We start from the raw sequence: 56,291 nt of genomic DNA, 5'->3' as shown, positions 1-56,291 counted from the left end.
CGGGCTCTGCGCGATACCCCGATGGAAGAGCCCGGCGGCCGACGGCGTGGCCAGCAGCGTCAGGACCGCGTGCGCGCCCGCCGATTCGCCGAAAATCGTGACATTGTCCGGGTCACCGCCGAATTCGGCGATATTGCGCTGAACCCAGCGCAGTGCGGCGATCTGGTCGCGCAGGCCCAGGTTCGATTCGTAGGGGCTGTCCGGGGTGGAGAATTCGGAGAAATCGGCATACCCGAACGCGCCGAGCCGGTAGTTGATCGACACCACGATCACATCGCCGTCGGCCGCCAGCTGCACGCCGGAGTAGAGGCGCAGCGCAGAAGTGCCGAACAGATAGCCACCGCCGTGGATGAACACCATCACCGGACGTGGCCGCACGGTCGGAGTAACGGGAGCCACGACATTGAGTGTCAGCGAATCCTCGCTCATCTCCTGCAGCTTGCGCGGTCCGAGCCGCACGCCGAAGCGGGGCTGGATCCCCGCCGCGCGGAAATAGGTGGCGTCGCGGACATCGGTCCACGGCTGCACCGGTTGCGGGGCCCGGAACCGCAGGTCACCGACGGGTGGCGCGGCGTAGGGGAGCGACCGCCAATACATCACGCGGCGCCCGCGGCCACCCTGGACGATCCCGTCAGTGGTCGTGATCTGTTCCGTTACGCTCACTCTGTCTCCATTGGGCATGAGCGAGGGCCCTGCGTGGTCACGCTTCGCTACCGCCTCCGGGCCTGACTCGCTCATGCCGTCGATGGTAACGACGACCGATCGGTCTCCAACAGACGTAGCCAGAATTCGCTCACGGCCGGAAACGCGGGCACCGCGTGCCAGAGAGCGTCCAGTGGGACCCGTCCGGCGACGGCGATCGTCGCGGCGTGCAACTGTTCCCCGATATCGGGACCCACGAACGTGGCGCCGAGCACGGTATCGGTGGAGTTGTCGATCACCAGCGCCGCATGACCGCGGAAATCGTCCCGGGTCAGCGCCGATCCGGCGACCTCGATATCCAGCCCGACGGTGCGGATATCGTGTCCCGCTGCGCGGGCCGCCTCGGCGGTGAGCCCGACCGCGGCGACTTCCGGGTCGGTGAAAACGACCTGGGGAACGGCGTAATGGTCCGCGGCGGCCCGATGCCGCGGGGCTGTCAGTGATCGGCCCTCGGCCCGGGCCGCGATCACATCGCCGCATACTCGCGCCTGGTATTTGCCCATATGAGTCAGTGCGGCACGGTGGTTGATATCGCCGACGGCATAGAGCCATTCGCCGTCGACCCCCGTCACTGTCAGTTGATCGTCCACCTCGAGGTACCCCGCATCCAGCCCGACGGTTTCGAGCCCGAGGTTGTCGGTGTTCGGGGTGCGCCCGGCCGCCACCACGATCTCGTCGGCGAGCAGGGTCGATTCGCCGGAGGGTCCCGCGGCGTGCACCGTGACCGGGCCGCCGTGGATCCTGCCTTCGCCGTGGTCCGCGGCGGCCGGGCGCTGGACCCGGCGGGGGCTGGTCCCGAAGCGGATCGTGACGCCGCGTGCCGCCAGTGCGGCGGCCACCATTTCCCCGGCGAAGGCTTCGACCCCGGCGAGCAACCGATCCCCGCGAACCAGGACGGTGACCTCGGCGCCGAGCGTCGACAACCAGGTCGCCGCCTCGCAGGCGACCACGCCGCCACCGATCACGAGGACCCGTTTCGGAATTTCGTGCAGGTTCGTCACATCGCGTGAGGTCCAGGGCAGTGCGTCGCGCAGGCCCGGGATATCCGGGACGGCCGCCCGGCTACCGGTCGCCAGGACCACCGCCCGGCGGGCCCGCAGTTCGTGGTCACCGATCCGTATCGTGCGTTCACCGGCCAGCCGGCCGGCGCCCCGGATCACCTCGATACCCTGCTGCGCCGCCCACTCGACCTGGCTCGAATCGTCGTGGTCACCGTCGTGGGCGTGGACGAACTCGTCGCGGCGGCGCAGGACCGCGGCCACATCGGGCCCGCGGCCCTCGACACCGGGCAGCCCCCGCGTGGCGCCGAGTACATGGCCCGGCCGCAGCAGGGCCTTGCTGGGGATACACGCCCAGTACGAGCATTCGCCGCCGACCCGTTCGCGTTCCACGATGGCCGCGGTGCGGTCGCTGCCCGCTACCGCGTAGGCGGCGGCATTTTCGCCGGCCGGGCCGCCGCCCAGCACGATGACATCGTATTCGCTTGTGCCGGTTCCATTTTCGGTCATCGGGTGCCTACTGTAGGTAGCCCTCGACCTGTCCCGGTGGTCTCGGCTGCGCGGTGTCCGGTGATTGATCGCTGTCGATCCGGGCGCGCCGCTGCCGCAGCAGGTCCCAGCACTGGTCCAGCATGACCTCCAGTTCGGCCAGCCGGCGCCGTTCCGCGTCGGGATCGAGCTCCCCGCGTGACGCCCGCGACCGCAGGTCGTGCTCGTGGTCGACCAGTTCCTTGATCCGCCCGAGTATGTCCTGTTCGGTCATGCCGACCATGCTACGGGCTGTCACCCGTCGGCCCGGTGATTCGCCGCTGTGGCCCGCCCACCGCATGATCCGGCGCCCGTGCCCCGACTACCTGGTGGTTCGGCGCCGTGGCGCGATCACCCCGTTATTCGGCGGGACGCAGCAGGTAGATATCCATGATCCAGCCCTTGCGGGCGCGTAACGCGTCGCGCCGGCGGACGATTTCCCCGGCGACCTCCCCGACCGGGCCGCGGATCAGGGTTTCGTCGGGCATCCCCAAGTAGGCGCCCCACCAGATGTAGGTGTCGGCGGGAGTGGTGGTGAAGGCGCAATCGGCGTCCAGCATCACCACCGTCGACCCGCCACCCAGCCCTTCCTCCCGCAGCCGCCGGCCGGTGGTGATGTGCACGGGTTCGCCGATCCGGTGCAGGACGGTGCGGTGCCGGGCCGCGAGCGCGTGCACGCTGGTCACCCCCGGGATGACGGTGTAGTCGAATTCCAGCGTGCCACGGGTCAGCACCCGTTCCACCATGCGCAGGGTGCTGTCGTACAGGGCCGGGTCTCCCCAGACGAGGATCGCGCCCACGCCCTCGGTACCGGCGAACGCCTCCTCCAGGAGCAGTGAACGGCGTTCGTGCCAGTCGCGCACGGTCGCCCGGTAGTCGTCCGGGGTGCGGTCGCGCGGCGGGTCGGGTATCTCGACGATCCGGTAGGGGCGGCCGGCGTGCTCGTCGAGGATTGCGGTGCGCACGTCCACCAGCTGCTGTTTCTCCGCGCCTTTACCCATGACGAAGAAGACGTCGACGTCCCGGAGCGCCTTGACGGCCTGCACCGTGACCTGGTCGGGGTCCCCGGCGCCGATACCGATCACGTACAGGTTCCGCATGGGGCCAGCTTGGCAGGGGGACGAGCGGCGGTCGCGCGGTGGGTCGGCACGTTGGAGACGCCACGTCGTACCGCCGTGGGCTGACTGCGGGACTGCGGTGGCTGGCCGGAGGCCGGGCAGCGTCGTGCACGCAAGGTCCGGCCGGTCGGCCCGACGTGCTCCCAGCGCCTCCGCCCACTCAGCGTTGCCGCTCGGCGCTACTGCCGAGATGGCCCGTCACCCCCGTGGCGAACGGGTCGAGTACGGCGCGCCGCATCGGTGCTCACCCGGTCGCTGCACCGGCCCGTTGTGCGGAAAGTAAGCTCGGCTCGTGGCGAGCGCAGCGAACAATCCCATGGTGAGCGCAGCGAAGAGTCCCGGTGTGGGCGCAGGGGCCGGTCATATCCCGGACTCGCAGCGCGCTCCGGACACCCAGTACGAAGATCTACTCCGGCGGGTGCTGGAATCGGGGTCCACCAAGGGGGACCGGACCGGCACCGGAACGCGCAGTGTGTTCGGTCATCAGCTGCGCTACGACCTCGCGGCCGGATTCCCCCTGATCACCACCAAGAAAGTGCACCTCAAATCGATCGTGTACGAACTTCTGTGGTTCCTGCGAGGGGATTCCAATGTGAAGTGGCTACAGGACCACGGGGTCAGCATCTGGGACGAATGGGCCGACGCCGACGGCGAGCTGGGACCGGTATACGGAGTGCAGTGGCGCTCCTGGCCGACCCCCGGCGGCCACCATATCGATCAGATCGAGCAGGTCCTGCACACCCTGCGGACCGACCCGGATTCCCGGCGCATGCTCGTCTCGGCCTGGAATGTGGCCGAACTGGACCGGATGGCGCTGGCCCCCTGCCACGCCCTGTTCCAGTTCTATGTCGCCGACGGCCGGCTCTCCTGCCAGCTGTACCAGCGCAGCGCCGACCTGTTCCTCGGCGTGCCGTTCAATATCGCGAGCTACGCCCTGCTCACCGTGATGGTGGCGCAGCAGAGCGGACTCGAACCCGGCGAATTCATCTGGACCGGCGGCGATTGCCATATCTACGACAACCACCGGGACCAGGTCACCGAACAACTGACCCGCGCCCCGTACACCTTCCCGGTGCTCGAACTCGCCCCGGCAGCGTCCTTGTTCGATTACCGGTACGAGGATGTGCGCGTGCTGGACTACCGGCACCATCCGGCGATCAAGGCTCCGGTGGCAGTGTGACCGCCGCGTCCGGTACCGGCCGGGTGATCGGCATGATCTGGGCGCAGACCCCCGACGGGGTCATCGGTGTGGACAACACCATCCCCTGGCGGGTCCCCGAGGACATGGCCCGCTTCCGGGAGACGACCACGGGCCACGCCGTGGTGATGGGCCGCCGGACCTGGGAGTCGCTGCCGGAACGGTTCCGCCCGCTGCCGGGACGTCGCAATATCGTCGTCACCCGGCAAGCGGACTGGTCGGCGGAGGGCGCCGAAACCGCCGGATCGGTCGTGGCCGCGCTCGATCTGGCCGCGCCCGCCGTCACCTGGGTGATGGGCGGTGGCGAGATCTACCGGCACGCCCTGCCCTATGCGACCGAACTGCTGGTCACCGAGGTCGACACCGAGGTCCACGGGGATGCCTTCGCCCCCGAGTTCGGCCCCGAATGGCAGTCTGCCGACTCGCCGGAGTGGCTCGAGTCCGCGAGCGGGCTGCGCTACCGCACCCGGCGTTTCATCCGGTAGGGGCCCGGCCTCGGAGACCGCAACAGGGGCGGGCCGCCTGACGGTGACAGGGGCGCGCCGCTGAGCGGCAATAGGGGCACAGCCTCGGAGAAACGCCCGAATGTCGCGGCCGGGTCGGGCATACTCGGCGATACGACCCGTGATCATCAGCCCGGTCGCGGGGACGCGGAGGCGAAAGGGCGGTTCATGGACAAGAAATCGCTGACAGCGGTGGCCCGGCAGCAACTCAAGATGGCCGCGACCGTGACCAGTGGCCGCAGTTCCCAGACGATCTACGGTGGCCACGCCAATTCACTTCGGCAGACCGTGGTGGGATTGTGCGCGGGCCAGAGCCTGTCCGAACACGACAACCAGGGCGAGGCGACACTGCTGGTGCTCAACGGCAGCCTCACCCTGCACAGCGGTGAGAACGAATGGAAGGGTTCGACCGGCGATCTGCTGGTGGTGCCCAAGGCGCGGCACAGTGTGCAGGCGATCGACGATGTGGCGTTTCTGCTGACCGTGGCCAAGTAGCCGCCGGGCTTGCCCGGGGCCGGGGTGGTTCGCCGGTAGGCTGATCGCCTATGGGGCAGCCGCAGCCGATTCTCGAACCGCTCACTCCGGCGGCGCATTTCCTCGTCGCCACCCTCGAACCCGGCGGCGAGGCGGCGGCGCGGGACCTGCTGGCCGAACTCCCGGGCCTGCGCCGGTCCATCGGGTTCCGGCTGCCGGGCGCGGGGCTGGGCTGTATCACCGGTATCGGTTCCGCCGCGTGGGATCGGTTGTTCGGCGGCCCGCGCCCGGCCGAACTGCACGATTTCCCCGGATACGACGGCCCGCTGCACCATGCCCCGGCGACACCGGGCGATCTGTTCTTCCACATCCGGGCCCAGGCACACGACGCCTGCTTCGAACTGGCCATGGCGATCGGCGACAGGTTGGCCGGGATCGGCGCGATCGTCGACGAAACGGTGGGATTCCGCTATTTCGAGCAGCGCGATCTGCTCGGCTTCGTCGACGGCACCGAGAACCCGGAAGGCGCGCTCCCGGATTCACCCGCGGGTACGGCCGCGCTGATCGGTGCCGCCGATCCGGAGTTCACCGGCGGCAGCTATGTGATCGTGCAGAAATACCTGCACGATCTGCCGGCCTGGCGGGCACTGCCGGTGCAGGAGCAGGAGCGGGTCATCGGCCGGACCAAACTCGAGGATTTCGAATTCGCCGACGCGGACAAGCCCGCCGATTCGCATATCGCGGTGAACCAGGTGATCGAGCCCGACGGCACCGAGCGCGAGATCCTGCGCGCGAATATGCCCTTCGGCAGTGTCCGCGACGGCGAATTCGGCACGTATTTCGTCGGCTATTCGGCGACCCCCCGGACCACCGAGATCATGCTGGAACGGATGTTCCTCGGCACCGACGAGGCCACCCACGACCGGATCCTCGATTTCTCCACCGCCGTCACCGGCAGCTTGTTCTTCGTTCCGCCGCAGGATTTCTTCGATGATCTGCCCGCGCCCCCGGACGAGACAACAGCGGCCGAGCCGGTGGGGCGGACCGCGGCGGAGCCGGACGCGCCGCGGGTTTCGGACGGTTCCCTCGGCATCGGCACGTTGAAAAGGAGTAGCACCGTATGAACAACCTCCACCGCGAGCTCGCGCCGATCACGGACGCGGCCTGGGCCGTTATCGAAGAGGAGTCCGCGCGGACCTTCAAACGGCACAGCGCCGGCCGCCGGGTGGTCGATCTGTCCGGTCCGCACGGTACCGACTATTCGGCCCGCGGCCTCGGCCACACCACCCCGATCGCCGCCCCGCACGACGGCGTCGTGGCCCGGCAGCGGGTGGTCGCGCCGCTGGTCGAGTTGCGGGTGCCGCTCACGCTGTCGCGGGAGGAACTCGACAATGTCGAGCGCGGCGCGCAGGACACCGACCTGGACCCGGTCAAAGACGCCGCCCGCCGGGTCGCCTTTGCGGAGGATCGGGCCGTTTTCGAGGGTTACGGCGCCGCCGGGATCACCGGGATCCGGGAGGCGTCGTCGAACCGGGTGATCGCGCTGCCCGAGGATGTCTTCGGGGTGCCCGAGGTGATCGCCCTGGCCGTGAGCCAGCTGCGGCTGGCCGGTGTCGACGGGCCGTATTCGGTGCTGCTGAGCGCCGACCTGTACACCAAGGTCAGCGAGACCTCCAACCACGGGCACCCGCTGCGCACCCACCTGGAGCGCCTGGTTCCCGACGGGGAGATCATCTGGGCACCGGCGATCGACGGAGCGTTCGTGCTCACTACGCGCGGGGGAGACTTCGACCTCACCCTCGGACAGGATCTGTCTATCGGTTACCTGGGCCACGATGCCGAAACCGTTCAGCTGTATTTCCAGCAGAGCATGACTTTCCAGGTCAACTCGGCCGAAGCCGCCGTAGCCCTGCACTGACCGGTGAGCGAGGCGCCGCCATCCGGTACGGTGTGGCCGATAACACCAGTTCCAGGGGTGAGCGGAGTCGGTATGCGAATGGTGCACGCGGGTGTGGTGCCCACCGAGCGAGCGCTGGGCTACGGCCTGGCCGGTCTGGCCGTCGTCGCGGCCGTGACCGTACCGACGGTGCTGCTGTTCGGGCCCGGCCGGGTGTTCACCGGGGTGGTGCTCGGCGCGATCCTCGCTGTGGCGGCCCTGATCGCGTTGTTCAAGCGGGACGCGGTCGTGCTGACCGAACAGGCCATCCACCGGCGTACGCCGTGGTCGATGACCAGTATCGAGTGGGATCGGGTGGTCGCCGGACGCTTCGTCCTGGACGAGCGGTCCCGGTGGTCGCTCGCACTGGATCTGACCGCGGGTGACGAATTGCACAGCGAGTTGGTGCTGCTGTCCATCCCGCCGGTGTCGGGACCGGTGTCCGGTGCCTATGACCTGCGGAAACGGGACCAGATCAACGAAGTCCGGAACATCCTGCGGGACAAGAAAATCCCGGTGACAGTCCTGCCGGACATCGCGGTTGCCCTCGAAGAACACTGGCGGATAGCGCCGCCGACCCGCTGAACCCGGACACGCCCGGGCCACCGGCCCGGACGCCCTACCGTGCGAGCATCCGATCCGGATTGCTGCGACCATGGACCTCGACCGCCGCATGGCAGAGGAGAGGACTGTGTACATCGTCCGGGCAATCGTGGGGGTTCTGGCGTTGGTCACGGCGCTCTGCGCCGGGCTACCGGTGACCGCCGCTCGGGCGGATACGGCCTGGCATCCGGGACTGTTGCTCTCGGCCGAACCACTCGACCGGGAATGGGGCGGGCTCGACGACGTCCAGCGAATCGGCTACGTCACCACGGGGCCCGGCGGGAAACTCGTGGCCGCGGAAGCCGTGGTACGGATCCCGGACGGTGCCGCCCCGGAGGGCGGCTGGCGGGTGCTGGCCTGGGACCACGGCACCTCCGGTGTGGGGCAGCAGTGCGGGCTGACCGGGTCACCGCAACTGGAACGGGAGACCGGTCCGGTGGTGCGGCGGCTCAACGACGCCGGCTACGCCGTCGTCGCACCCGACTACATCGGTTTGAGCCCGGGGTCACCGGGACCGCATCCGTACCTGCAGACCAGCACCGCGGCCACCGCCACCATCGACGCGGTGCGCGCCACCCGGGACGCGTTCGCCGGGCTCTCCACCGCCTGGGGCGCCGTGGGTTTCTCGCAGGGTGGTCACGCCGCGCTCGGCACCGGGCGGTACGCCCCGGAATACGCGCCCGAACTCGATTTCCGCGGCACGGTGGCGCTGTCGCCGGTCAGCAATATGGAAACCGTCTTCCTGCGTTCGCGGCCGGATCAGCCCGAGATGCCCGGTTTCCCGGGCCGGGCCGTGGCGATGGTGCTGTCCGGTATGACCGGCGGTGCGGTGAATGTGAATATCGACGATTACCTCACCCCCGCCGGCCGCAATCTCGTCGGCGAGCTGAATACCGCGTGCAACTCCGGCACCGCCGAAATGCTGGGTCATGCCGAGATCGGCCATCTGGTGGCGCGGCCGCTCGACGATTCCGAGTTCGGGCCGGCGATGCGCCGGTATATGAGCGTGCCGGTCAGCGGCTATCAGGACCCGATCCTGGTCGTCCACGGAACGTACGACACGGTGGTCCCGCTACCGTTCACGCTCGCGCTCACCGGTCAGTTCGTGAAGAACGGTACCCAGCACGACCTCAGCATCATCCAGGCCGGCCACGACGACCTCCCGGAGCACGGCGGGCTGGACCGCGCCGTGGCCTTCTTCGGGCAAGTGCTGCCGCCGCGCTGACCCGATGGGCGCCGCCGCCTATCCGGTGAATGCCCGCTCGATGATCGCCGTGGTGTCCACTCCTACCGGCAGGGTGCCGAACGCGGCGCCCCAGTTCTCGCCGAGCCGGGACGCGCAAAAAGCATCCGCCACCGCTCGATGACCGTGCCGGACCAGCTGGGCGCCCTGCAGTACCAGCGCCATCAGCTCGACCACCCGGCGCGCCCGGTACTGGATATCGCTGTGATCGGCCAGTTCCTTGCCGACCCGGTCGATCGCGTCGTCCAGGTGCGGGTTCTCGCCGCGGGCCTGCGAAACCTCGGCGAAGTATGCTTCCACGGTCTCCGGCTGCGTGCCCATGGCCCGCAGCGCGTCGAGCGCGGCGACATTGCCCGAACCCTCCCAGATCGACATGAGCGGTGCCTCCCGGTACAGCCGCGGCATCCCGGATTCCTCCACGTAACCGTTGCCGCCGAGACATTCCAGCGCCTCGGCCGCATGGGCCGGCGCGCGTTTGCACACCCAGTATTTGGTCACCGCCAGCGCGATCCGGCGTAGCGCGGCTTCGGCCGGATCGGCCGCGGCCCGATCGGTCGCGCCGGCCAGCCGCAGCATGGCCGCGGTCGCGGCCTCCGATTCGAGTACCAGGTCGGCCAGGACATTGCGCATGGCGGGCTGGTCGACGAGGGCGGCCCCGAAGGCGGACCGATACCGGGCGTGATGGACCGCGTGGACCGCGGCCAGCCGCATCCCGATCGCGGATCCGATCACGCAGTCCAGCCGCGTCATATTCACCATCTCGATGATGGTTTTCACCCCGGCGCCTTCCGCGCCGACCAGCCAGCCGGTCGCATCCTCGTATTCGATCTCGGCCGACGCGTTCGATTTGTTGCCCAGTTTGTCCTTGAGCCGCTGCAGCCGGATCGGGTTGCGGGAACCGTCCGGCAGGACCCGCGGCAGCAGGAAGCACGAGAGCCCACCCGGCGCCTGCGCGAGGGTGAGGAACATATCCGACATCGGTGCCGAGGTGAACCATTTGTGCCCGAGGATCCGGTACGAACCGTCCGGGCGCGGGGTGGCGGCGGTGGTGTTGGCCCGGACATCGGAGCCACCCTGTTTCTCGGTCATCGACATACCCGCGATGAGACCCGCCTTCGCGGACGGTTCGCGCAGCCCGAAATCGTAGGTGCGGGCGGTGAGCAGCGGTTCGTACTTCGCGGCCAGATCGGGGTTGTGCCGGAGCGCGGGAATCGCCGCGTAGGTCATCGAAATGGGGCACATATGCCCGGCGTCGGCCGCGCCCCAGACATAGAATTTCGCGGCGCGCGCCACATGTGCGCCGGGCCGGTCGTCCGCCCACGGCGCGCCCTGCAGGCCGTGCTCGACCGCGACCGTCATCAGATCGTGCCAGTGCGGATGGAACTCCACCTCGTCGATACGGTTGCCGTACCGGTCGTGGGTGCGCAGGACCGGCGGGTTCTCGTTGGCCAGCCGGCCCCACTCCTGCACCCGCTCGCTGCCGGCGAGCATCCCGAGCTCACGCACTTCGGCCTCGGCCCACCCGGCGCCCTCCCGGTGCAGCCCGGCGAGCAGCCCCGGATCCCGGGAGACATCGAACGGCGTGATCGGCGGTACCTGGTTGCGAACTTCGTGCGTGGGCATCCATCGATTATGCGACCCAGGTCACAGGCCACGATCTGGGGGATCACGACCAGTCGGTATCGGCGTCGACCGGACGGCCAAACAGTCGAACCGCGGCCGGAGTGGCGCATCCGGCGGAAGTGGTGTCCGAGGCAGTGGTCCTGGGCCGGCGGGTGGCCCGGTCGGTTGCCGGTCCCGCGCGGAACCACGGAACAGGTGACTAGCCTGGGCAGATGCGCCGGCTGAGCGTTATCGACGGTATTTTCCTGCGGACTCATCAGGGAATGGGGACGCCCATCGCGCTCCAGGGGCTGTGGCGCACGGCGGACGTGGTGGACCCCGCTCAGCTGCGCCGATTGCACGAGGCCCTCTGCGCGGGCCCGCTCGGCCGCCGGGTGGTTCGGCCCCGGGTGCCGGGTGCTCGGGCGCGCTGGCAGTCCAATATCCGCGCCCACCCACTCGGCCTCGGCGCGGTAGTGCTGCATCCGGGCGAGATTCTTTCCTGGGCCGACGCACTGGGCACCGATCTGGATCCGCGGCGCGGACCCGGTTGGCGTCTTTCGGCGGCGCCGCTCACCGACGGCGGCACGATCATCGCGCTCACCTGTTCGCATGTCCTTGCCGACGCGAGGGGCCTGATCATCGCTGTCGAACAGGCGCTGTGGGTATCGACCAGAGGTGATTCGCACCCTGCGCCCGGCACCACGCCGAGTCCGGCCGACGATCCGTCAACCCCTGCCGACCCTCACGGTGATCCCGAATCCGATTGGGCCGACGCCGGCGAAACCTGGGCCACGGTACTGTCCGGCACCACCCGTGCTTTTCGGAACTGGGTCCGGTGGCCGGATCTCCCGGCGGGCGCTGACAACTCCCGGCCGGCCGAAGCCGACCGGACGCGCTCGGCGGACGGCCGCATTGCGGGGCCTGCCGGGCTCGCGGAGACGGGTACACCGGATAGCGGAGACGTGGAACCGGCAGGGATGCGGGAGGCGGGCTCGGCGGGCCGCGGACCGGTTTCGCGCGACCCGGCCGACCCATCCGGATCGAGCGTCGAACTGCCGGTGTCCGGTGTGGTACTGCGCTGTCCCACCGTGGACTGGGAGCGGATCGCCGCGAGCCGCGGTGGCACGGCCAACAGTCTGTTCATCTGGCTGGTTGCGAACATCCTGTGGGCTGCGGGTTTTCCCGAGCGCCGGATCGTGGCGAGCCTGCCGGTGGACACCCGGGACGAACCCCGGATCGACAACGATCTCGCGATGACGGAGATCGTTGTCGATCCCACGGACGGACCGGCGGATATTCGAGGGAAGAGCCGGGCCGCGTACGAGCGCCGGATGTCGAGCCCCGGGGGCCTGCCGGAGGAATTCCTGTATCTCGTACCGGATCGCGTGGCCTATCTGTTGTCCCGGGGGGCGGGTGAGCGCGACATCCTGTGCTCGAATATCGGCGTGATTCCGCCGGCGCTGCACGCCCTCGGCCCGCACGACTGCACCGGCGTCGCCACTCGGGCCATCCATCCGGGGCTGACCTACGCAGGCCGCCCGCGGACCCGGATATCCGGATACCTCTGCCGATTCCGCGACGACTACCTGCTGACGCTGATGAGCCTGGATCCCGCGCGGGTATCCGACTCCACCGGACTCCACCGGCTCGCGGAGCGGACCGCGGGGCGCGTGGGTCTGCCGATCGGTCCCTGGTAGCGCCGACGATAGACCTCCTGGCGCCCGATCCCCGGGAGGTGCCGAGTCGCCGGAAGAGCAGGACGGGTGGCCTGGCGAGGGGAAGGACGGTCAGCGGTTGGCGCGATACCAGCGGACGAGGCTGTCGGTGGACGAATCGCCCTGCGGTGCGGGATCTTCCGCCGCGGTGAGCAGCGGTGCCAACTCCAGCGCCTGCTGCTTACCCAGTTCGACACCCCACTGATCGAAACTGTCGATCCCCCAGACGACCCCGGCCACGAACACCTGATGTTCGTAGAGCGCGATCAATTGACCGAGCACGGCGGGAGTCAATTGCGGGGCGAGAATCGTCGTACTGGGCCGGTTGCCGGGCATCACCTTGTGCGGCACCAGTTCCGGGGGCGTACCTTCCGCGGTGATCTCTTCCGCGGATTTCCCGAACGCCAGCACCTTGGTCTGCGCGAACAGATTGCTCATCAGGATGTCGTGCATACTGCCGGTGCCGTCGCGGGTGGGCAGATCATCGGTCGGCCGGGCGAATCCGATGAAATCGGCCGGAATCAGCCGGGTTCCCTGGTGCAGCAGTTGATAGAACGCGTGCTGGCCGTTCGTGCCCGGCTCCCCCCAGAAGATCTCGCCGGTGGCGGTGCTGACCGGGGTGCCGTCGGCGCGCACCGACTTACCGTTCGACTCCATCGTGAGCTGCTGCAGATAGGCCGGAAACCGGGCCAGATCGTTCGAATACGGCAGCACCGCCCGGGATTGGGCGCCGAAGAAATTGGAATACCAGACGCCGAGCAGGGCCAGCAGTACGGGCGCGTTGTCCGCGAGCGGTGCGGTCGCGAAATGGCGGTCCATGGTGTGCATTCCGGCGAGGAATTCGGCGAACCGGTCCGGGCCGATCGTCACCATCACCGAAAGCCCGATGGCCGAATCCACCGAATACCGGCCACCCACCCAGTCCCAGAAACCGAACATATTGGCTGTATCGATCCCGAACTCGGCCACTCGTTCGGCGTTGGTGGAGACCGCGACGAAATGCTTGGCTACCGCGTCCGAGCCCAGGGCGGCCACCAGCCAGCGGCGGGCGGCGGTCGCGTTGGTCAGCGTCTCGAGGGTGGAGAAGGTCTTCGAGGCGACGATGAACAGGGTGGTCGCCGGGTCCAGGCCGGTCAGTTTCGCCACCAGATCGGCGGGATCGACATTGGATACGAACCGGGCGTCGACCCCGGCGTCCGCGTAGTGCCGCAGCGCCTGGTGCACCATCACCGGACCGAGATCCGAACCGCCGATACCGATATTGACCACGGTGCGGATCCGCTCCCCGGTCGCGCCGCGCCACTGCCCCGAACGCACCGCGTCGGAGAAAACAGTCATCCGGTCGAGCACCTCGTGGACTTCGGCACCGGCGTCCGCGCCGTCGATGGTCATCGGGGTTCCCGTCGGCAGCCGTAGCGCGGTATGCCCGACGGCGCGGTCCTCGGAGGTGTTGATGTGCACGCCCCGCAACATCCGGTCGCGCTGGGCCTCCACCCCGGCCTCGTCCGCCAGTTCGACCAGCAGCCGCAGCGTCTCCCGGTTCACCCGGTGCTTGCTGTAGTCGATCAGCAGTTCGCCGGCGGTCAGTTTCAGGTCGCGGCCCCGCGCCGGATCTTCGGCGAACAGGTCCCGTAGCTGTACGGCGGCGATCGCATCATGATGCTCCTGCAATTTCCGCCAGGCCGCCGATGCGGTGATGTCGACGCTCACATCCACCGAGCGTAGTAGCTTCTCGGCGCGCAGGTACGCAAAGGCGACAAGCACACCTGTCATGCCGTACGCAGCACGATGGATTTGTCTTTGCGAGCCAGCGATATCGGCCGATTTCCGGCCTAGGCTGTGGCGTATGGCCTCAGAAACCGATGTACTCGCGTCCGTACCGAAGCAGCTGTGGATCGGCGGTCCCGTCGATGCCGCCGGTGGTGGCACCTTCGCGGTGCACAATCCGGCCAACGGTGACGTGATAGCCGAGGTCGCGGACGCCACTCCGGAGGACGCCGTCCGTGCCCTGGACGCCGCTGTCGCCGCACAGGACGCCTGGGCGGCGACCCCGGCCCGGGAACGCGGCGAGATCCTGCGGGCGGTGTTCGAGCGGATCACCGCCCAGGCGGAGGACTTCGCGCTGCTGATGACGCTGGAGATGGGCAAGGCCCTGCCGGAGAGCCGCAACGAGGTGCGCTACGGCGCCGAGTTCTTCCGCTGGTTCAGTGAGGAGGCCGCGCGGATCAACGGCCGCTATCTGCATGCCCCGTCCGGTACCGGCCGGATCCTGGTGCACAAACAACCCGTCGGCCCGTGTCTGGCGATCACCCCGTGGAACTTCCCTCTTGCCATGGGCACCCGCAAGATCGGCCCGGCCCTGGCCGCGGGCTGCACCATGATCGTGAAACCGGCGTCGGCCACCCCGCTCACCATGCTGTTGCTCGCGAAACTCTGCGCCGAGGCAGGCCTCCCCGAGGGGGTGCTGTCGGTGATCACCTCCCGCCGTTCCGGCGCGGTGACCCAGCCGCTGCTCGACGACTCCCGGCTGCGCAAACTCACCTTCACCGGGTCTACCGAGGTCGGCCGGTCGCTGGTGGAGAAATCCGCGCACGGCCTGCTGCGGACCTCGATGGAACTCGGCGGGAACGCGCCGTTCGTGGTGTTCGACGACGCCGATATCGATGCCGCTGTCCAAGGCGCCATGCTGGCGAAGTTGCGCAACGGCGGGGAGGCGTGCACCGCGGCCAACCGGTTCCACGTGCAGCGTGGGGTACTGGCCGAGTTCACGGACAAATTCGCTGCCGCGATGAACGAACAGGTCCGGATGGGCCCCGGGACCGACGCGGACACCACACTGGGACCGCTGATCAACGAAGAGCAGCTGAGCACGGTGTCCGACCTGGTCGACGACGCGGTGGCCGCCGGCGCGACCCTGCGCCTGGGAGGCAAGGCACCGGGCGGGCCGGGCTGGTTCTATCCGGCGACCATCCTGACCGATATCCCGGCCGGCGCGCGGATTCTGCGCGAAGAGGTTTTCGGCCCGGTCGCCCCGATCGTTGCGTTCGACACCGAGGAAGAGGGCCTGGCCGCGGCCAACGACACCGAGTACGGACTGGTCAGCTACGTCTACACGCGGGATCTGGACCGGGCGCTGCGGGTTGCGGAAGGTTTGGAGAGCGGCATGGTCGGGGTGAACCGCGGCGTGATCTCGGATCCGGCGGCGCCCTTCGGCGGCGTCAAGGCCTCCGGTTTCGGCCGGGAGGGCGGTATCGAGGGGATCGAGGAATACCTGTCGACCAAGTACATCGCGATGACCTGATCCTGGACGTACGACCGCCCCGGGGCGTCCTCACCCGGGGCGGTTCGCGGGAATGCGGCGGTCTGCGGGCCGCCGCGTATGGCTCTACCGGCCGAGCCGGCCGCGACCGAGACGCAGCAGCAGCATCGCCAGGGTATGGCCCTCCTGGCCCAGTTCGCTGAAGCGCTCCAGCACTTTCATCTCCCGGCTGTGCACCAGCCGGGTGCCGCCGGATGCCATCCGGGTGCGCCCGATGACCTGCGAGATCTCTGTCCGGCGTTTGATCGCCTCCAGGATCTGCGAGTCGAGCTGGTCGATTTCCTTACGAAGCTTCTCGATCTCGGCTTCGGTCCGAGGGAGCTCCGATTCCGAGCCGGTCGTCGATTCCGAGCCGGTCGTCGTAGCGGGTGTGCTCATCATTCATCTCCTCGTGTCAGAACCTGGATCGGCGTCGAGCTGTTTCGTGTTACCGGTCCGGAGTCCTTACACCGTGAAAAGCCCCTGGTGGGCTGGTCGTGCCGTTACCCCCTACTCGCCCCGATCGGCCTCAGGTGCCCGGGCTGTGGTCCCGCTGCGCACACAGCCGGAGCGGATGTTTCGCTGAAGGGCAAACCATGCTGCCAGTTTGCCACGGCAAACAGGGTCTGCAAAGTTTTGGTTGTGTTTTTGGCGCGCTGGCGCGCGGGGTTTTGGCCCCCTTGGGCCCTGCGTTCAGCCCGCGAGACTCGCGGCTGCGCCGCATGCGCTTCGAGGGCTGAACGCAGGGCCGGGCCAAAACCTCCAAGGGCCTCGCTGAACTCGGCGCCGCCGCTGGCGCGTCAGGTCGGGCTCGGGTGGGGATTTTCGGCCTAGTGTTCGAAGGTGTCGGGTCGCGGCGGTAGCGTGGACAGACGATGGACACGACGGCGGCAGCAACTTGTTCGGACTCGCATTCTTCCCGCGCTCAGCTCTCCGGCGGCGGCCGTTCGGAGCCCCGCGCGGACGAGCGTGGCCCGGACGCTCCGATGCTACCCGGGATGGAAGATCCGGGGGCTCAGCGGCGGCCGTCCGCGCCTGGTCCGGGGAGCCGGGAGAGCGGCGCGCAGGGTGGACTGGCGGCGCTGCAGCGGCGGGTTCAGGCCGAGCAGGCGCAGCAGCGTACCGAGTCGGCGCAGCGGCGGTCCGGGGAAGCCGCGGAATTGCTGCAGGGGCTCAACCCGCAGCAGCGTGCGGCCGTTCTGCATACCGGGTCGCCGCTGTTGATCGTGGCCGGCGCCGGTTCGGGCAAGACCGCCGTGCTGACCCGCCGGATCGCGTATCTGCTGGCCGCGCGGGGGGCCACCACCGGCCAGATTCTCGCGATCACCTTCACCAACAAGGCCGCGGCGGAAATGCGGGAGCGGGTTGTCGAGCTGGTAGGTCCGCGCGCCGCGAGCATGTGGGTGTCGACCTTCCATTCCAGTTGTGTGCGCATTCTGCGCACCCAGGCGACACTGTTGCCCGGACTGAACTCGAACTTCTCCATCTACGACGCCGACGACTCCCGCCGGCTGCTCACCATGATCGGCCGGGATCTGGAATTGGATCCCAAGAAGTTCTCGGCGCGCATGCTGGCCACCGCCATCTCCAATCTGAAGAACGAGCTCATCGGCCCGGAGCAGGCGAACTCGGATGCCGAGTTCGACGATGCGGACCTGCCGCGCATCGTCGCCCGCGTATTCACCGAATATCAGCGGCGGCTGCGGGCGGCCAACGCGCTGGACTTCGACGATCTCATCGGTGAGACAGTCGGCCTGCTGCAGAAACATCCCGAGGTCGCCGAGTACTACCGCCGCCGTTTCCGGCATGTACTGGTCGACGAATACCAGGACACCAACCATGCGCAGTACGTGCTGGTACGGGAGCTGGTCGGGCACGGCGCCGCGGATTCGGCGGCCGCGACCGAAGCGGCCGACAGCGATGCGGGTGCGGCGGCCGCGGCCGAACCGGAAACCGAATCCCCGGATCGGCGGTTCGTCCCGCCCAGCGAACTCTGTGTGGTGGGCGACGCCGATCAGTCGATCTACGCGTTCCGCGGCGCCACCATCCGCAATATCGAGGAATTCGAACGCGACTTCCCCGATGCCGAGACCATTCTGCTGGAGCAGAACTACCGTTCCACGCAGAACATTCTGTCCGCCGCCAATGCGGTGATCTCCCGCAATACCAACCGTCGCGACAAGCGGTTGTGGACCGAGGCCGGTGAAGGCGAACTGATCACCGGCTACGTCGCCGACAACGAGCACGACGAGGCCGCGTTCGTCGCCCGCGAGATCGACCGGCTGGTGGACGAGGGAGAAGTCGGCTACTCCGATATCGCCGTGTTCTACCGGACCAACAACAATTCGCGCGCCCTGGAAGAGATCTTCATCCGGATGGGCCTGCCGTACAAGGTGGTCGGCGGTGTGCGGTTCTATGAACGCAAGGAAGTGCGCGATATCGTCGCCTACCTGCGGGTACTGGAGAATCCGGACGATGCGGTGAGCCTGCGCCGCATCCTGAACACCCCGCGCCGCGGTATCGGTGATCGCGCCGAGGCGTGTGTGGCCGTACACGCGGAACAGCGCGGTATCGGTTTCGCCGCGGCCCTGCGCGATGCCGCCGCGGGCGATGTGGCGCTGCTGAACACCCGGGCACGCAACGCCATCGCCGGGTTCGTCGCGCTGCTGGAGCAGATCCGGGCCGCGGGGGAGATGGACGAACTCGATTTCCCCGATGTCGGCGCGGTGGTCGAGGCTGTACTGGAGCGTACCGGGTACCGGGCGGAGCTCGAAGCCTCCGACGACCCGCAGGACGGCGCCCGGCTGGACAACCTCAACGAACTGGTCAGCGTGGCCCGCGAATTCAGTTCCGAGGCCCGCAACGCCGTCGAGGCGGCCCGCGCCGAAGGGCTGGTGCCGGAAGCGGGTGAGGGAGAGCCCGAGCCCGGATCGCTGGCCGCGTTCCTGGAACGGGTATCGCTGGTGGCCGATGCCGATCAGATTCCCGACGAGGGCTCCGGCATGGTGACCCTGATGACCTTGCATACCGCCAAGGGCCTGGAATTCCCGGTCGTTTTCGTCACCGGATGGGAGGACGGTCAGTTCCCGCATCTGCGGGCGCTCGGCGATCCGGCCGAACTGGCCGAGGAACGCCGGTTGGCATATGTGGGAATCACCCGGGCGCGCCGCCGCCTGTACCTCACCCGGGCTGTCGTCCGCTCGGGGTGGGGGCAGCCGGTGTTCAATCCGGAGTCCAGGTTCCTGCAGGAGGTTCCGGATCATCTCATCGACTGGCAGCGGCTGGAGCCGAAGCGTTCGTCGGCGCCCACGCAGTACGGCCGGCGCCGGGCGGAGGAATCCGGCGACGACGACTGGACCGGTGGCTGGCCGCGATCACGCGAATCGCGTCCCGCGCCGCGGGATGGCCGGCGCGGAGTGGCGCGCAACAACGTCGGGTTGTCGCTGGCCGTCGGTGATCGCGTCAGCGACGACAAATATGGTCTCGGCCGGGTGGTCGCGGCCGACGGGGCCGGGGATATGGCCAGCGTGACGATCGATTTCGGGTCCAACGGCACAATCCGGCTCATCCCGAAGTTCAGCCAGACCCTGACCAAGCTGTAGTCCCGGCCCACCGGGTGGGCGCGGTAGGTTCCGATTATGGAGTCTGTTGCACAGCATCTGATGTGGTTCCTGCCGATGCTCTGGCTCGGTATGGTGCTGGCGATCTCGTTTCTGGAGGCGCCGCTGAAGTTCCGCGCGCCGGGGGTGACCGTGGAATTGGGGCTGGGTATCGGCCGGGTGGTGTTCCGTGCGCTGAACACGGTGGAATCGGTGCTGGCGCTGGTGCTGCTGGTGGCCGCCGTGGTGCTCGGGCCTCCGGGTGGAGTCTGGGTGTGGCTCGGGCTCGCCCTGGGGATTCTGCTGGTCCAGGTGGCGGTGGTGCGGCCACCACTGTCCCGCCGTTCCGACCGGGTGCTCGCGGGCGAGCAACTACCGCGTTCAGGGGCCCACTACGGGTACATCGGCCTGGAAGTGGCCAAGGTCGTGGCACTGATCGGACTGGCGATCACGGCCGTGCCCTGAACAACGGATACATGCGGCGGACCGCACGGCGGATTCGCTGCGGGCGGCGGGCGACAGCCGCTCAGTCGCTGTTGCCGGTGAGGCTGATACCGCGGGTGGCGAGCCAGGGGATCGGGTCGATCTTGTCGCCTCCGTTGAGCCACACCTCGAAATGGACGTGCGGCCCGGTGGAGAAGCCACGATTGCCCATCGTGGCGATCTGATCGCCCGCGAGCACGTATTCGCCCACCGATACCGTGGTGGTGTCGACGTGCCCGTAGACGGTGACGGTGCCGTCGGCGTGCAGCAGCCGGACCCACATCCCGAAACCCGCGGCGGGCCCGGCGTCGATCACTTCGCCGTCGGCCACCGCGTAGATCGGGGTGCCGATCGGCGCGGCGATATCCACACCCAGATGTTGTACGCCCCAGCGTGCGCCGAAACCGGAGGTGTAGGCCCCGCTGGCGAAATTGGCGAACAGCGGACGGTACTTGGCTTCCTCGGCCCGAGCGAGATCCTGTGCGAATTCGGCGCCGTTGGCCAGCATCTCGCCGAAACGCCCGGTGTCGAGCGGGGCGCCCCCGCTCAGCATCTGCGGTGAATTGGTATCGGACGCAGCTGGAACCTCGGCAGCGCTCGACTGGGCGGCGATCTCGTGTACCGATCCGGCGGCCTCGTAGTCGGTGGCCTGTTTCGTTTTCTGTTCCCCCGGTGCGGCAGTCGCGCACTGCCCGGCAGCGACGACGGCTCCGGCTGCGACCGCGACCACCGCGGCCCGTCCTTTGAGCGCGGCGGGCGGCGCCGCTACCCGGTGGGCGCCCCGGGATCGCGTTTGCCGTGGTGGGGTGTCGGGTTCGGCGACGGCCGGCCCGCTCGCCAGCGCTTCGGCGATCGTGGTGGGCTGATCGTGCGGGGCGGGCTCTGCGTGATCGTCGTAGGCCGGTTCGGCGGACCAGTTCTGCGCATCGGACCAGCTCTGGTGGGTGTTCCAGTTCGGATCACTGTGCCAGGCGGGCTTGTTGTCGCGGTTCCAACCGTTGTCGTTGTTCCAGCCGCCATCGGACCAGGTGCCGGACTGCGGCTCGGCCCAATTCGTCGGCTGTGATTCTGCGGCCCAGGTGTTCGACTGTGGTTCGGACCAGCTGCTGGGCTGTGTTTCGGACCAGGACCGGTCGGTGCTGCTATTACCGGAATCGGCCCAGCCCTGGTTGGTCGACCAGAAATCGTCGGCGGCACTGCGCTGGGAGTCGGCGGCGGCCGACGCCGCAGCGGTGTTCAGCGGGCGTCTGCGGGACCGGCTGTCACCGGAGGCACCGAACGCGTTGAACGGCTGCGGGTTTTCCAGGGCCTGCGCGCCGTCGTTCCGGGACCGGCGCCGGTGACCGTTGTGCGGGGCGCCCAGGGTGCCGTTGTGGTTCATCAGCGGATCCACATCCGAGGAGAGGTACCGAAGGCCGGACCCGCCGTAGAGGGGTGCGGCACCGGGAAGGCTGTTACCGAACGGCTCTGCGACTGCGGAGCGGTGTGCTGCGTCAAGCTGCCGTCCTCTCTCAACCTGCTCACGGGAGCAATATCACGAAGATCTCTACTCGCGCGGTCACCTGGTGCGCAAGCAACCACGCCTGTGCACCTTCGTGATCGCGCTGTGACATCGACCGCTTCGACGGTAACGAAACGATTGCGACGCGGCAAGCGGTAGGACGTATTCAAACGTTACTGTGACATTGATCACGTTTTGGTGCGTGTGGCGGCTCACCGCCGGAAGCCGCGAGCGGTGATCTCGGCGGTCCAGTCCGCGGATATCGCCGAGCGCATCCCGCGCCGCCTGCGAATCGATCGAAAAGCTACTAGCCGGTAGTCATGGCCTGCGGGTTTGACCTCCCCGCGGCCGGCCTCGTGACCTGCGCCACTTAGGATGAACGTGCCCGATCGGGCGTCCTTATGAGTGGTTAGAGTCCGAACGACCCGCTACCGACGTCGGGCCGCCAACAAAGACGTTGTCATAGCAACGCAGACGAGACGGTGAATACATGGATCTCTTCGAATATCAGGCGAAGGAGCTCTTCGTAAAGCACGGAGTGCCTTCGTCGGAAGGCCGCGTCACGGACACGGTCGAGGACGCCCGCGCCATCGCGGTGGAAATCGGCAAACCGGTGATGATCAAGTCCCAGGTGAAGGTCGGTGGCCGCGGTAAAGCGGGTGGCGTGAAGTACGCCGCCACCCCGGACGACGCGTCCACCCACGCGCAGAACATCCTCGGCCTGGATATCAAGGGACACATCACCAAGAAGATCCTGGTGGCCGAGGCGAAGGATATCGCCGAGGAGTACTACATCTCCTTCCTGCTCGACCGCGCGAACCGCACCTACCTGGCGATGTGCTCGGTCGAGGGCGGTATGGAGATCGAAGAGGTCGCCGCCACCAAGCCGGACCGGCTGGCCAAGGTGCCGGTCGACGCCGTCAAGGGCGTCGATCTGGCGTTCGCCCGCTCCATCGCCGAGCAGGGCCACCTGCCCGCCGAGGTGCTGGACGCCGCCGCGGTGACCATCCAGAAGCTGTGGGAGGTCTTCGTCGCCGAAGACGCCACCCTGGTCGAGGTCAATCCGCTGGTGCGCACCCCGCAGGACGAGATCCTCGCGCTCGACGGCAAGGTCACCCTGGACGAGAACGCCGACTTCCGGCACGCCGACCATGCGGCGTTCGCGGACAAGGACGCGACCGATCCGCTGGAGCTGAAGGCCAAGGAGAACGACCTCAACTACGTCAAGCTCGATGGTGAGGTCGGCATCATCGGCAACGGTGCCGGTCTGGTCATGTCCACCCTGGACGTCGTCGCCTACGCCGGTGAGAAGCACAGCGGCGTCAAGCCGGCCAACTTCCTCGATATCGGTGGCGGCGCCTCCGCCGAGGTGATGGCCAACGGCCTGGACGTCATCCTGAACGATTCCCAGGTGAAGAGCGTTTTCGTCAACGTCTTCGGTGGTATCACCGCGTGTGACGCGGTGGCCAACGGCATCGTGAAGGCGCTGGAGATCCTGGGCGACGAGGCCAACAAGCCGCTGGTGGTCCGCCTGGACGGAAACCGGGTGGAGGAGGGTCGCAAGATCCTCGCCGAAGCCGCGCACCCGCTGGTGACGCTGGCGCAGACCATGGACGAAGGCGCCGACAAGGCCGCCGAACTCGCGGCCCGCTGAGTCGACCTACTAGGGCACGCCCAGTAAAGGACACACAGAACTATGTCAATCTTCCTCAACAAGGACTCGAAGGTCATCGTCCAGGGCATCACCGGCGGCGAGGGCACCAAGCACACTGCGCTGATGCTGAAGGCCGGTACCCAGGTCGTCGGCGGTGTGAACGCGCGTAAGGCGGGCACCACCGTCGCGCACACCGACAAAGACGGCAACGCGATCGAGCTGCCCGTGTTCGCGACCGTGGCCGAGGCCATGGAGAAGACCGGCGCCGACGTCTCCATCGCGTTCGTGCCGCCGAAGTTCTCCAAGGACGCCATCATCGAGGCCATCGACGCGGAGATCCCGCTGCTCGTGGTCATCACCGAGGGCATCCCGGTGCAGGACACCGCCTACGCGTGGGCCTACAACGTGGAGAAGGGTGCCAAGACCCGGATCATCGGCCCCAACTGCCCCGGCATCATCACCCCCGGCGAATCGCTGGTCGGCATCACCCCGGCCAACATCACCGGCAAGGGCCCGATCGGACTGGTCTCCAAGTCCGGCACCCTGACCTACCAGATGATGTACGAGCTGCGCGATTTCGGCTTCTCGACCTCCATCGGCATCGGCGGCGACCCGGTCATCGGCACCACCCATATCGACGCCATCGAGGCGTTCGAGAAGGACCCGGAGACCAAGCTGATCGTGATGATCGGTGAAATCGGCGGCGACGCCGAGGAGCGGGCCGCGGCCTACATCCAGGCCAATGTCACCAAGCCGGTCGTCGGCTACGTCGCCGGGTTCACTGCGCCCGAAGGCAAGACCATGGGCCACGCGGGCGCCATCGTCTCCGGTTCGTCGGGCACCGCCGCGGCGAAGAAGGACGCGCTGGAGGCCGCGGGTGTGAAGGTCGGCAAGACGCCGTCCGAAACCGCCGCACTGGCGCGCGAGATCCTGGAGAAGGCCGCAGTCAGCGCCTGATTCGCTCGTTCGCTGAAACTCACGAGGCCGTCCGTGTAATGCGGACGGCCTCGTTTTCGGTGCTGTCCCCCCAGCGCGGGTTTTGTTCACCGACCTTGCGCACCCAAGTACACATTCCGCAGTTGCGCTGTGTTTTTGGCGCGCTGGCGCGCGCGGGTTCGGGGCCCCCTCGTGTCTCGGATCTTCCCTCCTCCGCTCCTCCGCTCCTCCGCTCCGTCAGTCCAGATCCGAGACGGGCCCCGAACCACCGACGCTGACTATCCGGATGCCGGGAAAACGGGGTGGAGTCGCATGTGGGCAGGGCTGCTGACATCTCGAGACTAGGGGTCACCATTGCTGTCCGGATCGCAGGTTATCCACAGCTGGATCCTTCGGTGATGACCTGTGCGCGTGCGTGCAGTAGCGTCAAAGAGAATTCAGCCGTCAAGTACGTATGACTCGACCTAGGAGATGACGACATGTCATACCCGACCGGGGGCTCCGGGTACAACGCACCCGTTCCGCCCTCCGTTCCGCCCAATCCCGGCCAGCAGGCGGCCGGTGGTGCGAGTGCCGCTGAGGCCGGCGGGAAAGGACTGCCGTTCTTCCTGACCATCGGCGCGGCTGCAGTGGGCGTGCTCGCCTTCCTGCTCGGTTTCCTGGCCTACGTGGGCGCGGACACCGATATGGACCTGCCCTCGTCGGCGGACACCAGCCTGAACCTGTGGGAGTACCAGGAGGCGTCGATCGGCGGCCTGCTGCTGATCGCCGGTCTGCTCGCCGGTCTGTCGCTGCTGCCGAAGCAGAACTGGGTGGGTGTTTCGGCGGCTGTCGCCACCGGTACCTTCCTCACCATTCTCTTCCAGCTGTTCACCCTGCCGGAGGGGGCCAAGGCCGAGATCGGTCTGTATCTGATCCTGGTGCTTGCGCTCGTGCAGGCGGGCCTCGCGGTGGCCGTGGTGCTGTTCGAGTCCGGGATTCTCTCCGCCCCGGCCCCGCGCCCGGCGGCTTCGACCGGGTTCCCCGGCGGACAGCAGGCCTACGGCCAGCAGCAGTACCAGGGCCAGCAGGGTTATGGCCAGCAGCAGTACAGCAGCGGCCAGCAGCAGCAGCCGTCCTACGGCCAGCAGGCGTATGGCCAGCAGCCGGGCCAGCAGAGCTACGGTCAGCAGCAGCCGGGATACGGCCAGCAGTCGCAGCAGGGTTACGGACAGCAGCAGCAGTCGCCGTACGCCGGCGGGCAGCAGCAGTCGCCGTACGGTCAGCAGCAGGCGCAGCAGGGTTACGGCCAGCAGCCGCAGCAGCAGGCCGCCCAGCCCGCTCAGCCGTTCGGCGGGGAACAGCCCTCCGATCCGGCCGCCGACGCCACCCGCGCGTTCCGGCAGAGCGACGACCAGAAGTGATCCTCGGCAGGCCCCGGTGCGGCGCGCCTGAAGCGCCCGCGCCGGGGCAACTGCCACTCTGAAATCCATGAGTGCCCCGCGTACCTCGTCGACCGGACCGTTCCGGGGCGCGCGCCGAAACGCGGCGCGTCCGGCTGGTGAACCGGGTCCGCTCGCACTTCCGCCCGACCGCGCCCGGGTATTGCTCTACGTCGCATTCCGGCCCGCGGCTTTCGCCCTGGCATTCATCGTGGGCGCGATGCTGGCGACACTGTTCACCGCCGGTAGTGATCTCACCGGTCTCAGTGGTGCGGTCGCCGCCGGTTGGCTTGCGATACATCAGGTGCCGCTGACCATCGGCACCACCTCCTTGAGCCTGCTGCCGGTATTGCCGACGGCGTTACTGCTGTGGGCCGCTTTCCGGGAAGCGGTGGCGGCCACCGATACCGAGCCCACGCGCGCCGAAATCGGCTGGTTGTTCGGGGCCGCGGCCGGCGGGCCGCTGCTCATCACCGCCGTCTGCCTGGCCGTGACCGAGGACGCCTCGGGATCCATTGCCCTGCAACGTCCCAACCCACTGGCCGCTTTTGCGTGGGTATTGGCCCTGCATGCGCTGGCCGCCGGAGCCGGGGTCGTCTTCCGGTGCCGCGACCGGATTTTCGACCGTCTGCCCTACGACGCGATCGCCGCGGGTTACGTGGCCGGCCGGGCGGCGCTGCGCCTGCTCGGTGCCGCCGCCGTCATGATCGTGCTCGCCTTGCTGGTGCATTGGTCCCGGGTCGGGGACACCTACGGCACGGCCGGCAACGTCGTGGATGTGCTGGGCCTGACCCTGCTGTCGCTGGTTTATCTGCCGAATGCGGTGATCGCGGCGGTAGGGGTCCTGGTCGGCCCCGGGGTCCAGTTCGGCGATGCCTCCGTCGGGGTGTTCACGGTGGTCGGTGGCCCGGTACCGGCGGTACCCGTACTCGCGTCGCTCCCGACCGGTCCGGCGGCGCTCTGGTGGGCGGTTCTCTTGATCGTCCCGGCCGCAATAGGCGTCTATGCCGGGGTGGAATCGGCCCGGGTGAGTTATGACCGGCCGGCGGCGCCGTGGGCACTGCTCGCCGCGGCCGGGCTGGGAAGTGTCGGGCTCACGGCACTGGCCGCCCTGTCCGGGGGAGAGCTGGGGAATTTCGGCCGGCTCGGGGTCGAGCTGCCGGTTTTCGCGCTCGCGGTGTTCGCCTGGCTGGCCATTCCGGGATACGCCGGCCTGCTCTACGCGCGCACCTTCCTGGTCTCGTTCCCGACACCACTGCTGGACCATCCCGATGCCCTGTTCGACCCGGACGATGCCGGCTGCGGAGCCGAAACGGACTATCCGGACCAGGTACCCGCACTGCCGTCCGGGCAACTCCCCGAACTACCCGCGGATACCGCGACCGACGGCGCCGGCCGCTACGCGGACCTGCTGGACGGCCCTCGTGAGGCTCCGGTCGGTCCGCAGCCGCCCTTGGATGTGGAAGTTGTGGAGGGGCAGTCTGCCTCGCCCGGGTCGAGCCCGCTGTCCGATTCCGCGGGCACCGAGGCCGAAATCGTGGACGCCGAAGTGGTCGAACCGGACCATCTCGACGGCGAGGCCCCCGATCGCCACTAGCGCCGGTCCGGGGTGATCGGCGGTGCGTGGCCCCGCTGGACCGCCCCCGACCGTATCGACTGTGCGCCGGTCCGCTTCGTTCCGGCCGTGCGGTGTGTGCTGTACGCCCGCTTCCTTCCGGCCGTATGGTCCGTGCGTACCTCGGTCGCTCCGGAGGTGCGCTGTGCGAGCCGTCGGTGTTCGCTTCGTGTAGCGCCGGTTCATACCGGCTGTGCGCTCCATGCGTATCCCCACGTCTGCTCCGGCTATGCGCTTGTGTGCTGGGTGCGTTGTCCGCGTTCGCTTCGTGGGTCGTTCCGGCCGTGGGCTGTGTGCCCCGCGTCTGCTCCGGCCGTGTGCGGACGGCGGATGAGCTGCTCTCAGTGGCACCCATTAGGCTCTATCCGTGCTCGCGGGCCCGTCCCGGCCATCGGGCGATCGCCCCCACCGACCCTTCGAACTCCAGGAGTAGAGCTCTGACCGCCCCGGAACCCACTGATTCCGCCCCGGCCGGCCTGGTCGTACTCGCCTCGGGGACCGGATCGCTGCTGCGCGCGCTGATCGAGGCCGCCGCGGATCCCGCATACCCGGCTCGGATCCGGGCCGTGGGCGTGGACCGGGAGTGTGCCGCCACCGAGCATGCCGCGGCCGCCGGTATCCCGGTGTTCCGGGTGCCTACCGGCGAATATGCCGATCGCGGCGCCTGGGATCGCGCGATCACCGACGCGGCCGCTGGATATACGCCCGACCTCGTGGTGTGCGCGGGTTTCATGAAGCTGCTCGGTCCCGAATTCCTGGCGCGGTTCGGTGGCCGGATCATCAACACCCATCCGGCGCTGCTGCCCGCCTTCCCTGGCGCGCACGGAGTACGCGATGCGCTGGCCTACGGGGTCCGGGTGACCGGTAGCACCGTGCATCTGGTGGATGCCGGTGTGGATACCGGGCCGATCCTGGCTCAGGAACCCGTCCGGGTGCACCCGGACGACGACGAGGCCGGCCTGCACGAGCGCATCAAAGTCGTCGAGCGACGGTTACTGGTGGAGGTTGTCGCCGCCGTCGCCACCCGCGGAATTGTCTCCGATGGACGAAAGGCAGTGATCCCAGATGAGCGAGTTCTCCGGTGAGTGAACGCAGGCCGATCCGCCGGGCGCTGGTGAGCGTCTACGACAAGACCGGGCTCGTGGAGCTGGCGACCGCGCTGCACGCGGCGGGGGTCGAGCTGGTATCCACCGGATCCACGGCCGCCCGGATCGCCGACGCCGGCGTTCCGGTGACCAAGGTCGAGGAGCTGACCGGTTTCCCGGAAACCCTGGACGGCCGGGTGAAGACCCTGCACCCGCGCGTGCACGCGGGAATCCTCGCCGATACCCGTAAGCCCGAACATCTGGCCCAGCTCACCGAACTGGGTGTCGAGGCGTTCCAGCTGGTGGTGGTGAACCTCTACCCGTTCAGCGAGACCGTGGCGAGCGGCGCTACCCCCGACGAGTGCGTGGAGCAGATCGATATCGGCGGGCCGTCGATGGTGCGTGCCGCGGCGAAGAACCATCCGTCGGTGGCTGTGGTCGTCGACACCGGCGACTACGACCAGGTCCGCAAGGCCGTCGCCGACGGCGGTTTCACCCTGGCCGAACGTACTTCGCTGGCCGCCAAGGCCTTCCAGCACACCGCGAGCTATGACGTGGCCGTGGCCACGTGGATGGCGGAGACGCTGACCGGAGATTCGGCCGCCGCGGAATTCCCGGCGTGGATCGGCAAGAGCTGGCAGCGGTCGGCGGTGCTGCGCTACGGCGAGAACCCGCATCAGCGCGCCGCCCTGTACACGGGCGCGGATCGCGGGCTGGCGCAGGCACAGCAGTTGCACGGCAAGGAGATGTCGTACAACAACTATGTGGATGCCGATGCCGCCTGGCGCGCGGCATACGACCACACCGAGCCCGCGGTCGCGATCATCAAGCACGCCAATCCCTGCGGTATCGCTGTGGGTGCCGATATCGCCGAGGCACATCGCAAGGCCCATGCCTGCGATCCGGTGAGTGCCTACGGTGGCGTGATCGCGGCGAACCGGGAGGTCACCGTGGAGATGGCCCAGCAGGTCGCGGAGATTTTCACCGAAGTGATCGTGGCGCCCTCCTATGCCGACGGCGCGGTAGCGGTGTTGCAGCGCAAGAAGAACGTGCGGATTCTGATCTCCGAACCGCCGCGGCGGGCGGGTGCGGAACTGCGCCCGATCAGCGGGGGCGCCCTGCTCCAGCAGCGCGATGTGCTCGACGCGGCCGGCGACGACCCTGCCGGTTGGACGCTGGCGGCCGGTGCCGCGGCGGATGCGGAAACCCTGGCTGATCTGGCGTTCGCCTGGCGGGCCTGCCGGGCGGTGAAATCGAACGCCATCCTGCTCGCGCACGACGGCGCGTCGGTGGGTGTGGGTATGGGACAGGTCAATCGGGTGGACGCGGTCGGACTCGCGGTCCAGCGGGCGGGCGACCGGGCCAAGGGGTCGGTTGCCGCTTCGGATGCGTATTTCCCGTTCCCGGACGGCCCGGAGACGCTCATCCAGGCGGGTGTGCGGGCGATCGTGCAGCCCGGCGGTTCGGTCCGGGACCAGGAGACCGTCGATGTGGCGCGGGCGGCCGGGGTCACCATGTACTTCACCGGGGCCCGGCACTTCGCCCACTGAACTGTGTTTTCGGCGCCCTCTGCGGCGTCGCGGGTTTCGGCGCCTTTGGGCCCTGCTTTCAGCCCTCGGGACTCGCGGATGTCTCGCATTGCGCTTCGAGGACTGACAGCAGGGCCGGGCCAAAGCCTCCAGGGGGCTCACCGGACTCGGCGCCGCCGCTGGGCACGTCTGGCAGTTGGCTAGCAGAGTGTGGGGCAGTTGGGGTCACCGGAGAATGTGGTGAAAAACTTGGTGAGCAGCTCAGCGACCCGGTGGAGACCGGGCCGGTGAGCGCCGACCCGCTGGGTTCATGGCCGAATGCCGACCCGTGGAGTTGTCGTTCACCGAGCGCGGAGCGGACGCGGCCGGTTCGAGGGGGGCGGATTCAGGCCGCGCTGAGTACCCGGCGATTGCCGAGTGGGGCATCCAGCTGGACCTCCAGCGTGCCGAATACCGCCATCATGACGCACATCTTGCCGGTGGAATCGGCGCGGGTGCCGCTGCGGAGTTCCACGGTGACCGTGGTTTCGGTTTCGGTGACCGTGGCGTCCACCCCGTAGCACTCGGGGACGCCGGTTTCGAAATGGACGGCGATCCGGTCCTCGCCCGCCCGGGTCCATGAGGTGAAGGGCACGGGATGAGCGCCGACGATGGACGGGTCGGCGGTGAACAGATGACCCGGGTCGGCACCGGGGACCTCGGTCGGTGTGCTGGGCGGTTTTCCGGTGGTGGAGGTGGCCGATGGCTCCGGCGACAGACCCGGCTCCGCGCCGGTATCGCCGGTATCGCCGCACGCGGTGACCGTCAGCGCGGTGCAGATGGCCAGAATCGCCAGGATCCCGCGCGGTGAACTCATGGGCACGACTCTAATGGCCGCACAGATTCCGCGGACCGATAGGCCGAGCGCCGTTGCCCCGATAGCCGAATGCCCGGGACACGGTCCCGGGCATTCCTGCTTGTCGGAGCCTCAACGGCTGGTGAAGGGCAGCAGCGCCATTTCGCGGGCGTTCTTCACCGCGATGGCGACCTGCCGCTGCTGCTGCGGGGTCAGGCCGGTGACCCGGCGGCTGCGGATCTTGCCGCGGTCGGAGATGAAGGTGCGGAGCAGGTTCACGTCTTTGTAGTCGACGGTTTCGATACCTGCCGCGATGAGCGGGTTCTTCTTCGGCCGGCGGGCCTGCTCGGCGCGGGCTTTCTTCGACGGGCCTCGTTTGATTGCCATAACCGGCTCCTAACTCACGAGATCAGTGGGTCTACCAGCTCGATTTGTGCACACCGGGTAGCTCGCCCCGATGCGCCATCTCACGTACGCGCACACGCGAGAGGCCGAACTTCCGGAGGTAACCGCGCGGTCGCCCGTCGGCGGTGTCCCGATTGCGCAATCGTACCGGACTGGCGTTGCGCGGCAGGTTGCGCAGGGCGGCCTGTGCGGCCAGGCGCTCGTCGTCCGGGGTGGCCGGTTTGCGGATGAGTTCTTTGAGTTCGGCTCGCCGTTCCGCATAGCGCGCCACGATCTCGCGGCGTTGTGCGTCGCGGGCGATCTTCGATTTCTTCGCCATCAGCGTTCCTCCCGGAAGTCGACGTGCCTGCGGATCATCGGGTCGTATTTCTTCAGGACCATCCGGTCCGGGTCGTTGCGCCGGTTCTTGCGGGTGACGTAGGTGTACCCGGTGCCCGCGGTGGAGCGGAGTTTGATCACCGGTCGGATATCGCTCGATTTCGATGCCATCGTGTCCTCAGATGCGTTCGCCGCGGGCCCGGATACGGGTCACCACGGCCTCGATGCCGTCGCGGTCGATGGTTTTGATGCCCTTGGCCGAGACGGTCAGGGTTATCCGGCGGCCCTCGCTGGGCAGGTAGTACGTCTTGCGCTGGATATTGGGGTCCCAGCGGCGGCTGGTCCGTTTGTGCGAATGCGAAACGGACTTGCCGAACCCGGGTCTGCGGCCGGTGACCTGACAGTGTGCCGACACGACGGCTCCCTTCGGACGGAGGAGTGGCAACCGCGGCGAACGATGATGATAATCGTTTTCGACAACGGTGGATCCACACTGTAGCGTGTGCCCGGTCCTAAATGAAAATCATTGCCGAAAGGGTAGTGGTGTCCAACTCCGCACAACCATCAGAAGGCGCCGGTCACCGCGACCGCCGCACTCCGGTCGTGGTGGTCGCCGGCCTGCACGGCGATCCGGCCGGCACTGTCGACCGCATCGCCGGTGCCCTCGGCGCGGCCGACGGCACCGTGATCGTCCGCCACGATCTCACCGAACTCCGGCAGGGGATCGTCCGCCGCACCGTGCACGCCGCCGGGGAGATCTCCGAATCGGTGCACGAACTCGCCCACGGTTGTGTGTCGTGCACGCTGAAGGCGGATCTGCTACCCCTGCTGTGCACCCTGGCCGCCCGCGATTCTGTGCAGCGGATCGTGCTTGCCCTGGATCCGGCATTCGAGGCCGAGGCAGTCTGTGTGGGGATCGCCGATATTCCGGTCGCCGGAATCGTCGGGCGGGTCGACGGCCCGGCGGCCCGTAATGTGCGGGTGGCCGCCGTGCTGACCGCGATCGACGCCCGGACCTGGCCGGCCGCGGCGACCGGCGACGAAACGCTCGAAGAACTCGGCTGGGCGTGGGCCGACGACGATCGCACGGTGGCCCAACTGGCCGTCGGTCAGGTCGATTTCGCCGATGCTGTCGTGGTGTCGGGCGGCGCGGACGTGGACCCGCTGGAACGGGCCCGAATGGGCGCCGTGCTGTCGCGGCTGGTCCCTTCGGCGCCGGTGCTGTGGACCGAATCGGCCGATGCGCTCACCCCCGGTGCGGTCGACGCTCTGCTGTCGCTGGTTCCCCCGGACGCCCGCCGCGGCCGGGTGTTCGACGCGCACGCTCCGCTACTGCGCGGCCGGCCCCCGCTCGGGCCGGAACACGGGGTGCAACTGATGGAGTTCACGGCACGCCGGCCGTTCCATCCGGAACGGTTGCACGGGGCCCTGGACATGTTGTTCGACGGTGTGGTCACCGCCCGCGGGCGAGTCTGGCTGGCCACGCAGCCGGAGGAAGTGGTGTGGCTGGAATCGGCAGGCGGCGGCCTCCGGATCGGCGGCGCCGGCCGCTGGCTGGCGGCGATGCCGGCGGACGAACGTACCGCAGCCGACCCGGAACGTCTGGCCATGGCGGGACTGCGCTGGGACGAGCGATTCGGTGACCGCGATATCTCACTGGTGATCCTGGTCCACGACGCCGACCCGAACGAGATCCGGGAGGCCCTGCACTGGGCCTTGGTGGACGATGCCGAACTGCTACAGGTCGAGCGTTCGCCGCACCAAGTAGCCCGCTGGCCGGACCCGTTCGGCGACTGGCACACCGACCCCTGTGAACCGGATGAGCCGCGCTCGGCCGCCGCCGGCGACGGGCGCGGTATCGACACGGGCGATCGTGCCCGGAAGGAGAAGTGATGAAACCGGGTATCCACCCCGACTACCGGCCGGTCGTCTTCGAGGACGCGAGTACCGGAAAACAGTTTCTGACCCGGTCGACGGCCACCGGCGAGCGGACCGTCACCTGGGCGGACGGCAACACCTATCCGCTGATAGTGGTGGATGTGACCGCGGATTCGCACCCCTTCTGGACCGGGGCGAACCGGCTGCTGGATACCCAGGGCCGGGTGGAGAAATTCGAGCGCAAGTACGGCAAGCGCGGCGTGCGGGCACGGAAGGAGAGCTGAGATGGCGGTACCCAAGAGGCGGATGTCGCGGTCGAATACCCGTAGCCGGCGGGCGAACTGGAAAGCCGCAGCACCGGATCTGGTCCCGGTGACCGTGGACGGTGTCGTTCACCAGGTACCGCGCCGGTTGGTCGCTGCCGTACGGCGCGGCCTGTTCGACCCGAAACGCCGATGATCTGTCATGCCCCCTAGATATGAAACTACCGCTGCAACAGGACTATACGGCCGTTCGTACCGGGTCGTGAGCAATCTTTCGGCTAGTGCAAGAATGGCCACCACCTGTGATTATCGCTAGCTGACCGGTAGCGGACCCGGGGACGGTCCGGTTCGGCAATTCCGTACTTCTGTGCCGTGACGGGCAGAAAAAACTTGCCGGACTGCTGATTCGCCGATCGGTTCCGGTTATCCTCGTGCGTGAGGGCGGGTCTCCCAGAGATGGGAGACCCGCTCATCGCCATTTTTACGGGCCCTCGCCCCGCACTCGCGGCCCTTCCGGCCGCTGCTCGTCGCACTCTGCGGATAACGCCCGGGCCAGCTCGTCCACCTGCCGCAGCAGTGCGAGAGTCAAGGCGGCCGGTAACAGTAGCAGCGACACCGGCCACGGCAACCGGATGCGGTCGGGATCGTCCACCCGGGCCGCGAGATCGGCGACCGTGGCCTCCATTTCACTGATCTCGACGCGAAGCTCGGTCACTTCCGTGCGCAGGGCACGCAGCTGTCCCCACAGCTCCCGCAGCAGCGTGTCCTGGTCCACGAGCACGCGATCCGTCCCCGGCCGAGTCAGCGAGCGGGTTCGGGCAGCGGCCGGGCGCGTTGCGCCAGGGCGGCCGTGGCGGAGGGGCGGGGTGCCTCACCGGCGGGGGCGCCGTTCGAATTTCCGCCCGCCGGGCCGTCATCCGGTGCGGCGGATCGCTTCGGTGCCGGTTGCTCGTCCCGGCGCTCGGGCGCCACCAGCACGGCGGTGATCGGCACGGCCAGTGCGAGCAGTCCGATCACCAGCATCGGGAAGGCGTAACCGAACAGCTCCATCCCTTCGGCCGGCTGCGCCTCGGTATCCGGCCGGAATTCCAGGCTCGTGATACCGGTGAAGTAGAACGCCGCCACGCCCGCGGCGAACATGAGGATCGAGCCCACCCGCGCGGCCGGGAAACGGAACCGCTGGAACAGGAATACGCACAGCGAGGAGGCGACCACGGCGATCGCGAGCGCGGCCAGGTAGAGCCAGACGGTCACCGATACCGAACCCTGGACATCGACCGAGGTCAGCTGCAGCCACAACATGATCCCGAAGCCCACGCCGAGAGCCACGGCGGCAGTCGCCATCCGCTTGACGTCGAACTCGCGCCCCGCGAGCAGCAATCCGACGAAGACCGCCGATACGGCGAAAACCAGCGACAGCGTCAGATCGGAGATGTCGTAGCGCAGGACGGTGCCCGGAATGGACACGCCCAACAGGGATACCGTGCTGGCCAGCCATACCCCGACCCCGCCGATCGAGGCGGCGGATGCGGCGATCCAGATCGGCCTGAAGCGGATCGATCGGCGTCCGTTGATCGCGCAGGCCAATCCGACGAACATGCCGACGGCGGAGAACAGCGCGGTCAGCAGGGTGAGCCAGTAGCCCATGGTGAACAGATCGACGGTGGCGACCGTCTCCGCGGCCAGCAGTTCAGCCATGCCGGGCGACTCCCTCGTACTCCTGGGCTTTCAACCGGTTGATCGCGTATTCGGTGACGGCCGCCAGCGCCTGGCGGACCTCCTTGGCATCGCGGGCGTCGATATCGACGATCGGTACGCCCTCGCGCACCGACAGCGCCTCCCGCAGCTCGGCCATCGCGAAGCGCGGCGCGTTCGGGAAACGGTTGACCGCGATGAGGAACGGCAGCTTACGCGCCTCGAAGAAATCGACGGCGGCGAAACTGTCCTCGAGCCGGCGAGTGTCGATCAGCACCACCGCGCCGATGGCGCCGCGGATCAGGTCGTCCCACATGAACCAGAAGCGGCGCTGGCCCGGGGTGCCGAACAGGTACAACGTCAGATTACCGGGCAGGATGATCCGCCCGAAGTCCATGGCGACGGTTGTGGTCCGCTTGTCCGGCGTGTCCTCCAGGTTGTCGACGCCGTCGGAGAAGCTGGTGACCATCGCCTCGGTGCGTAGCGGCACGATCTCGGAAACCGCGCCCACGAACGTGGTTTTCCCCGCGCCGAAGCCGCCCGCGACCACGATCTTGGTCGACGCGACGCGGGTATCGGATTCCGCCGCGGCACCACCCTGGAACTTGCTATAGGGCTCGGAGTCCACGCAATGTCCTCTCCATCAGCGACCGGCGTTCGTCGTAGCTCGCCTGCTCGGTCAAGGTCGAATGCACTCGCAGGTTGCCGTCCACGACGAGATCACCGATGACGACGCGGACCATACCGAGCGAACGATCGAGATGTGCGGCGATTTCGGCGACCGACAGCTGGTGGGTACCGAGCCGCAGGATCTCGGCCCGGATGTCGCCGGACGGCCAATCGAATTGTGCATGATAAGAGATGGTTTCGATAACCGCCTCCATCGGCAGATCGACCGCGGGCTGGGTGCGGCCCGAGGTGAGGGCGTACGGGCGGACCCGCCCGGCCCGGCGCGGGTTGTTCGGGTTGTTCGGCGGTGGATCGGCGCGGAAACGATGGGTACCGGTGTTGTACTGCGCGGATGCGGGGCTGCTCTGCTGCGCACCCGGGCCGAAATTGTGTGCGCCGGGACCGTAGTCGGGCCCGCCGGTATTGAAATGGGGCATACCTTGGCCGAATTGGGACATGGCGTTCAGACGGTGGATCGGGCGGTCGCGCTGACCACCGCACCAACCCGGTCGACCAGCAGTGCCATCTCGTAGCCGATCCGGCCGATATCGTGCTGTTTGTTGGCTAATACCGCGATATGCGAGCCGTTTCCGACACTCATCACCAGCAGGTAGCCGCGCTGCATCTCGACGATCGACTGCATCACCTTGCCGCCGTCGAACAGCTGGGCCGCGCCGGTGGACAGGCTGGCCAGACCCGCGGTGACGGCGGCCAGCTGTTCGGCGCGGTCGGCGGGCAGATGAGGGCTTACCGCCTGCAGCAGACCGTCCGCGGAGACCAGGACCGCATGGGAGACGCCCGGGACGTCGCGGGTGAATCTGGCGACCAGCCAGTTCAGGTTCTCGTCCGTGCTGCTGTTCGGGGTGGTCATGAAGGCCCTCCGTCATTGTGCTGCGCGTCGGCCCGCCCACTGCGAACCCCGCTCAGATGTCTCGTCAGATTGCTCCGGATCTCCTCCGGATTCCGCGGGGCCTCGTCTTCGACGGGGGCGAGCCCGCCGGGCACGAGCTGTGCGCCCGGCCGGCGGATCGGGAGCCCGTTCGCGGTCCTGGAGTCCGAACTCGGTGTGGCCGCATCCTCGGCGGCCAACCAGCCGACATCGGCCGGTGAAGTCCAGTCCTGGCGCGGCTGCTCCTGCGTGGATGCCGGCTCGACCAGCCACTCCGACACCATGCGCTGGTAGATCGGGGTGGGCGTGGCGGCGCCGACCGGCTGCAGCCGAGAGGAAGTGGTTGTGCTCGTGACTGTCTCGTCGAGGCGCTGCTCGGGGCGTCCGAACGGGTCCTCACGGTCCATCCCCGGGCGGCGGATCGGCAATCCCGACCGCGCGGTGAGCGATGCCGGAGTCTCGTTCGCCGGTGCGGGTGCCGGGTAGGCCCGCTCGACCGGCGCCGGGAACGACTGGGTCTTGTAGGTTTCCGACCACAGACCGGTCGGTGCCTCGTCGGCTTCGGGCTCGGGTTCGGGGACGGGATCGAACGCCGAGAACGTATCGCCGGAGCCGTGACCGTTGGACCGGCCGTTGCCCCCGCCCGCTTCGCCCGGGAAGCCGGCAGCCGGACGGCGTTGCGGCAGACCGGACGTGGTCGTGCCGAGGCCCGGCGCGGCCGGCGCCGGCGTCAGCGGACGTATCGGCGGCTCCGGCCGCGAGGGCCAGGACTCGGCCGGGGGAAGGCTGGGAACCGGCATCAACTGCCGCGGCTGAGGAGGCGGCTGCAGCTCGGCCGGTTCCGTTCGGAGCCGGGGTGGCTGTTGCTGGAGCTGCGGCGGCTGCGCGGACAGCTGGGGCGGCGGCGACAGGGAGAAGTCGGTGGTCAGGGTGTTGGCGTTGTCGGCGCCGGTATCGGGCGATACCAGCAGGCCCGGCAGGTGCAGGCTTGCCGTGATTCCCGGTTGCTGCGCCATCGTCGAGGTCCGGCGCAGACCGACCGTGATCTGGTGCCGTTTGGCCAGTCGGCCGACGACGAACAGGCCCATCCGGCGGGCGGTTTCGACGTTGATCTCACCACCGGAGGCCAGGCGGGCATTGGCCGCCTGCAGATCCTCGGTGGCCATCCCGAGCCCGCGGTCGGTGACCTCGATGAGGTAGCCGCCGTCGACCGCGCGGGACACGGTCACCGCCACCGGAGTATTGGGCGGCGAATAGCGCAGCGCGTTATCGATGACCTCGGCGAGCAGATGTTCGATGTCGACGGCGGGTTCACCGGCCACGACACCGTCGGGGACATGGCCGATCTCGACCCGCTGGTAGTCCTCGACCTGGGAGACGGCACTCCACAGCATATCTGAGAGCGGGACCGGTTCGAGCTGACCGCGGCGCAGCGCCGTACCGGCCAGGACGAGCAGGTTGTCGCCGTTACGGCGCATCCGGGTGGCGAGGTGATCGAGCCGGAAGAGGTTCTGCAGCCGTTCGGGCTCGTCCTCGTCGTGTTCCAGTTCCTCGATGATCCCGAGCTGCTGTTCGACCAGCGATTGACTGCGCCGGGACAGGGTTTCGAACATATTGCCGATCTGCACGCGCAGACGGGCCTGGTCGGCGGCCAGATTGAGCGCCTGCTGATGCATTTCGTCGACGGCGCGGGCCAGCTGGCCGATCTCCTCGGTGCCCTGGACACCGACCGGTTCGATTTCCGGGGTCTCACCGCCGCCGCGCACCTGCTCGAGTTCCTCGGGCAGGCGCACATGGGCCACTTCCAGCGCGTCGCGGCGCAACCGGCGGACGGGGACGACCAAGGTCCGGGCCACGGCCAGAGCCAGCGTGAGGCCGCCCAGCAGGGCGCCGATCAGCAGCGCGGTTTCCCGCAGGGCGCTGTTCTGCGCGGATACGGTCGCATGGTGCAGGGCGCCGGCGATGGTGGCGGTCAGTTGATCGGTGGTGACGTCGTAGGCCTGAGAACTGGCATCCAGCGAGTCTCGGGCGGCCGGATCGGTCAGTGCGCCCTGGGTGCCCTGGCTGAAGATCGCCAACCTGGTCTGGACGGCGTCCAGCAGCGGGCGCATGGTCCCGGTGACGTCCGGCATGATCTGGCCGTACTGGTGGATCATGGTCAGCTCGGCGCCGCCGGAGGTCAGGATGCGGGCGCGCATCGCCGGATTATCCTCGGCGGTGGGTGAACTGATCACCAGGCGCTGCGCGGTGAGCGAACGGCGTGCGTTTTGGATGGCGCTCACCTGCAGGAAGTAACGCTGGATCGACAGATCCTCGACCGTGGGCGATTGCGCGAGCGCATTGCCGATGCGGACGGCGATCTCATCGGCCTGGTCGCCGACCATCGCCGGTGATCCGGTGCTGAGGCCGCTGCGCATCGTGCTGCCGAGAGTGAGCGCCGAGGACAGTTCGCGGGAGACCACGGGGCGGATCTGGTTGGCGTCCATCGCGCGTTCCAGCGCCTGGTGGGCCGAATCGAATGCCGCCAGCGCCGCGGTGGCCTGCGCTTCCGTATCGGCGCCCTTGCGCACGGTGGCGCTGACCGCCAGGTTCTCGGCTGCGGCGTTGTAGTCGGAGATCGGTCCGATGATGCGGGACTGCTCGGTCGCGGCATTGAGCTGTTCGAGGGTGCGCAGCTCATTGTTGATCCGCAGTACCGCGAAGAGGGTTGCCAGGACAACCGGCAACACCAGGACGATACCGACCTTGCGGGTGACCGACCAGTTGGACAGGCTGAATTGCCACGGTCGCGGTGTTTCCATCCGCCTCTGTCGCCTCCGCATCACGATCGACCCCTATTTGGTGCGTGGCCGTTTCAGTTATGATTGATCGCACACCCGAACCGACCAGAGGTCTAGTTTTTACCGCTCGGAACATACCGTGCATGGTTGTTGCGGGCAATCGGGGCGTTCAGGCGGTTATACCGTGAATAAAGCGGATGGGGAACAGGTTTCGTGACATATCACAGATCGGTAATCATTGGTCCCGTAACCGGATGAATTCCCAGGTCGTCGCACCGCCCCGGACACGCGGCGGGCCCTCTCAGTAGCCTCTCAGTCGCTGCCGTCAAACTGGTGCAATGCGCATTCTGGTGGTCGACGACGATCGTGCGGTGCGGGAATCGCTGCGCCGATCACTGACCTTCAACGGCTACACGGTCGATCTGGCGGTGGACGGTATCGACGCCCTCGAGAAGGCGACCACGGAGCGGCCGGACGCGCTGGTACTCGATGTCATGATGCCCAGGCTGGACGGCCTGGAAGTATGCCGTCGGCTGCGTAGTACCGGTGACGACCTCCCCATCCTGGTGCTGACCGCCCGCGATTCGGTATCCGAACGCGTCGCCGGCCTGGACGCGGGCGCCGACGACTACCTGCCGAAGCCGTTCGCACTCGAAGAGCTGCTGGCCCGGCTGCGCGCCCTGCTGCGCCGCCGCACACCCGATATCGGGGAGATCTCCGAGACGATGCGGTTCGCCGATCTCTCGCTCGACCCGGTCACCCGGGAAGTGTCGCGGGGCACGCGGTCCATATCGCTGACCCGGACCGAGTTCTCCCTGTTGGAAATGCTGATGGCCAATCCGCGCCGGGTGCTGACCCGCGGCCGGATCCTCGAGGAGGTATGGGGTTACGACTTCCCCACCTCCGGTAACGCGCTGGAGGTCTATATCGGCTATCTGCGCCGCAAAACCGAGGCCGACGGCGAACCCCGGCTCATCCACACTGTGCGCGGCGTCGGTTACGTGCTGCGCGAAACGCCTCCGTAAGCGCGGATATGGCACGTACTCCTCGTTCGGCGGCAAAGAAGCACACGGTCGCGACACTCGGCGGGCCCTGGCCGGACGAACCCGCGCCGATGCGCCCGCCGACTCCGCTGACGCGCACCGTTTCCCTGCGGTGGCGGGTCACCCTGCTGGCCGCCTCTCTCGTGGCGATCTTCGTGGCGATCACCTCGATCGCCGCGTACGCCATGGTCGCCCGGGCCCTCTACGGTCAGGTCGACGCCCAGCTGCACGCCCGCGCGGCCACCATGATCAGTGGCGATATCGACAATATGGCGTTCCAGTCACTCGGCGTCGCGACCCTGTTCTCCAACGATATCGGTGTCGCCCTGATCTATCCGGTCGCGCCGTCGGAGTTGGAGAAGCCGGCGAGTATCCCCGTCTATCTGCCACCGCAGCCGACCACACCGCCCATCGGTACCGAGGAGGTCGCGGTGGCGCAGGGCAAGCGCGACTCCTCGCTGCGCACCTACAACAGTCAGCGGGTGCTCGCCGAGCGGATGGATTCCGGGGTCACCCTGGTCATCTCGCAACGCCTGGAACCCACCCGCGAGGTCCTCGACCGGCTGGCGTGGCTGCTGTTCGCGGTCGGCGCCTGCGGCGTGGTCCTCGCGGCGGGCGCCGGAACCACGGTCGGCCGCACCGGTCTGCGCCCGATCGCCCGTCTCACCGCGGCGACCGAGCGGATCGCCCGCACCGACGATCTGACTCCGATCCCGGTGACCGGCGACGACGAACTCGCCCGGCTGACCGAAAGTTTCAACACCATGCTCCGGGCGCTGGCCGAATCCCGGGACCGGCAGCGGCGGCTGGTCGCCGACGCCGGCCACGAACTGCGTACCCCGCTGACCTCATTGCGCACCAACACGGAACTGCTCATCGCCTCGAGCCGCCCCGACGCGCCGGCCATCCCCGAGGAGGATATGGCGGAACTGCGCTCGGACGTGGTGGCGCAGATCGAGGAACTGTCGAACCTGGTCGGTGATCTGGTGGACCTGGCTCGCGAGGACGCCCCGGAAACGGTTTACGAGCGCGTCGACCTCGGCGAGGTCACCGAACGTGCGCTGGAGCGGGTCCGCCGGCGCGGCGCCGTCGCCTTCGACGCCGAACTGCGGCCCTGGTTCGTCTACGGCCACGACGCGGCCCTGGAACGCGCGATCCTCAATGTGCTCGACAATGCGGCGAAATGGAACCCGCCCGGTGAACGGGTCCGGGTGCGGATGGCCGAGACCGGGCGCGGCCTGCTCGAGTTATCGGTCGACGATGCCGGCCCGGGAATTCCGCCCGCTGAGCGAGAACTCGTATTCGAACGTTTCTATCGCACCACGGTGTCCCGCTCTATGCCCGGTTCCGGTCTGGGCCTGGCAATTGTGAAACAGGTTGTCACCAAACACGGTGGAACGATCGCGATCGACACCTCCGACCGCGGCGGCGCCCTGATCCGCATTGTTCTGCCCGGCGAGAACCCGCCCCCGGAGGAATACCGGCAGTAATATCGAGCCTCGGCGTGCAATGAGCGGCAAAACTCACGGGTCCGCATATTGCCTCAAGTGCCCGGCGGTGCCGAGATACTGACGAGGCCCGCGAAGGTCTGATAACCCCGAACCAATCCGACGCGCCCAGCGGCGGTGCCGAGTTCAGCGAGGCCCCTGGAGGTTTTGGCCCGGCCCTGCGGTCAGCCCTCGAAGCGCATGCGGCGCAGCCGCGAGTCTCGAGAGCTGACCGCAGGGCCCAAGGGGGCCAAAACCCCGCGCGCGCCAGCGCGCCAAAAACACAGCGCAATCTCAGTGCGTTCTCAGTAGTCACCTGCACCCTGGACAGGGAAAATGAGCAGAATAGAGAGACTATGACCGAGGATTCCACCAATCGTCCGGACCGGCCGGAAGACGGACCGGTGCCGCCCTCGATGCCCCCGTCCCAGCCCGGTGCTGTGCCGCCCCCCGCGCAGGCCGGCGTTCCGCCGTACCCGGGCGGGCAGCCGTTTCCGGGCGGACAGCCCGGCGATACGGCGTCCTATACCGCGGTGGGCTATCCGTACGGGGGGCCGCCCGGTGGAGTGCCACCGGGCGGCGATACCGGCCAGTTCTTCGCCGCGGGCCCCCCGCCGGCGCCGCGGAAGAGTACGCTGCGCACCGGACTGGTGGCGGGCGGGATCGCGCTCGCACTGGTGAGCGGTGGTATCGGCGGTGTAGTGGGGGCGCTGGTGACCGATTCGGGGGACGGTCCGGCGGTGACCAACGCGCTGGATGCCCCGGCACCGGAGATCCAGGATGCCGCCAACGCGCCCGCAGGTTCGGTACAGGCGGTCGCTCAGGAGGTCACTCCGGCCGTCGTGATGATCGAGGTGGCCAGCAATCGGGGACAGGGGGAGGGGTCCGGGGTGGTGCTGTCCTCGGACGGACTGATCTTGACCAACAACCATGTGGCGGCCGGAGGCGGAGCCGCCGGGGATATGCAGGTGACCTTCGCCGACGGCAGTACCGCCCCGGCCACCCTGGTGGGTGCCGATCCGGTTTCGGATCTGGCAGTGATCCAGGCTCGCGGGAAAACGGATCTGAAGCCGATCGAGCTGGGCAATTCGGCCGGTTTGCAGGTCGGTCAGCCGGTGGTCGCCGTCGGTTCGCCGCTGGGCCTGGCCGGTACTGTGACCACCGGAATCGTTTCGGCTCTCAACCGGCCGGTGTCCACCACCGGTGAGGGTGGCAGTGATCCCACCGTCCCGAATCCGGTGATCGACGCGATCCAGACCGATGCCGCGATCAACCCTGGGAATTCCGGTGGCGCCCTGGTCGACGGCCAGGGGCGGCTGATCGGTATCAACACCGCGATCGCCAGCCTGGGCTCGTCGGGGGCGGCGGGCCAGCAGAGCGGTTCGATCGGGCTGGGTTTCGCGATTCCGGTGGATCAGGCCCGACGTGTCGCCGATGAGCTGATCAAAACCGGGCACGCCACGTACGCTCAGATCGGGATGACGGTGCAGCGCGACGAATCCGTGCACGGGGCGCGGATTCTCGATGTCACACCGAACGGCCCGGCGGCGCAGGCCGGCATTCCGCCGGGTTCGATCGTGACCACGCTCGACGACCGCACGATCGATTCCGGTGACGCGCTGGTCGCCGCGGTGCGGTCGAAGCAGCCCGGCGACAAAGTGAAAGTGACGTATACGGATGGACAGGGCGGCAACTCCGAGACTGTCGAGGTGACTCTCGCCGCCGCCGCGGTGGAAGGAGCAAGGTGATGCAGCTGGTGACCGGGGGCGGCCAAATAGGGTCGGAGGTCGGCGCTACGGTGAGCGGTATGGAAATCGATGCTCCTGTGGCGGGGCGCGCACTGGTGGTGGTCGTCGACGATCGAACCGCGCACGGCGGTGAGGATTCGCTCGGGCCGTTGGTCACCGAACTGCTCACCGAGGCGGGGTTCCTGGTCGATGCGTCCGTGTCGGTGGAGGCCGATGAGGTGGCGATCCGGAACGCCTTGAACACCGCGGTCATCGGTGGTGTCGATCTGGTGATCTCGGTGGGTGGCACGGGGATGTCGCCGCGTGATGTCACGCCGGAGGCCACGGCCGAGGTGCTCGACCGTGATCTGCCCGGCATCAGTGAGGCGTTGCGGGCGTCCGGCCGGGTGGCGGGTTCGCTGGATGCCGGGCTCTCCCGCGGGCTGGCCGGTATTTCCGGCAGCACCCTGGTGGTGAACCTGCCGGGGACCAGGGCAGCCGTCCGCGACGGTATGGCGACGCTGGGTCCGTTGGCGAGCCGCGTCATCGGCGAGCTGTCCGGCCTACTGGAGTGAGCCGAGGCCAGTGGTATGAGTGAGGGTGAGACCCCGGAGGTCCCCCGCCGGGCACGACGCCGGGCGGGGGACCTCGCACGTGTGGACCGGGTCTTCGGCGAGGTGCTGCCGAGTACCACACGCGATGAGTGGGATGACGGTTCGGCGCCGGACCGCGACGGCGACGATTGGCTGCGGGCACAGGTGCCGCCGCATCACGGTGGTGCGGACTGATCCGCAATCGTGTTGGCGCCGAACGTTTTTCCGTTTGAATACGGCGTTAATGCGCTATCTCGAGGGGGTAACGGTGCGGGGGGTGCCGGAATTGTCCAGTGCTCGGCTCATCGAGATTTCTCGTCTCGCGGGTCCGGCTGGTGCTCATTTATTGCTTCCGCTGGTTTTCGCGGCGGTCTATTTACGGAATTCTTCCGTATCGACCTGCATGCACCGATCATCTGGTACGGGCTGTGGCCTGCGGATGCTCCGTTGCGCATGGGTGAATGTGAAATAGATCACATCAATGTATAGCGAAAACAAACTTTGTCCAATCTGTTATTGACCGTTTAACCTCGGTGCGTCGGCCGCCGCAAAGGCGGTCCGGCGGGCCGGTGATTCGGGGTCCGTCGGTCGCATTCGCGTGCAATGTCTGATTTGTGGTGTTGCATCGAAATAACAACGAGTCACCTGCAGGTAACAAACGAGCGAAACACTGGTCGGAGCCGGAGAGCGGTGTGTCCGAGCTCGAAGGCCTGCTGTTTGTCCGAAGATGATGAGGGGAAATATGAGCGAGAACCGCACCGACGGTGTACGTAAAGGTGTCAGGATCGCGGGAGTCGGTGCCGCGGCCGCTGTCGCCGTAGGCTTGCTGTCGGTGGGCGCTGCCAGTGCCGATACCTTCGTGCCGCTACCGGACGGCCAGAAAGCCGGCCCCGGGGTGACCATCACCCGCACCGGTGAGCACGCTGTCATTTCGCCGTCCATGGCGGCCAACGGCGCGGGCCGGGTCGTCTGGGTCTCGGGTAACGCCGCGGCCGACGTCACGGTCACGCCCGAAGGTGAAGCGGGCCCGAACAACGGTCCGACCGGTGCGGACGGCACCAACAACTCCTCGACCCACGGCGCTTCGCAGATCAACACCGGCTATATCGTCGGCTGCCAGGTGAGCATCGGTGACGAGGCCATCGGCCTGGGCGGGTCGCTCGGCCTGAGCCTCGACGGCGGTAGCGTCGGCGGTTCCGTCGGTGTGGAGCTGGGCCCGGGTGAGGTCAAGTTCGTGCAGATCGACTACAAGGACATCGAGAAGCCGGGCCGGTACTCGATCGAGTACCAGGACGCCGAGATCGAGATCCAGGGTTGCGCGGGTTACGCGCAGGCGCGGTCGTACACGGTGGTCGAGATCATCGGTGACCACTACTCGAAGACGACCCTGTACGGCCAGCCGTTCAGCGTCGGCTGAGCCGCGGATCTGTCCACGTCGTATCGAAACGAATCTCATCTCGCGTAATCCGCGAGCTCTCCCCTCGAAGGGTCCAACCATGATCAACCGAAAGAAACTGGCGCGCCTCGCCGGCGTCGGCGCCGCCGCCACCATCGCCGCGGGTCTGTTCTCGACCGGAGCGGCCAATGCCGATACCTTCATCCCGCTGCCCGGCGGCGAACTCGTCAAGACGCTGTCCGACGGCACGGTGGTGACCGTGCGGATGGTCGGCGAATCCGCCAACATCAGCCCGTCCATGGGCGCCACCCCGGTGCACCGCAACGCGTGGGTTTCCGGTAGCGCGCAGGTCGAAATCGCCGGTGGCGAGGATGTGGGCGGCAAGATCTACCCCGGGTATGTCGTAGGTTGCCAGGTCAACATCGCCGGCGGCGGCGCCGAGGGCGGTGCCAGTGCCGACGTCGATTCCGAAGGCGCCGTGAGCCCGAGCGCCGAAACCGGCGGCAACCTGACCGTCGGCCCCGGCCAGGCGAAGTCGTTCTACGTGCTCGATATCGAGAAGGCCGACGATTACGGCAGCGAAGACCACTCGACCAACAACGGCTTCGACGGCAACAGTGGTTCGGTGACCTGGTCCGATCAGACCATCGGCCTGAACGGTTGCGGCGGCTACGCCCAGGCGCGGTCCTTCATCAGCGTCGAGGTGGAAACCGAGAATGTGATCAGCTATGTGACCCTGTGGGGCCAGCCGTTCAGCCTGGGCTGATCGAAGATCAAACTGTCATACTGGCACGGATACAGGCCCGCCGCACCAGCGGCGGGCCTGTCTCATATTTCCGCAATCCGGGATATCCGGTGTTAGGGCTGCGTTTTCCCAGCACCCGTCACCTTCTCGTTACCTGGGAATCACTCTGAAGCCACACCGAGTCGGTGGCACGGCAGCCAAGTGTTCACCGGTTGTGTGGTTTCGGGTTCATCTAGTGGCTACAGCCGTCGCCCAAGCTCTATGGAGCCTGTTCTTGGGCCGCCCCGGCCTCGTTCGCTGCGAAGTCGGGTGTCGCTGTAAACCTTGATGAGGGGAAATATGAGCAAGAACCGCACCACCGGTCTGCGCTACGGCGCGCGCGCCCTGGGCGTGGGCGCCGTCGCTGCTGTGGCCATGGGTCTGTTCTCCACCGGTGCCGCCAGCGCGGACACCTTTGTACCGCTGCCGGACGGTGAAAAACTGGGCCCCGGCGTCAAGATCACCCGCACCCACGAGAGCGCGCTCGTCTCGCCGTCCATGGCTGCCAACGGTGCGGGCCGGACCGTATGGGTCTCGGGTAACGCCGCCGCCGACGTCTCGGTGACGCCCGAGGGTGAAGCCGGTCCGAACAACGGCCCGACCGGCGAGGACGGCACCAACAACTCCTCGACCCACGGCGCTTCGCAGATCAACACCGGCTACATCGTCGGCTGCCAGGTGAGCATCGCCGACGACGCGATCGGCCTCGGCGTGTCCGGTGGCCTCGAGGTCGGTGGCGGCAGCGTCGGCGGCTCGATCGGCCTGGAGCTCGGCCCGGGTGAGGTCAAGTTCGTCCAGATCGACTACAAGGACATCGAGAAGCCCGGTGTCTACTCCGTCGAGTACCAGGACGTGGAGATGGAGATCCAGGGTTGCGCCGGCTATGCGCAGGCCCGGGCCTACACCGTGGTCGAGATCATCGGTGACCACTACTCGAAGACCACCCTCTACGGGCAGCCGTTCAGCATCGGCTGACGCGCCGGTACCGGTCGAATTCACCCACCACAACTCTCTCGCTGTAGCGAATTCAACCCCAGAGGGGCATATACACATGTTCAACCGTAAGAATCTGGCGCGCCTCGCCGGCGTCGGTGCGGCCGCGTCGGTCGTGCTGGGCCTGTTCTCCACCGGCGCCGCCAATGCCGATACCTTCATCCCGCTGCCCGGCGGCGAAATCGTCAAGACGCTCTCCGACGGCACCGTGGTCACGGTCCGTATGGTCGGCGAGTCCGCCAACATCAGCCCGTCCATGGGCGCCACCCCGGTCCACCGCAATGCGTGGGCCTCCGGTAGCGCGCAGGTCGAGATCTCCGGCGGCGGCGAGGACGTGGGCGGCAAGATCTACCCCGGCTATGTCGTGGGCTGCCAGGTCAACATCGACGGTGGCGGCGGCGAAGCCGGTGCCAGCGCGGATATCGACGGCGAGTCCGGCGAGGTCAGCCCCAGCGGTGAGGTCGGCGGCGACCTGACCCTCGGCCCCGGCCAGGCCAAGGCCTTCTACGTCCTCGATATCGAGAAGCCGGACGACTACGGCAACGAGGATCACTCGACCAACAACAAGTTCAAGGGCAACAGCGGTTCGGTCACCTGGTCCGACACCACCATCGGCCTGAGCGGCTGCGGCGGCTACGCGCAGGCGCGGTCCTTCGTCAAGGTCAAGGTCGAGACCGACAACGTCATGTCCGTCGTGACGCTGTGGGGCCAGCCGTTCAGCCTCGGCTGATACGCCTCCTCCCGTTGATTCGGCCGGGCAGCCCGTTCCCGGCCGGGTCCGGATACTTCTGAGGGCCTGTCGCGCATCCGCGCGGCAGGCCCCTCGCCGTCAGTGGAAGATCACGGTGAGCGCGCTGCTCAGTGAGGCCGCGGCGACGGCCGCCGCCCGGTGCGCATCCAGCGCGACCAGCACCACTCGCTCGGTCGGGCCCGCGGTGGGCTCGCCGGGCGATCCGGAAACCAGCACCACCGCGGCATCGGTGGCCAGGGTCGTGGCGCGGGCCGGATCGGTGGTGTCGGCGGCGACGACGTCCACTCGGTCGCCGGCGCGCAGAATCTCGGTGATGGCGGTATCGGCCAGCCGGATCGGCACGATCCGGGAGTTCGCGGTGCCGGTCGCGACCTCGGCCAGCCGGGGACCCACGGTCCGCACATCGGTGAGTACTTCGCCGGACCGGAGGGCGGCGGTGAGTACCGCACCGGCGAGTGCGGCGGGATCACGAGCGGCGCCGTCGGGCGCGGCACCCGGCGGGAGCTGAGTGAGCCGTAGATCCGCCGGCTCCAGCAGGTGACCGGGCGCGAGGTCACGGGCGGCGACGACGACGGAGATACGGACGCGTTCGGGATCCTCGCGGAGGAACAGGACTGCGGCCGCCAGGGCGCACAAGCCGGCCAGAATGCGCCGGAACAGTACTGCGTCGGCCCAGGGCGGCCGGTTCTCGAATGCTTCGCGCCAGGTGTCCCCGGTACCCAGCCGGCCCTCGGCGTTCACGCCGGGGCGCGAGCGAATGCGACTCATGAGCTGAGCGTATGGCGCCGAATCCGGCCGAACTCGGCGCTGTGGGCAACTGTGGACAACCCGCGGGCTGTGGATGAATCAGGCGGTCGGACAGCTGCCCGACCGCGTTACCGGGCTACCCGTTCAGCTGGCGGCGGCGGCGGGCGCCGAGGAGGTGCCGGACGAGCCGCTGTCCGAACCGGACGAAGACGACGAAGACGACGCCGACGAAGACCCGGACGAGCTCGAGCTGTCCGATTTCGCCGGCTCGCTGGCGGTCGACGAGCCGCTGCGGCTGTCGGTCCGGTAGAAACCGCTGCCCTTGAAGACGATGCCCACCGAGTTGAACAGCTTGCGCAGCGCCCCGGAGCACTCCGAGCAGACCGTGAGTGCATCATCGGTAAAGGACTGAACGATATCGAAGCGGTTGTCGCACTGGGTGCACGCGTATGAATAGGTTGGCACTGGGTCCTCCGCGGTATTCGAGAATTAGCACTCTACAGGCCACAGTGCCAACAGTGCCAATCGCGGAGTGATTCCCCTGGGGCCACCGATGTGCCCGAGAACACGTCCGGCCTCAGGACGACGCGACATCCAGCGGAGCCGGTCCGCCGCCGGGCGTGAGCACCCACCGCATGCGGATATCGTGCGGCTCCTCGGGAAGCCACTCGACCACCTCGTCGTCGCGCACCACCACCATCACACGTGCGGCGGGATCGGCGAGGCCGAGCGTCCGGTCGTAGTATCCCGCGCCCTGGCCCAGACGCACCCCGCGCCGGTCCACCGCCAGCGCCGGGACCAGGATCAACTGGGCAGACGTGACCGCTTCCGGCGATAACACCGGACCGGCCGGTTCGAGCAGTCCGTAACGTGCCGGCCGCAATGTTTCCGTACCGGTGAACTCGCCCCAATACAGCGGACCGGGCTCCCGGGTCACCGGCAACAGCACCCGGCTGCCCGTTGCCAGCAGCGCCTCCGCGATCGCCGCGGACCCCGGTTCCTCGCGTACCGGCACGTAGGCGCACACCCACTCGGCGGGATCCAGCCGCCCGGCCGTCTCGGCCAGCGCCGCCGCCTCCGCGGCGCGCACGGAGTCCGGCACCTGCGCGCGCCGGCCACGGATCATCGCCCGCCAGGCCTGCTTATCGATCTCCTCGGGAACCCGCACGGCGACAACCATAGGCCCGCCCACTCGTCGGTGCGTCTGCTTCGGAAGGCGGCCGCCGTGACCCCGGGGCCGCGCGATAACACAGCCACGTCGAAGACGCAGCACAGTTTGAACGGAGGTATCGGTGGATAGGGTGTGTATATGACAGCAGAGGCCGCAGAACAGGGTACCGGGGGCGTCCATCCGTCGGGACCGGACTTCCGGACAGCCGTAGTACCCGCGGCCGGACTCGGGACCCGATTCCTGCCTGCCACCAAGACAGTGCCCAAAGAGCTGCTGCCGGTGGTCGATACCCCCGGTATCGAACTCGTGGCCAGCGAGGCGGCCGAATCCGGGGCCCAGCGGCTGGTGATCGTGACCTCCCCCGGCAAGGATGGTGTGGTCGCTCATTTCGTCGAAGATCTGGTGCTCGAGAGCACTCTGGTCGAGCGCGGGAAGTTCGCGCTCCTGGAGAAGGTGCGCAAGGCACAGGGGCTGCTCGATGTGACCTCCGTCGTCCAGGAGGAGCCACTGGGGCTCGGTCATGCGGTGGCGCAGGCCGAAGCGGTGCTCGATCCCGATGAGGAAGCCATTGCTGTTCTGCTGCCCGATGATCTGGTCCTGCCCTGCGGGGTGCTGGATGTGATGAACCGGGTCCGGCGCAAACGCGGCGGTTCCGTGCTCTGCGCCATCGACGTACCCGAAGACCAGGTGAGTGCCTACGGTGTTTTCGATGTGGCACCGGTTCCCGATGCGGTCAATCCGAATGTGCTCCGGGTCAAGGGAATGATCGAAAAACCGAGCCGGGAGGAAGCCCCGTCGACCTATACGGCGGCCGGACGGTACCTGCTCGATCGCGCGATCTTCGACGCGCTGCGGCGGATCGGCCCCGGGGCCGGTGGGGAACTACAACTGACCGACGCGATTTCGCTGCTCATCGACGAAGGACATCCGGTGCATGTGGTTGTCCACCGTGGGTCGCGCCACGATCTGGGTAACCCGGGCGGCTATCTTCGTGCTGCGGTGGATTTCGCGTTGGAGCGTGACGAATACGGTCCCGCGCTACGCGAGTGGCTCCAGCACCGGCTGAGTCCGGACTGGGACCCGCAACTCACCGTGGACGAATGAGATCGCCTGTTCCGGCGAGGACATCGGGAAGGGCTGGATGCGCTCTGTCGAGGATCAGCAGATCAAGGTGACGGCCGCGGCCGTCGCGCCGCGGCCGGTACGGGTCGCGATATCCGAGGCGCACGGGCTGTTGTGCGCGGAGGACGTGGTGACCGAACGGCCGCTGCCCGGTTTCGACCAGGCCGCGATCGACGGATACGCCGTGCGCAGTGTCGATGTCGCGTCCGCGGGCGCCGATATCCGCGACGAGGACGGCGATCTCGTCGATCTGACGCTGCCGGTGGTCGGTGAGGTACTCGCCGGATCCCGCCAGCCGATCCGGCTGCAGCCGCGGCAGACGGTGCGAGTGGTGACCGGAGCGCCCCTGCCGACTCTCGCGGACGCCGTTCTGCCGTTGGACTTCACCGACGGTGGCCGCGGCCGCCTCAAGGTCTACGAACCGGTGCGTTCCGGCGACTATGTGCGCCGCGCCGGTGACGATGTGCAGCCGGGCGATGTCGCGGTGCGGGCCGGCACGATCATCGGGCCCGCCCAGGTGGGGTTGCTGGCCGCGGTGGGGCAGGACAAAGTGCTGGTGCATCCGCGGCCGCGGTTGTCGGTGATCTCCATCGGGGAGGAACTCGTGGATATCGATCGGACCCCCGGGCCCGGGCAGGTCTACGACGTGAACTCCTACGCGCTGGCCGCCGCCGCGCGCGATGCCGGCGCGGATGTGAACCGGGTCGGTATCGTCGACGCCGATCCGCGCCGGCTGCGCGATGTGGTCGAGGGCCAGTTGGTGCGGGCGGAGGTCGTGGTGATCGCCGGCGCTGTGGGCGGCTGGGCCTCCGATCAAGTGTGTGAGGCCTTGGCCGGGCTCGGTGAGCTGGAGATCGCTCGGGTCGCCATGCATCCGGGTTCGGTGCAGGGGTTCGGCCGGCTCGGCCGGGACGAGGTGCCGACCTTCCTGCTGCCGTCCAATCCGGTGGGCGCCCTGGTGGTTTTCGAAGTCATGGTGCGGCCGCTGATCCGGATCGCGCTGGGCAGGCGGCAGCCGATGCGCCGGATCGTACGCGCGCGAACGATAACCCCGATCCAGTCGATGGCCGGACGTAAAGGCTATCTGCGAGCCCAGCTGATGCGCGACGAGGCGACCGGTGAGTACCTGGTGCAGGCGCTGGGCAATACCGCGGGCGCCTCATCGCATCTGCTGGCCGCGATGTCGGAGGCCAACAGCCTGATAGTGGTCGAGGCCGATGACACCGAAATTCGCACCGGTGACAAGGTTCGAGTCGCGTTCCTGGCGCAGCGCGGCTAGAAGTGGAGTCCATGAACGTATTCCGGGCTACGCAGCACCCCGGGTGGCCCGCGCACCTGGGACCGGTGCGCGTGGCGGCCGGGGAGGTGACGTTGCGGCCGGTGCGGTTGCGGGACGCGGCGGCGTGGAGCCGGATCCGATTGCGCGACCAGGACCATCTGGAACCGTGGGAGCCGACCGGGCGCGGCTCCTGGGATGCGCGTAATCACGCGTCGAACTGGCCCCCGCTGTGGTCGAGTCTGAAGGCCGAGGCTCGGCGCGGCGTGATGATTCCGCTCGTGATCGAGGTCGACGGCGCGTTCAGCGGCCAGCTCACGGTCGGCAATATCGTGCGCGGGGCATTGCGTTCGGCATGGATCGGGTACTGGGTCACCAGGGATCTCGGCGGACAGGGAGTGGCGACGGCGGCACTGGCGCTGGGTCTCGACCATTGCTTCGGGCCGGTGGGGTTGCACCGGGTCGAGGCCACGGTGCGGCCGGAGAACCTGGCCAGTCAGGCGGTGCTGCGCAATGTCGGTTTCCGTGAAGAAGGTTTGCTGCGTAGATATCTCGATGTGGACGGGGCATGGCGCGATCATCTGCTGGTCGCCATGACGGCGGAAGAGTTGTCCGGCAGGGTTATCGATCGGCTGGCCCGGGAAGGGCGGTTGACGCTGCGCTGACAGGCCGCCGGGAACCGGCCTGCTCGGACCGGCGCTGGTGGAAATGTGACTCATGTGGCGTATGTGCACGGCGCGCCTGCCGTGTCGTACCCCTACTCGGAATTAACCTACGGACGTCGGAGGTGCGCCTCGCGCCACCGATGGAAAGCTCGTACCAGGATCTGCGAGACGTACCCGCGGGGAAGGACTCCGGCGTCGGGACGCAACCCGGTCATGGCGTGGGCTTGGACGACGACCATGCGGGACGGAGGTGCTGACGACGATGCCGAACTCGATCCTGTGGATCGGTCTGGTAGTCCTGTGGGTCTTCGTCCTGTTCCCGATCCTCGCCGACCGGCATCCGAGAATACGCCGGACGACCGACACCGCACTGGCTACGCGGGTACTGCATCGTGGAGATTCCAAACGGCGCAAGGGAAGTGGGTATGTCCGCAAGAAGCGGTCCGGCCGGCCCCACCGAAAGCGTCACCACGGCAACGATGCGGAGGATCGCATGACGACAACAGCCGAGGAGACCGTTACCGAGGCTGAAGAGGAGTTACCGCACACCACCCCCGGCGACGAGAATCCGGCCGGCGTTTTCGACGACACCGTCACCCCGGAGGAATTCGAGGGCGCGGACACCGGCGACGACAGGGAATTCGAACCGGCCGGCGACACCGCCGCGGAAACCGAACAGGTCGGCGGGGACACGGCGGACAATGTGCCCGCCCGTATTCCCCCGGTGCGGGCGCGCGCCCAGCAGGCGCCCGCGCCCGAAGCGCTCGAGGACGACGGCGATTTCGTCCCCACCCGGCGTGGTCGCGGCGGCTACGACCCCGAGGCCGACGCCATCGCTCGCGCCGCGCGCTACACCTTCCGCCAGCGCGCCGTGGTCGCCCTGATCCTCGCCGCGGTGCTCTGCGGTGGTCTCGCCGTGGCCATCGGACCGCTGTTCTGGTGGGGCTGCGGCGGCGCACTGCTGTCGCTGGTCACCTATCTCGGTTATCTGCGCAAGCAGGTGCGGATCGAACAGGAGATCCGGCGCCGGCGCAGCGCCCGCTTGGCCGATCGTGATCGCGAGCTCGGCGGCGAGCCGGCAGCGGACGAGGAGTCCGCCGTTTCGCCCGCCGCTCGTCCCGGGATGGACCGCGATACCGCCCGCGCCCTGCGCCGCCGCTCCCAGCTGCTCGAACCGGATGACGAAGACCCCGCCTTCGAGCATCTGGACGCCTATGACGCCACCATCGCCCGGACGGTGCGCCACCGGGCCAGCGGCGGCGACATCCGCCGAGCGGCCGGCGCGTGAACGGGGCCGGACAGCGCCGTCCGGTCCGCCCTCGTTCCGGAATAATCGCAGGTCAAAGCCTCGATTCGGTGGAATGTGACCCGGTTTGCTAGAGTGGCACAGCGCGGTTCAGCGAGCCGCACGGGGCTATAGCGCAGTTGGTAGCGCGTCTCGTTCGCATCGAGAAGGTCAGGGGTTCGATTCCCCTTAGCTCCACTCCACGAAACGATCCACCGCGGCCGGTGTCACCCACAGGGTGCCACCGGCCGCGGTTTTCTCATGTCGGATTGCGGAAACCGGCAGGCGGCGGACCCGGTCGGAGTGATCCGGCAGGTGTCGCTGCCGCGTCGGCGGCCATGGTCCGGGAAAGCCGATCGAAGAGGCGAAGCGACCCACGGCTCACCCGGCCGCGCGGCGAAACCGGTCCTGTCCGGTCCCGGGGTGACAAGAGCTTCGCCCCGCAGCGGTCCTAACGGACGCCGGAGCCGGCACCCGAGTCCGACCCCGACCCGGTGCCTGACATCGAATCAGTGCTGGAACCTGAACCGGTGCCTGCGCCCGATCCGGCGCTGGGGTTCGAGTCGCTGTCCGCCCCCGAATCAGTCCGGGTTCCCGTTCCCGTTCCCGTGCCTGTACCTGTACCTGTACCTGTGCCCGTGCCCGTGCCCGTGCCCGTGCCCGTGCCCGTGCCCGTGCCTGTGCCTGTGCCCGTTCCGGAGTCGGTGCCTGTGCCCGTTCCGGAGTCGGTGCCTGTGCCGGTGCCTGTGCCGGTGCCTGTGCCGGAGTCGGTGCCTGTGCCTGTGCCGGAGGCGGTGCCTGTACCGGATCCAGAGCCTTCGTCTGCCCCTGGTGCCGGCGCTGGATCCGGGGTTGGGGCGGGATGCGGCCCGGCGGCTGGTTCGTCGTCATCGTGATGAGAGTCCGATTCGCTTTCGCCGTCGTCGGTGTCAGCTCCCAGCGTGGACCCCATGCCGGCCAATGCCATGGCGGCAGCGGCTGCTCCGAGAAGGAGTCCCATTCCGCCGGTGGAATTGGCGCCTGCTCCAGGATTGCCGGCGGCGTCGCCGCCGGCGCCCTGCCCCGGAATCGTGTCCGGTATCGGCGCTGGATCAGGTGTGGGTACCGGATCTGGTGTAGGCACCGGGCTCGGTTTCGGTGCCGGGACGGGATTCGGTGTGGGCGCCGGGCTCGGGGTCGGTATGGGCACCGGATTGGGTGTAGGCACCGGGCTCGGATAGGGCACCGGATTCGGTGTGGGTACTGGATTCGGTGTGGGTACCGGGGTCGGTGTGACCGGATTCGGTGGCACTGGGCTCGGACTGGGGGACGAACCGGAGCCAGTGCCTGATCCGGAACCTGTGCCGCTGCCGTCGCCGGAGCCGGATTCATCGCCTGAGCCCGAACCGGAGTCCTGCTCGAACAGTGAATCACCGGCAAAGGCGAGTCCGACAACCGCAGCGCCCACAGCTCCGACACCGAGGATGATCCCGGTCCGTTTACTGCCCTTGTTGTCACCGCTGTCCTCGGAGCGGGCGGTTTCCGGGCTGCTCGGGGCGGGGTTGTTGGGGTCGTCGGGGTCGGGTGTGGTGTCGGGGTTGTTGGGGTCGTCGGGGTCGGGTGTGGTGTCGGGGTTGTTGGGGTCGTCGGGGTCGGGTGTGGTGTCGGGGTTGTTGGGGTCGTCGGGGTCGGGTGTGGTGTCGGGGTTGTTGGGGTCGTCGGGGTCGGGTGTGGTGTCGGGGTTGTTGGGGTCGTCGGGGTCGGGTGTGGTGTCGGGGTTGTTGGGGTCGTCGGGG

Annotated in this window: 55 protein-coding genes and 1 tRNA gene (1 of these 56 running past the window's edge); 34 read left to right on the top strand and 22 right to left on the bottom strand. The window is 68.0% G+C overall.

Going from position 1 to position 56,291, the window contains the following annotated elements:
- The 4 genes from ACIA75_RS00280 to cobF all read right to left on the bottom strand — a co-directional run.
- Positions 1 to 663, bottom strand: partial view of a carboxylesterase/lipase family protein gene (locus ACIA75_RS00280; protein ID WP_397098264.1) — the beginning only. The gene continues 1,080 nt to the left of window position 1, outside the view; only the first 663 of its 1,743 coding nucleotides appear in the window; its start codon is at positions 661 to 663; the stop codon falls past the left edge of the window.
- Positions 664 to 734: 71 nt separating this feature from the next.
- Complete coding sequence (locus ACIA75_RS00275) at positions 735 to 2,210, bottom strand: dihydrolipoyl dehydrogenase family protein (RefSeq protein WP_397098262.1); 1,476 nt, start codon at positions 2,208 to 2,210, stop codon at positions 735 to 737.
- A 7-nt stretch (positions 2,211 to 2,217) separates the two neighbouring features.
- Complete coding sequence (locus ACIA75_RS00270; protein WP_397098260.1) at positions 2,218 to 2,463, bottom strand: DUF2630 family protein; 246 nt, start codon at positions 2,461 to 2,463, stop codon at positions 2,218 to 2,220.
- Between the two features lie 124 nt (positions 2,464 to 2,587).
- Positions 2,588 to 3,328: a precorrin-6A synthase (deacetylating) gene (cobF, locus tag ACIA75_RS00265; protein ID WP_397098258.1), complete on the bottom strand. Its 741-nt coding sequence runs from the start codon at positions 3,326 to 3,328 to the stop codon at positions 2,588 to 2,590.
- 310 nt (positions 3,329 to 3,638) lie between these two features.
- Between cobF and ACIA75_RS00260 the strand changes: the two genes are divergently transcribed.
- From ACIA75_RS00260 to ACIA75_RS00230, 7 genes are all read left to right on the top strand, one after another.
- Positions 3,639 to 4,526, top strand: coding sequence for a thymidylate synthase (locus ACIA75_RS00260; RefSeq protein WP_397098256.1), 888 nt, complete (start codon positions 3,639 to 3,641; stop codon positions 4,524 to 4,526).
- 32 nt (positions 4,527 to 4,558) lie between these two features.
- On the top strand, positions 4,559 to 5,029 hold the full coding sequence (locus tag ACIA75_RS00255) for a dihydrofolate reductase (protein WP_397100806.1): 471 nt from the start codon (positions 4,559 to 4,561) through the stop codon (positions 5,027 to 5,029).
- A gap of 186 nt (positions 5,030 to 5,215) precedes the next feature.
- Positions 5,216 to 5,542, top strand: a complete 327-nt coding sequence (locus ACIA75_RS00250; protein ID WP_397098254.1) for a cupin domain-containing protein — start codon at positions 5,216 to 5,218, stop codon at positions 5,540 to 5,542.
- A 50-nt stretch (positions 5,543 to 5,592) separates the two neighbouring features.
- A complete protein-coding gene (locus ACIA75_RS00245) occupies positions 5,593 to 6,645 on the top strand; it encodes a Dyp-type peroxidase (protein ID WP_397098252.1) in 1,053 nt (350 codons plus the stop codon).
- Positions 6,642 to 7,439: a family 1 encapsulin nanocompartment shell protein gene (locus tag ACIA75_RS00240; RefSeq protein ID WP_397098250.1), complete on the top strand. Its 798-nt coding sequence runs from the start codon at positions 6,642 to 6,644 to the stop codon at positions 7,437 to 7,439. The genes ACIA75_RS00245 and ACIA75_RS00240 overlap by 4 nt, the downstream gene beginning before the upstream one ends.
- 72 nt (positions 7,440 to 7,511) lie before the next feature.
- Positions 7,512 to 8,042, top strand: coding sequence for a hypothetical protein (locus ACIA75_RS00235; protein WP_397098248.1), 531 nt, complete (start codon positions 7,512 to 7,514; stop codon positions 8,040 to 8,042).
- A 106-nt stretch (positions 8,043 to 8,148) separates the two neighbouring features.
- The gene (locus ACIA75_RS00230; RefSeq protein ID WP_397098246.1) at positions 8,149 to 9,285 is read left to right on the top strand and encodes an alpha/beta fold hydrolase; all 1,137 of its coding nucleotides are present in this window, start codon (positions 8,149 to 8,151) and stop codon (positions 9,283 to 9,285) included.
- 18 nt (positions 9,286 to 9,303) lie between these two features.
- Here ACIA75_RS00230 and ACIA75_RS00225 read toward each other — a convergent pair whose 3' ends face one another.
- A complete protein-coding gene (locus tag ACIA75_RS00225) occupies positions 9,304 to 10,926 on the bottom strand; it encodes an acyl-CoA dehydrogenase family protein (protein ID WP_397098244.1) in 1,623 nt (540 codons plus the stop codon).
- Between the two features lie 212 nt (positions 10,927 to 11,138).
- On the opposite strand from ACIA75_RS00225, the gene ACIA75_RS00220 reads away from it, so the two are divergent.
- A complete protein-coding gene (locus ACIA75_RS00220; RefSeq protein ID WP_397098242.1) occupies positions 11,139 to 12,605 on the top strand; it encodes a hypothetical protein in 1,467 nt (488 codons plus the stop codon).
- A 90-nt stretch (positions 12,606 to 12,695) separates the two neighbouring features.
- Here the strand turns inward: ACIA75_RS00220 and pgi are convergent, their stop codons facing one another.
- Positions 12,696 to 14,333 (bottom strand): glucose-6-phosphate isomerase, encoded by a 1,638-nt coding sequence (gene pgi, locus ACIA75_RS00215; RefSeq protein ID WP_397100804.1) that lies wholly within the window; start codon positions 14,331 to 14,333, stop codon positions 12,696 to 12,698.
- Between the two features lie 136 nt (positions 14,334 to 14,469).
- Between pgi and ACIA75_RS00210 the strand changes: the two genes are divergently transcribed.
- A complete protein-coding gene (locus ACIA75_RS00210; protein ID WP_397098240.1) occupies positions 14,470 to 15,924 on the top strand; it encodes an NAD-dependent succinate-semialdehyde dehydrogenase in 1,455 nt (484 codons plus the stop codon).
- 84 nt (positions 15,925 to 16,008) lie between these two features.
- Here the strand turns inward: ACIA75_RS00210 and ACIA75_RS00205 are convergent, their stop codons facing one another.
- On the bottom strand, positions 16,009 to 16,320 hold the full coding sequence (locus tag ACIA75_RS00205) for a chorismate mutase (RefSeq protein ID WP_397098238.1): 312 nt from the start codon (positions 16,318 to 16,320) through the stop codon (positions 16,009 to 16,011).
- A gap of 599 nt (positions 16,321 to 16,919) precedes the next feature.
- On the opposite strand from ACIA75_RS00205, the gene pcrA reads away from it, so the two are divergent.
- Both pcrA and ACIA75_RS00195 read left to right on the top strand, forming a co-directional pair.
- A complete protein-coding gene (gene pcrA, locus ACIA75_RS00200) occupies positions 16,920 to 19,523 on the top strand; it encodes a DNA helicase PcrA (protein WP_397098236.1) in 2,604 nt (867 codons plus the stop codon).
- Between the two features lie 36 nt (positions 19,524 to 19,559).
- Positions 19,560 to 19,985, top strand: a complete 426-nt coding sequence (locus ACIA75_RS00195; RefSeq protein WP_397098234.1) for a hypothetical protein — start codon at positions 19,560 to 19,562, stop codon at positions 19,983 to 19,985.
- A 61-nt stretch (positions 19,986 to 20,046) separates the two neighbouring features.
- Here the strand turns inward: ACIA75_RS00195 and ACIA75_RS00190 are convergent, their stop codons facing one another.
- A complete protein-coding gene (locus tag ACIA75_RS00190; protein WP_397100802.1) occupies positions 20,047 to 21,243 on the bottom strand; it encodes a M23 family metallopeptidase in 1,197 nt (398 codons plus the stop codon).
- 751 nt (positions 21,244 to 21,994) lie between these two features.
- On the opposite strand from ACIA75_RS00190, the gene sucC reads away from it, so the two are divergent.
- The 6 genes from sucC to purH all read left to right on the top strand — a co-directional run bounded on the left by sucC (position 21,995) and on the right by purH (position 29,765).
- Positions 21,995 to 23,158: an ADP-forming succinate--CoA ligase subunit beta gene (gene sucC, locus ACIA75_RS00185; protein ID WP_397098232.1), complete on the top strand. Its 1,164-nt coding sequence runs from the start codon at positions 21,995 to 21,997 to the stop codon at positions 23,156 to 23,158.
- Between the two features lie 42 nt (positions 23,159 to 23,200).
- Positions 23,201 to 24,115 (top strand): succinate--CoA ligase subunit alpha, encoded by a 915-nt coding sequence (gene sucD / locus ACIA75_RS00180; RefSeq protein WP_397098230.1) that lies wholly within the window; start codon positions 23,201 to 23,203, stop codon positions 24,113 to 24,115.
- 458 nt (positions 24,116 to 24,573) lie between these two features.
- The gene (locus ACIA75_RS00175; RefSeq protein ID WP_397098228.1) at positions 24,574 to 25,497 is read left to right on the top strand and encodes a DUF5336 domain-containing protein; all 924 of its coding nucleotides are present in this window, start codon (positions 24,574 to 24,576) and stop codon (positions 25,495 to 25,497) included.
- 67 nt (positions 25,498 to 25,564) lie between these two features.
- A complete protein-coding gene (locus ACIA75_RS00170; protein WP_397098226.1) occupies positions 25,565 to 27,112 on the top strand; it encodes a DUF6350 family protein in 1,548 nt (515 codons plus the stop codon).
- A 455-nt stretch (positions 27,113 to 27,567) separates the two neighbouring features.
- On the top strand, positions 27,568 to 28,215 hold the full coding sequence (purN, locus tag ACIA75_RS00165) for a phosphoribosylglycinamide formyltransferase (protein WP_397100800.1): 648 nt from the start codon (positions 27,568 to 27,570) through the stop codon (positions 28,213 to 28,215).
- Positions 28,212 to 29,765 carry a bifunctional phosphoribosylaminoimidazolecarboxamide formyltransferase/IMP cyclohydrolase gene (gene purH, locus ACIA75_RS00160; RefSeq protein ID WP_397098224.1) on the top strand — a complete coding sequence of 518 codons (1,554 nt, stop codon included), beginning with the start codon at positions 28,212 to 28,214 and terminating at the stop codon, positions 29,763 to 29,765. The genes purN and purH overlap by 4 nt, the downstream gene beginning before the upstream one ends.
- 364 nt (positions 29,766 to 30,129) lie before the next feature.
- On the opposite strand, the gene ACIA75_RS00155 is transcribed toward purH, so the two are convergent.
- The 5 genes from ACIA75_RS00155 to rpmB form a co-directional block, all read right to left on the bottom strand.
- Positions 30,130 to 30,600, bottom strand: coding sequence for a hypothetical protein (locus tag ACIA75_RS00155; protein ID WP_397098222.1), 471 nt, complete (start codon positions 30,598 to 30,600; stop codon positions 30,130 to 30,132).
- A gap of 111 nt (positions 30,601 to 30,711) precedes the next feature.
- Positions 30,712 to 30,966, bottom strand: coding sequence for a 30S ribosomal protein S18 (gene rpsR, locus ACIA75_RS00150; protein ID WP_397098220.1), 255 nt, complete (start codon positions 30,964 to 30,966; stop codon positions 30,712 to 30,714).
- Positions 30,967 to 30,997: 31 nt separating this feature from the next.
- Entirely contained in the window at positions 30,998 to 31,303 is a 306-nt protein-coding gene (gene rpsN / locus ACIA75_RS00145) for a 30S ribosomal protein S14 (RefSeq protein ID WP_397098218.1), read from the bottom strand.
- Positions 31,303 to 31,473 (bottom strand): 50S ribosomal protein L33, encoded by a 171-nt coding sequence (rpmG, locus tag ACIA75_RS00140; RefSeq protein ID WP_397098215.1) that lies wholly within the window; start codon positions 31,471 to 31,473, stop codon positions 31,303 to 31,305. Before rpmG ends, rpsN begins: the two co-directional genes overlap by 1 nt.
- Positions 31,474 to 31,480: 7 nt before the next feature.
- Positions 31,481 to 31,717, bottom strand: coding sequence for a 50S ribosomal protein L28 (gene rpmB, locus ACIA75_RS00135; protein WP_397098213.1), 237 nt, complete (start codon positions 31,715 to 31,717; stop codon positions 31,481 to 31,483).
- 128 nt (positions 31,718 to 31,845) lie between these two features.
- On the opposite strand from rpmB, the gene mrf reads away from it, so the two are divergent.
- The 3 genes from mrf to rpmF are packed head-to-tail and all read left to right on the top strand — an operon-like array spanning position 31,846 to position 33,639.
- On the top strand, positions 31,846 to 33,195 hold the full coding sequence (mrf, locus tag ACIA75_RS00130; RefSeq protein ID WP_397098210.1) for a ribosome hibernation factor-recruiting GTPase MRF: 1,350 nt from the start codon (positions 31,846 to 31,848) through the stop codon (positions 33,193 to 33,195).
- Entirely contained in the window at positions 33,195 to 33,464 is a 270-nt protein-coding gene (locus tag ACIA75_RS00125; protein WP_397098208.1) for a type B 50S ribosomal protein L31, read from the top strand. Before mrf ends, ACIA75_RS00125 begins: the two co-directional genes overlap by 1 nt.
- Before the next feature lies 1 nt (position 33,465).
- Positions 33,466 to 33,639, top strand: coding sequence for a 50S ribosomal protein L32 (gene rpmF, locus ACIA75_RS00120; protein ID WP_397098206.1), 174 nt, complete (start codon positions 33,466 to 33,468; stop codon positions 33,637 to 33,639).
- A gap of 285 nt (positions 33,640 to 33,924) precedes the next feature.
- Here the strand turns inward: rpmF and ACIA75_RS00115 are convergent, their stop codons facing one another.
- The 6 genes from ACIA75_RS00115 to ACIA75_RS00090 form a co-directional block, all read right to left on the bottom strand.
- The gene (locus ACIA75_RS00115) at positions 33,925 to 34,218 is read right to left on the bottom strand and encodes a hypothetical protein (protein WP_397098204.1); all 294 of its coding nucleotides are present in this window, start codon (positions 34,216 to 34,218) and stop codon (positions 33,925 to 33,927) included.
- A gap of 26 nt (positions 34,219 to 34,244) precedes the next feature.
- On the bottom strand, positions 34,245 to 35,141 hold the full coding sequence (locus ACIA75_RS00110; RefSeq protein WP_397098202.1) for a hypothetical protein: 897 nt from the start codon (positions 35,139 to 35,141) through the stop codon (positions 34,245 to 34,247).
- Entirely contained in the window at positions 35,134 to 35,766 is a 633-nt protein-coding gene (locus ACIA75_RS00105) for a GTP-binding protein (protein ID WP_397098200.1), read from the bottom strand. Before ACIA75_RS00105 ends, ACIA75_RS00110 begins: the two co-directional genes overlap by 8 nt.
- Positions 35,747 to 36,028: a DUF742 domain-containing protein gene (locus tag ACIA75_RS00100; RefSeq protein WP_280398197.1), complete on the bottom strand. Its 282-nt coding sequence runs from the start codon at positions 36,026 to 36,028 to the stop codon at positions 35,747 to 35,749. The genes ACIA75_RS00105 and ACIA75_RS00100 overlap by 20 nt, the downstream gene beginning before the upstream one ends.
- A 242-nt stretch (positions 36,029 to 36,270) precedes the next feature.
- A complete protein-coding gene (locus tag ACIA75_RS00095; protein ID WP_397098198.1) occupies positions 36,271 to 36,678 on the bottom strand; it encodes a roadblock/LC7 domain-containing protein in 408 nt (135 codons plus the stop codon).
- Positions 36,675 to 39,497, bottom strand: coding sequence for an ATP-binding protein (locus ACIA75_RS00090; protein WP_397098196.1), 2,823 nt, complete (start codon positions 39,495 to 39,497; stop codon positions 36,675 to 36,677). The genes ACIA75_RS00095 and ACIA75_RS00090 overlap by 4 nt, the downstream gene beginning before the upstream one ends.
- A gap of 317 nt (positions 39,498 to 39,814) precedes the next feature.
- Here ACIA75_RS00090 and ACIA75_RS00085 point away from each other — a divergent pair, with 317 nt between their 5' ends.
- From ACIA75_RS00085 to ACIA75_RS00045, 9 genes are all read left to right on the top strand, one after another.
- On the top strand, positions 39,815 to 40,501 hold the full coding sequence (locus ACIA75_RS00085; protein ID WP_397098194.1) for a response regulator transcription factor: 687 nt from the start codon (positions 39,815 to 39,817) through the stop codon (positions 40,499 to 40,501).
- Positions 40,502 to 40,509: 8 nt separating this feature from the next.
- Complete coding sequence (locus ACIA75_RS00080) at positions 40,510 to 42,009, top strand: ATP-binding protein (RefSeq protein ID WP_397098192.1); 1,500 nt, start codon at positions 40,510 to 40,512, stop codon at positions 42,007 to 42,009.
- Positions 42,010 to 42,362: 353 nt separating this feature from the next.
- A complete protein-coding gene (locus ACIA75_RS00075; protein ID WP_397098189.1) occupies positions 42,363 to 43,754 on the top strand; it encodes a S1C family serine protease in 1,392 nt (463 codons plus the stop codon).
- Entirely contained in the window at positions 43,754 to 44,308 is a 555-nt protein-coding gene (locus ACIA75_RS00070) for a molybdenum cofactor biosynthesis protein B (RefSeq protein ID WP_397098187.1), read from the top strand. Before ACIA75_RS00075 ends, ACIA75_RS00070 begins: the two co-directional genes overlap by 1 nt.
- Before the next feature lie 15 nt (positions 44,309 to 44,323).
- Positions 44,324 to 44,521 carry a hypothetical protein gene (locus tag ACIA75_RS00065; protein ID WP_397098185.1) on the top strand — a complete coding sequence of 66 codons (198 nt, stop codon included), beginning with the start codon at positions 44,324 to 44,326 and terminating at the stop codon, positions 44,519 to 44,521.
- Positions 44,522 to 45,068: 547 nt separating this feature from the next.
- Entirely contained in the window at positions 45,069 to 45,743 is a 675-nt protein-coding gene (locus tag ACIA75_RS00060; protein ID WP_397098183.1) for an MspA family porin, read from the top strand.
- A 79-nt stretch (positions 45,744 to 45,822) separates the two neighbouring features.
- Positions 45,823 to 46,488: an MspA family porin gene (locus ACIA75_RS00055; protein WP_397098181.1), complete on the top strand. Its 666-nt coding sequence runs from the start codon at positions 45,823 to 45,825 to the stop codon at positions 46,486 to 46,488.
- A 318-nt stretch (positions 46,489 to 46,806) separates the two neighbouring features.
- Positions 46,807 to 47,481 carry an MspA family porin gene (locus ACIA75_RS00050; protein ID WP_397098179.1) on the top strand — a complete coding sequence of 225 codons (675 nt, stop codon included), beginning with the start codon at positions 46,807 to 46,809 and terminating at the stop codon, positions 47,479 to 47,481.
- 76 nt (positions 47,482 to 47,557) lie between these two features.
- Positions 47,558 to 48,229: an MspA family porin gene (locus ACIA75_RS00045; protein WP_397098177.1), complete on the top strand. Its 672-nt coding sequence runs from the start codon at positions 47,558 to 47,560 to the stop codon at positions 48,227 to 48,229.
- Positions 48,230 to 48,328: 99 nt separating this feature from the next.
- Here the strand turns inward: ACIA75_RS00045 and ACIA75_RS00040 are convergent, their stop codons facing one another.
- From ACIA75_RS00040 to ACIA75_RS00030, 3 genes are all read right to left on the bottom strand, one after another.
- Positions 48,329 to 49,018 (bottom strand): SAF domain-containing protein, encoded by a 690-nt coding sequence (locus ACIA75_RS00040; RefSeq protein WP_397098175.1) that lies wholly within the window; start codon positions 49,016 to 49,018, stop codon positions 48,329 to 48,331.
- 123 nt (positions 49,019 to 49,141) lie between these two features.
- The gene (locus ACIA75_RS00035; protein ID WP_397098173.1) at positions 49,142 to 49,462 is read right to left on the bottom strand and encodes an FmdB family zinc ribbon protein; all 321 of its coding nucleotides are present in this window, start codon (positions 49,460 to 49,462) and stop codon (positions 49,142 to 49,144) included.
- A 112-nt stretch (positions 49,463 to 49,574) separates the two neighbouring features.
- Positions 49,575 to 50,177, bottom strand: a complete 603-nt coding sequence (locus ACIA75_RS00030; RefSeq protein ID WP_397098171.1) for a 5-formyltetrahydrofolate cyclo-ligase — start codon at positions 50,175 to 50,177, stop codon at positions 49,575 to 49,577.
- Positions 50,178 to 50,306: 129 nt separating this feature from the next.
- Here ACIA75_RS00030 and ACIA75_RS00025 point away from each other — a divergent pair, with 129 nt between their 5' ends.
- The 5 genes from ACIA75_RS00025 (at position 50,307) to ACIA75_RS00005 (ending at position 54,714) form a co-directional block, all read left to right on the top strand.
- On the top strand, positions 50,307 to 51,272 hold the full coding sequence (locus ACIA75_RS00025) for a UTP--glucose-1-phosphate uridylyltransferase (protein WP_397098169.1): 966 nt from the start codon (positions 50,307 to 50,309) through the stop codon (positions 51,270 to 51,272).
- Between the two features lie 37 nt (positions 51,273 to 51,309).
- Positions 51,310 to 52,569, top strand: a complete 1,260-nt coding sequence (gene glp / locus ACIA75_RS00020) for a gephyrin-like molybdotransferase Glp (protein WP_397098167.1) — start codon at positions 51,310 to 51,312, stop codon at positions 52,567 to 52,569.
- Between the two features lie 11 nt (positions 52,570 to 52,580).
- Positions 52,581 to 53,231 (top strand): GNAT family N-acetyltransferase, encoded by a 651-nt coding sequence (locus ACIA75_RS00015; RefSeq protein ID WP_397098165.1) that lies wholly within the window; start codon positions 52,581 to 52,583, stop codon positions 53,229 to 53,231.
- Positions 53,232 to 53,493: 262 nt separating this feature from the next.
- A complete protein-coding gene (gene glpR / locus ACIA75_RS00010) occupies positions 53,494 to 54,519 on the top strand; it encodes a gephyrin-like molybdotransferase receptor GlpR (protein WP_397098163.1) in 1,026 nt (341 codons plus the stop codon).
- A 122-nt stretch (positions 54,520 to 54,641) separates the two neighbouring features.
- Positions 54,642 to 54,714: transfer RNA gene (locus tag ACIA75_RS00005), tRNA-Ala, on the top strand.
- The last annotated feature ends 1,577 nt before the right edge of the window (positions 54,715 to 56,291 follow it).

The sequence above is a fragment of the Nocardia sp. NPDC051750 genome (assembly GCF_044453135.1).
GTDB lineage: Bacteria > Actinomycetota > Actinomycetes > Mycobacteriales > Mycobacteriaceae > Nocardia.
The sequence above is the reverse complement of the archived record's forward strand: the minus strand, read 5'-3'. Positions and strand labels throughout refer to the sequence as shown.

Excerpts from the sequence above, each read along its gene's own strand:
- ACIA75_RS00275 (WP_397098262.1), bottom strand. The coding sequence starts at position 2,210 with ATGACCGAAAATGGAACCGGCACAAGCGAATACGATGTCATCGTGCTG.
- ACIA75_RS00270 (WP_397098260.1), bottom strand. The coding sequence starts at position 2,463 with ATGACCGAACAGGACATACTCGGGCGGATCAAGGAACTGGTCGACCAC.
- cobF (WP_397098258.1), bottom strand. The coding sequence starts at position 3,328 with ATGCGGAACCTGTACGTGATCGGTATCGGCGCCGGGGACCCCGACCAG.
- ACIA75_RS00255 (WP_397100806.1), top strand. The coding sequence starts at position 4,559 with ATGATCTGGGCGCAGACCCCCGACGGGGTCATCGGTGTGGACAACACC.
- ACIA75_RS00250 (WP_397098254.1), top strand. The coding sequence starts at position 5,216 with ATGGACAAGAAATCGCTGACAGCGGTGGCCCGGCAGCAACTCAAGATG.
- ACIA75_RS00245 (WP_397098252.1), top strand. The coding sequence starts at position 5,593 with ATGGGGCAGCCGCAGCCGATTCTCGAACCGCTCACTCCGGCGGCGCAT.
- ACIA75_RS00240 (WP_397098250.1), top strand. The coding sequence starts at position 6,642 with ATGAACAACCTCCACCGCGAGCTCGCGCCGATCACGGACGCGGCCTGG.
- ACIA75_RS00235 (WP_397098248.1), top strand. The coding sequence starts at position 7,512 with ATGCGAATGGTGCACGCGGGTGTGGTGCCCACCGAGCGAGCGCTGGGC.
- ACIA75_RS00225 (WP_397098244.1), bottom strand. The coding sequence starts at position 10,926 with ATGCCCACGCACGAAGTTCGCAACCAGGTACCGCCGATCACGCCGTTC.
- ACIA75_RS00220 (WP_397098242.1), top strand. The coding sequence starts at position 11,139 with ATGCGCCGGCTGAGCGTTATCGACGGTATTTTCCTGCGGACTCATCAG.
- ACIA75_RS00210 (WP_397098240.1), top strand. The coding sequence starts at position 14,470 with ATGGCCTCAGAAACCGATGTACTCGCGTCCGTACCGAAGCAGCTGTGG.
- ACIA75_RS00205 (WP_397098238.1), bottom strand. The coding sequence starts at position 16,320 with ATGAGCACACCCGCTACGACGACCGGCTCGGAATCGACGACCGGCTCG.
- pcrA (WP_397098236.1), top strand. The coding sequence starts at position 16,920 with ATGGAAGATCCGGGGGCTCAGCGGCGGCCGTCCGCGCCTGGTCCGGGG.
- ACIA75_RS00195 (WP_397098234.1), top strand. The coding sequence starts at position 19,560 with ATGGAGTCTGTTGCACAGCATCTGATGTGGTTCCTGCCGATGCTCTGG.
- sucC (WP_397098232.1), top strand. The coding sequence starts at position 21,995 with ATGGATCTCTTCGAATATCAGGCGAAGGAGCTCTTCGTAAAGCACGGA.
- sucD (WP_397098230.1), top strand. The coding sequence starts at position 23,201 with ATGTCAATCTTCCTCAACAAGGACTCGAAGGTCATCGTCCAGGGCATC.
- ACIA75_RS00175 (WP_397098228.1), top strand. The coding sequence starts at position 24,574 with ATGTCATACCCGACCGGGGGCTCCGGGTACAACGCACCCGTTCCGCCC.
- ACIA75_RS00170 (WP_397098226.1), top strand. The coding sequence starts at position 25,565 with ATGAGTGCCCCGCGTACCTCGTCGACCGGACCGTTCCGGGGCGCGCGC.
- ACIA75_RS00155 (WP_397098222.1), bottom strand. The coding sequence starts at position 30,600 with ATGAGTTCACCGCGCGGGATCCTGGCGATTCTGGCCATCTGCACCGCG.
- rpsR (WP_397098220.1), bottom strand. The coding sequence starts at position 30,966 with ATGGCAATCAAACGAGGCCCGTCGAAGAAAGCCCGCGCCGAGCAGGCC.
- rpsN (WP_397098218.1), bottom strand. The coding sequence starts at position 31,303 with ATGGCGAAGAAATCGAAGATCGCCCGCGACGCACAACGCCGCGAGATC.
- rpmG (WP_397098215.1), bottom strand. The coding sequence starts at position 31,473 with ATGGCATCGAAATCGAGCGATATCCGACCGGTGATCAAACTCCGCTCC.
- ACIA75_RS00125 (WP_397098208.1), top strand. The coding sequence starts at position 33,195 with ATGAAACCGGGTATCCACCCCGACTACCGGCCGGTCGTCTTCGAGGAC.
- rpmF (WP_397098206.1), top strand. The coding sequence starts at position 33,466 with ATGGCGGTACCCAAGAGGCGGATGTCGCGGTCGAATACCCGTAGCCGG.
- ACIA75_RS00110 (WP_397098202.1), bottom strand. The coding sequence starts at position 35,141 with ATGGCTGAACTGCTGGCCGCGGAGACGGTCGCCACCGTCGATCTGTTC.
- ACIA75_RS00095 (WP_397098198.1), bottom strand. The coding sequence starts at position 36,678 with ATGACCACCCCGAACAGCAGCACGGACGAGAACCTGAACTGGCTGGTC.
- ACIA75_RS00090 (WP_397098196.1), bottom strand. The coding sequence starts at position 39,497 with ATGGAAACACCGCGACCGTGGCAATTCAGCCTGTCCAACTGGTCGGTC.
- ACIA75_RS00085 (WP_397098194.1), top strand. The coding sequence starts at position 39,815 with ATGCGCATTCTGGTGGTCGACGACGATCGTGCGGTGCGGGAATCGCTG.
- ACIA75_RS00080 (WP_397098192.1), top strand. The coding sequence starts at position 40,510 with ATGGCACGTACTCCTCGTTCGGCGGCAAAGAAGCACACGGTCGCGACA.
- ACIA75_RS00075 (WP_397098189.1), top strand. The coding sequence starts at position 42,363 with ATGACCGAGGATTCCACCAATCGTCCGGACCGGCCGGAAGACGGACCG.
- ACIA75_RS00070 (WP_397098187.1), top strand. The coding sequence starts at position 43,754 with ATGCAGCTGGTGACCGGGGGCGGCCAAATAGGGTCGGAGGTCGGCGCT.
- ACIA75_RS00065 (WP_397098185.1), top strand. The coding sequence starts at position 44,324 with ATGAGTGAGGGTGAGACCCCGGAGGTCCCCCGCCGGGCACGACGCCGG.
- ACIA75_RS00060 (WP_397098183.1), top strand. The coding sequence starts at position 45,069 with ATGAGCGAGAACCGCACCGACGGTGTACGTAAAGGTGTCAGGATCGCG.
- ACIA75_RS00055 (WP_397098181.1), top strand. The coding sequence starts at position 45,823 with ATGATCAACCGAAAGAAACTGGCGCGCCTCGCCGGCGTCGGCGCCGCC.
- ACIA75_RS00050 (WP_397098179.1), top strand. The coding sequence starts at position 46,807 with ATGAGCAAGAACCGCACCACCGGTCTGCGCTACGGCGCGCGCGCCCTG.
- ACIA75_RS00045 (WP_397098177.1), top strand. The coding sequence starts at position 47,558 with ATGTTCAACCGTAAGAATCTGGCGCGCCTCGCCGGCGTCGGTGCGGCC.
- ACIA75_RS00040 (WP_397098175.1), bottom strand. The coding sequence starts at position 49,018 with ATGAGTCGCATTCGCTCGCGCCCCGGCGTGAACGCCGAGGGCCGGCTG.
- ACIA75_RS00030 (WP_397098171.1), bottom strand. The coding sequence starts at position 50,177 with ATGGTTGTCGCCGTGCGGGTTCCCGAGGAGATCGATAAGCAGGCCTGG.
- ACIA75_RS00025 (WP_397098169.1), top strand. The coding sequence starts at position 50,307 with ATGACAGCAGAGGCCGCAGAACAGGGTACCGGGGGCGTCCATCCGTCG.
- glp (WP_397098167.1), top strand. The coding sequence starts at position 51,310 with ATGCGCTCTGTCGAGGATCAGCAGATCAAGGTGACGGCCGCGGCCGTC.
- ACIA75_RS00015 (WP_397098165.1), top strand. The coding sequence starts at position 52,581 with ATGAACGTATTCCGGGCTACGCAGCACCCCGGGTGGCCCGCGCACCTG.
- glpR (WP_397098163.1), top strand. The coding sequence starts at position 53,494 with ATGCCGAACTCGATCCTGTGGATCGGTCTGGTAGTCCTGTGGGTCTTC.